A 40540-nucleotide genomic window follows, 5' to 3' on the forward strand; every position below is an offset into this window, starting at 1 on the left:
TGCCTGCGCCGCCCGGGACGGCGGAGCCGATCGCCCCGTCGGGGGCGTTCGCCTCCGTCTTCGGCGGCGTCACCGTCGCCCCGTCCTCCGCCGGGGCGGGGGCCACATTGACCGGCGGCGTCGGCGTCGCCGGATCGTCCGTGCAGCCGGCCGCGAGACAAGCCGCGGCCCCGAGCATGATGCAAACGACTCTCCGTTTGCCGTTCATCGTAACTCACTCCTCCCGCGGGCCGCCGGGTGCCGGGCCAATTTGCCGGTCCCCGAGCCTGACGCCTTCCAGGTTCAGGCGAAACCCGAGCCTGGGCTTTGTGCGCCGTGCGGCCACTTTTTTCCTTGCCACGTATCGCGTCTGCGCAGCTCTTCGTCGAAGGCGTTGAGCACCTCCCACTTTTTCAAGCTCCACATCGGTCCGATCAACAAATCCCGGGGCGCGTCCCCGGTCAGCCGGTGAACAATCATTTCCGGCGGAAGAAATTCCAGCGTATCGACAACGAGCGACACGTACTCGTCCTTTTCCAGAAAACGGAGCAGGCCGGCCTCATACTGCTTCACCATCGGCGTTTTGCGCATCAAGTGGAGCAGATGGATCTTGATCCCCTGCACGTCCATTCGTGCCACGGCACGGCCGGTTTCCAGCATCATTTCGTGTGTCTCCTGGGGCAGGCCGTAAATGATATGCGCGCAGACCCGGATGCCTCTGGCCCGAAGCTTCGCGACCGCATCCAAATAGCACTGCGTATCGTGGGCCCGGTTGATCAGCTCCGAGGTCCGCTCGTGGATCGTCTGCAGACCCATTTCGATCCACAAGTACGTGCGTTCGTTCAGCTCGGCCAAATAATCGACCACATCGTCCGGCAAGCAATCCGGCCTTGTGGCGATCGACAAGCCGACCACCCCGGGCTGCTCCAGAATCGCTTCATAATATTCCCGCAGCTCCTCCACCGGGGCGTACGTATTGGTATAGGCTTGGAAATAGCCGATGTACTGCGCTTCCGGCCATTTTTGATGCTGCAAATCGCGGATTTTGTTGAACTGCGTCACCAAATCGTCCCGGCGGCTTCCGGCAAAATCGCCGGAGCCCCGCGCACTGCAAAATGTGCAGCCTCCGGCGGCTATCGTCCCGTCGCGGTTCGGACAAGTAAATCCGGCATCGAGCATGACCTTGAATACCTTGCCTCCGAACTGCTGCCGCATTTCGTAGTTCCATGTATGAAAACGTTTATCGCCCCATAATGGCGGTCGAATGATTTCAGCTTGCTTCATAAGGGGAAACTCCTTTTGTTATTCAATCGATGATGGTACGAATACATTCGAATCGGCTCTTTCGCAGAGCATTACATCTATATTGTACCGAAAACCGGCCTCAAAAGCGAACTTCCTCCTTGACAAAACCATCCTGCCGGGGAACGGGATAAGAAAACACCGCTTGGCCTATGCTAAGGTTGCAAGGCGTTAAAAACCAATCCAGCTTGAGAAGGGAGAATTTTTCATACCATGAACAAGTTCGGGAAAACGGTGCTTGCGCTCGCTCTAACGGCTGCCATTGGTACGGGGGGGCAAGCCTTTGCGGAAACGACGGCTACGGGAACCGGGGCTTCGTCTACGTATGGGACCACGGCGACCGGCACGACGACGACAGGTACCGGGACAACAACAGGCACAACGACTGGGGTAACAGGTACAACAGGCACGACGACTGGAGTAACAGGTACGACAGGTACGGCTACTGGCACGACTACAGGCACGACAGGGACTAATGGCTATAACTACAACATGCTGGACCGCATGAATACGTACACCGGTGCGAACGACCGTACGGGTTACGGATACGGCGGCAACTATAACACCAATACGTATCGTACGAATGCCGCCGCCAACAACAATGGCGCGAACTGGGGCTGGCTTGGCCTGCTAGGTTTGCTGGGGTTGGCCGGTCTGCGCAACCGGAACCGCGACGAGGGCGAATTCCGCAAATAAACGGCTTCTTCCCGGTCCGGAGCTTCATAACCGGCTTCGCAAGGCTTAACCAGCATGCTTGACCGGTCCGTCAGCCCTTACGGCACGGGCCGGTCTTTTCATTCCCGGTCTTCTGGAGTATAATCGATCAAGACGAAAACGCGCGGAACGATGCGCAAGCAGTTGGAGGAAGGTTGATCTATGCGGTTAAGAGGACGTAAAGGAATCAGAGAAGCGCTGGAGGCGCAGCCGGAGCTGGTCGTGCTGGAGCCGGAGCCGTACAAGGGCCGGTGGGCCGAGCTGTTCGGCAACGACCGTCCCATCCATGTGGAGCTCGGGATGGGCAAGGGGCGGTTTATTAGCGAGCTGAGCGCCCTCAATCCGCACATCAATTACATAGGCGTCGACATGTACGACGAGCTTGTCCGCCGGGCCGGCGAGAAGGCGCATGCTTCCCGCGAGGAGCATGGCGGCGACTTGTCCAATTTGCGGCTTGCGCGTTTTAACATCGAGCTGATCGAAAATATTTTCGCCGCCGGCGAGCTGGAGCGCATTTATCTTAATTTCAGCGATCCTTGGCCGAAAAAAAGACATGCGCGCCGCAGGCTGACCCATGCGAACTTTGTTCATAAATATCAGTCGATCTTGAACGAGCGGGGAGAAATTCATTTCAAAACGGATTCCCGTTCGCTGTTTGAGTTTTCGCTTAATTCGTTTGCCGATTTGGGTCTTCGCATGCGCAATATTTCGCTTGATCTTCATGCGGAAGAACCGCGGACCGATTTGATCATGACGGAATACGAAACGAAGTTCTACAAGCAGGGAATGCCGATTTACCGGTTGGAGGCCGTGATCGGGAAAGAAGCGCTGGCCGCGCATCAGAAGCAGCTGTCCGAACGGCAGGAGCCGGGAGCGGACGCGGAGGCCTCGTCGGAGCAATAACACCATGAAAAAAAGCCTTGTGCGCTCAATTTCGAGCCACAAGGCTTTTGCCTTTGTTAGCGGGCCAGTACTTCCATAATCGCTTGGGAGCACTGGGCAGGATTGTATGCGCCCTCTTTTCGCACCAATCCGGCGCGGGCTTTGCGCATCTCGTGCACCTTGTCGGTCAGAAGCCGGAACCAATGATCTATCGTCTCCGCCGATTTAATCGGCTCTCCTAAGCCGTGCTGCGTGAAGTACTGCAGATTTTCCTCTTCCTGCCCCGGGATCGGCTTGTAGAACAGCATTGGAATCCCTTTGGCGAGCCCCTCCGTACAGGTCATGCCTCCCGGTTTCGTGATGAGCAGGTCGGAGACGTCCATCCATTTGTCGATTTCTTTGGTGAACCCGAGCAGACGGATGTTCGGATGACGGAAACGCTCATCTTCGGCCAGCTCCGCCAGCGCTTTCTCGTTATTTCCGAGACAGACGACAAGCTGAATCCGGTCGCGCCAAGTGGTCAAGTGCTGCAGGAACCCTTCGTCCTTTACCAGCCCCCAGCCGCCGCCCATCACGAGCACCGTAGGCAGAGCCGACAGTCCGAAGCGGCTGCGAAGCTCTTCCCGGTTATGCTGCTCCCAGAAGTTCGGGTGGATGGGGATGCCCGTCACCTTTACCGTATCGGAAGGAATCCCGCGGCTGAGCAGCTTTTCTTTAACGTCCGGCGTCGATACCAGATAGGTGTTCACTTCGGGACTGACCCAGGTGCCGTGGGCGTCGTAATCGGTGATCACGGTGCACAGCGGCACGTTCAACCCCGAACGCTTCAAGCGGGAAATCACCGCACTCGGGAACGGATGCGTGCATACGATCGTATCCGGCCGCAGCTGATGGATGACCTCGGCAGCCTGCGCATAAAAGATACGATGAAGCGCGAGCTGGGTAAAACGGTTTAACGATTTTTTGTATTGGGAACGATACATCAGCCCGTAAAGCTTGGGTTGAGTCGACACGGTTTTGCGGTAAGCGGTAAGAATCCATGGAGCCAGCGTCGGATGCAGGAACGTGCCGAGCTCAAGTACGCGAGTCTGGACTTCGGGCGAGAGCATGCGAAGGCTGTCGGACAGAGCGTGAGCCGCTTGCGTGTGACCGGCGCCGAAGCCTTCGGATAATAACAAGACCCTCTTTTTACGCATAGGCGCTTCACCCAACCTTGTACCAAATGGAATTTACACAAAATTAACATTAAAGCTTTTAGCCCAAAATTGCAACGGCCGACAGGGCCGTTACGGTTCCGATCAGCAGCCCGGCCAAACAGTCGGACGGGTAGTGGAGTCCTAGATATATACGCGACAGACCGACGAGAGATGCAATAGGAAGCAAAATAATAGCGATCGACGAATGAACGAGCATGAGCGGCACGGTTACGGAGAATATAGCCGTCGTATGGCCGGACGGGAACGAGTGGTCCGTTAACGGTTTCTTGCATGTGTGCGCGCCTTTCAGCACGAGATAGGGCCGAAGCCGCGGATATTTCTTCTTAATGATAGCGACGGGCACGTGGCTTACCGCCAGGGCGATACAGCTCTCGATACCGGCTATTCTCCATACTCCCTCCGTAAACAGAGCGACGCAGAGCGCAATGATAATCATAGCCGTGGCGCCCCCCAAATGGGTTATCGCATTAAAAAAGTAATCCAGCGCGGAGTGCTGAATACGTTGATTCACGAAGAAAAACATCCGGTGCTCATGCTTTTGCAGCCACGAAACGACACGGCTCAAGGGAACAACGCCTCCTTGCAGTGGGATAAGCTGTCTGGCCAACTCATATATAAGTGTAGGGGGCAAATGTTATAGGAATATAAAAAGAATATAAAAGGTAAATTTAATCTTCCTTTGACGCTGCGCTAACATTGCCTCGTTACAATCACTTTGACGACGACCGGTCAGCTTCCCCTTCAACGGTGAAATAAATTTTTGAAAAATGTGCTAAATCAAAGGCTGTAGGCCATCTCTGAAAAAGCTCCGTTTTCATACATCTTAACGCTTCCGGTACCGGTTTGGTTTCAAAAAAGGCCTGTTTTGTGCGCTTGTACAGGCTGCTGTTTCAACAAAACTCAAGCTTATGCTTCCGAAGTCAGTTTTGTTTTCCATCAACTTTTTTCATAGTTGCTGTTTCAACAAAACTCTGAGGAGGTTAAATAAACATGAGAGTAGCCCTATTTACGGATACGTTCGTACCGGACGTGAACGGGGTAGCGAAAACGCTCGGGCGGTGGGTGAAGTTCCTCGAAGCGCGCGGGGTGGCTTGCAAAGTGTTTGCGCCGAACAGTCAATCGGCAGCCGAATCCGATCAGTGGGGGATAGAAAGATTTGACAGCATCCCCTTTTTATTGTATCCGGAGTGCCGAATGGCTATCCCTAATCCAGTGAACCTGGCAAAATCGCTGAAGGCGTTTGCTCCCGACCTGATTCATGTAGCCACGCCGTTTAACCTGGGATGGATCGGGCTTCAATATGCCAAGCGCCATCAGGTGCCGGCCGTCGCCTCGTACCATACCCATTTCGATCAATATCTTGCTTACTACAAGCTGCAATGGATGGAGCCGCTGCTGTGGAAATACATGCTCTGGTTTCACCAGGATTGCCGCAAAATTTATGTTCCGTCCCGCTCGACGCTCCGGCATTTGCAGGAAAAAGGGCTGAAATCGCTGGAAATTTGGTCCCGCGGCGTGGAAGTGAACCGGTTTCACCCGTTTGTCAACCGGGAAGAAGTACTGCGGACTTGCAACCTTTCTCCGTCCACATTCGTTATATTATATGTCGGGAGGTTGGCGCCGGAGAAAAGCGTCGATGTTCTTCTTCGTGCATTCGATTCGCTTCCGGGCGAGGTGCGCAGCAGGTCGCATTTGATCGTGACCGGGGACGGGCCTCTGCTGCGGCCCATGCAGGAGCTGCTTGCGGGCAGGGAAGACGTCATTTTCACGGGCTTCCGGCAAGGCAAAGAACTGAGCGACTTGTACGCCGCTGCGGACGCTTTTGTATTCCCGTCGGCGACGGAAACGTTCGGCAACGTCGTGCTCGAAGCGATGGCTTCCGGGACGCCGGTTGTCGGCGCGGATGCGGGAGGCGTCGGGGAAACGATCGTGCACGGGGAAACCGGGCTGCTCTGCAGACCGGGGAACGTGTCGGATTTTGCCGAAGCGATGCTCCAGTTGTATAAGGACCGCGCGCTGGGCGCGAAGCTCGGGCAAGCCGGCCGGGCTTACAGCTTACGGCAGTCTTGGGATGCGATTTTCAACGGGCTGTATCAAAGCTATCGCCAAGTCGTGCACGAAGCCGAGACACTGCGGGAGCAGGAGGCTGTCTTTTCCAAATGACCGCTTTTCCGTTTGTGAGTTCAGAAGGTTTTTTCCAGTTGGCGCTTATAAAAAGTTTGAAAATCGATGAAAATAAGACGTAAAAAGATGGATAGCAGAGAGTCTTGCCGGAATTCCAGCCGTTTTTCCCGGAAAAACACAGATCCGGCCGCAGGAAGCGACTTGGCGGTTTTGACAAATCGGACTAAAGAGAGGAAAATCATATTCGGCGACCCTCGTAATCTAATCCACACCATCGAAAAAATTTTTGACGGCGCTAAGAGAAACAGACATAAGGGGTATATACAAAAAAAGGGGGATGTTTCATGTTGGACAGTATTCTGTTAGGCCTCCAGATTGTTTTGGCTATGATCGGAGCCTACCAGCTGGTTCTGACGTTTTTCGGTTGGTACCGCCGCAAAAATCAAATCGAGCATGCGCCTCAAAAAACGTTTGCCGTTCTCGTAGCGGCTCACAATGAGGAGCAGGTTGTCGGGGCGCTTATCGAGAACTTGAAGAATCTGGACTATCCGAAAGAACTATATGATATATTCGTGATTTGCGATAACTGCACCGACAATACGGCTCAAATCGCCCGCGACATGGGCGTGCATGCATGCGAACGCAACAATCCGAAGCTGAGAGGCAAAGGCTACGCGATCGAATGGATGCTCAAAGAGCTGTGGAAAATGCCGCGCGAGTACGATGCCGTCGTCATGTTCGACGCCGACAACCTCGTCAGCACGGATTACCTGACGCATATGAACAACGACTTGTGCAACGGTTCCAAGGTGATTCAGGCTTATCTGGATACGAAGAATCCGCACGATTCGTGGATTACCGCCGCTTACGCGGTAACCTATTGGTACTGCAACCGTCTGTGGCAGCTGCCGCGGACCAACCTCGGTCTGGCCAACTATTTGGGCGGAACGGGGATGTGCTTCGAGTCGAACCTGCTGAAGGAAATCGGCTGGGGAGCGACAAGCCTCGTCGAGGACTTGGAATTTACGATGCGCTGCGTGATGCGCGGCGTCAACCCGACGTTCAACTATTACGCGAGAGTGTACGACGAAAAACCGCTTACGTTCAAAGCTTCGGCGCGCCAGCGGCTTCGCTGGATGCAGGGCCATTTCAACGTGGCCAGACGCTACTTCTTCCCTTTGTTCTGGAAAGGGATCAAAGAAGGCAGCTGGGCCAAGATCGATACGGCCGTTTATGCGCTCAACGTCTATAACCTGTTTATCGGATCGATCGTCACCGTAGTGCTGTGGGTCGATATGACGCTTCCGGGCGTCCCGAACTTTAGTTCCTTGTTCCAGATGGCGCCGAGCTTTTTTGCGGTATTCTCGGTGTTAACCTATGCCCAATTTGTGATCGCGCTGATTTTGGAGAAAGCGCCTTGGAAATCGTATAAATACTTGATTACGTTCCCGCTCTTCCTGTTGTCCTGGTGGCCGATCACATTCTATGCGTTCTTCACGCAAAACAACAAGCGGTGGAGCCATACCGAGCATACGCGCGTTATCCGGCTGGAGGATATGCAGAGCAAGCAGGCCAGCTAGCGAAAGCCGCGTAAAAAATCAGAATTCGCTGTTGACTATAGTCAATGGCAGTGGTATATTAGTTTAGTGCGAAAGAAGAAGCGCCCGCTTCTCACCTGCCCGACTATGGTTGGCTGGTTATGACTGAGAGTGACTTGGTTTGATTGATCCGTTCTCGAACGGACCGATCGCCATTGGACCTAAAACCAAACGTGGGCGTTTAACGCCCACGTATTTTTTTTGCAAAATCTCTTGGAGGTGGCAGGTTATCAGTACAGAGCACATGATTAACGAAGAAATTCGGGCGAGAGAAGTTCGTTTGATTGATGCGAACGGAGAACAGCTCGGCATCAAGCCGATTCGCGAAGCGCTGCAAATTGCGCACGATCAGAATCTGGATTTGGTGAACGTGGCGCCTACAGCGAAACCGCCGGTTTGCCGGATTATGGACTACGGTAAATTCCGCTACGAAACGCAGAAGAAAGAGAAAGAAGCCCGTAAGAATCAGAAGATCGTCGAGCTGAAAGAAATTCGTCTGAGCGCGACGATTGACGAGCACGATTTCCAAACGAAACTGCGCAACGTTGTGAAATTCCTGAACGATGGCGATAAAGTCAAGCTGTCCGTCCGTTTTCGCGGCCGCGAGATCGCTCATGCCGACATCGGTCAACGCGTTCTGGAGCGCATGGCAGCCGAAGTGGAAGAGCTGTGCATCGTTGAGCGCAAGCCGAAGCTGGAAGGCCGGAGCATGATCATGATCTTGGCGTCGAAGCAGCAACAGTAAAAAACCATTCTTTAAGGAGGAACACCCCATGCCAAAAATGAAAACTCACAGCAGCTTGAAAGACCGCTTCAAAATTACAGGTACCGGCAAAGTAAAACGCTACAAAGCGTATAAAAACCACCTGCTGTCCGGCAAATCCGCTCGCCAAAAACGCGTTCTGGGCACGAATCCGGTTATGCATCCGGGCGATGTAAGACGCCTGAAGCAGCAGCTCGCTAACATTAAGTAATCCCGTTCGTTTCGAATTCGCATACTTACAACATTTCTGGAGGTAGATTGTCATGGCAAGAGTGAAAGGCGGATTTATCCGTACGCGTCGTCGTAAAAAAATATTGAAACTTGCTAAAGGTTACTTTGGCTCGAAACATAGACTGTTTAAAACGGCAAAAGAGCAAGTCATGAAATCCTTGCTTTACGCATACCGCGACCGCCGTCAGAAAAAACGCGACTTCCGCAAGCTGTGGATCGTGCGGATCAATGCGGCAGCGCGTCAAAACGGCTTGTCCTACAGCAAGCTGATGCACGGCCTGAAACTGGCTGGCGTAGAAGTAAACCGCAAAATGCTGGCGGATCTCGCCGTGAACGATATCAATGCGTTCAACTCCTTGGCGGAAACGGCCAAGCAAAAAGTGAATGCATAAGGCACGGTTTTCAACCGGGCTTGCCTAGTACACCCCTTGTAACGATGCGTAAAACCGTATCCTTGCAAGGGGTGTTTGTTTGGCGTTAACGCAAGGCTAACAAGTTGACTGATATTGAACAAATTCTGACCTCCGGCTAATATTTGCTAAATAAAATTTTAAAACGATTGTGCTATCATACAGGTATTCATAAAACACGAAACGAAGGTTTCGCACGGAAATCAGGTGAACGGATGAACATGATTTTGCTGTCCGGAGGTTCGGGAACGAGACTTTGGCCGCTGTCGACGGCGCGGCGCTCCAAGCAATTTATACGACTGTTTCATGACGAAGCGGGGCGCCCGGTCTCCATGCTGCAGCAGGTATGGAGGAGGCTCGGCAGCAGGGGGCTTCATCAATCGGCCGTCATCGCCACTTCCGGCAACCAGCGGGAGACGATTCTGGAGCAGCTCGGATGCGAAGCGGATCTGGTGCTGGAGCCGGAGAAGCGCGATACGTTCGCGGCCATTCTGCTCTCGGTCGCTTACCTGTGCTCGCATCGCGGCGTCTCCCGGGAAGAGCCGATCGTTGTGCTGCCGGTAGACGGACGGACGGAGGACTCGTTCTACGACAGGCTGCTGCAGCTGCCCGAGACGTTGGCAAGCTCCGGCGCAAATCTGGCTCTGATGGGCGTCCGGCCTGATTTTCCGTCGCAGAAATACGGATATATGGTCCCGGAAGGAGACGGCGGCGCCGATGCCGCATTGCCGATCCGCGCTTTTCATGAGAAGCCTTCAAAGGCGGATGCTGTTCGTTATATCGAACAAGGAGCGCTATGGAACTGCGGCGTGTTTTGCTTCCGCGCCGGATACTTATTGGACCGGTTGAAAGCCATGGGACTTCCAGAAGCATATGAGGAGCTGCTTCTGTCGTATGATCGGATCGAGAGCCGGAGCTTCGACTATGCCGTCGTGGAGCGGGAGAAGCGGATTGTGGCGCTGGCGTACGAAGGACCGTGGAAGGATCTTGGCACGTGGTGCACGCTGACGGAGGAAATGAACCGGCCTCTGATCGGACCCGGATATATCGGGGAGGAATGTGACAACGTTCACGTGCTAAATGAGCTTGAAGTGCCGGCGGTTGTGCTCGGTTTGTCCGATGTCGTCGTGGCTGCAAGCCCCGAAGGCATTTTGGTGACGCATAAGGAAAGCAGCTCCCGCCTGAAAGAAGCGCTTGACCGCATGGGGCGGACGGGAACCGGTGAAACGAGGGCGTCCTCCGAACGGACGGTGGACAGCTCGGCCTTCCCGGACGGCACCTCGGTAATGACGCGCCGCCTTCATCTGGAAGCGGGAGAGGAGCTTGTCACCGCCCCGTCGGCCGATGTGCGGCGTATCGTCTCTTGGACCGTCCTGCACGGCCGATGCCGTCTGTTCCAAAACGGCCGGGAGCTGCCGGCCGCCGTCGGAAGAAGCGTCGTACTCGGGGAGGAGGATAGCGCCAGGCTCAAAGCGTTGGACCCGATTGATCTGATCGAGATTATTACGGAATGTCATACATAAGGGGGGAGACTCGTGAGAGCGGACAAGGCTTTGTTCGGTTATAACGCCGATCAGGTACACCGGTACGTCTCTTCGCTCGAAGCGGAGCTTAAGCTTTTGGAGGAACGGCGGCAAGCGGAAAGCGCAGCTTATGAACGGACGGAAGCGGAGCTGTTGGACGAAATCGCCGCCTTGGAGCAGGGATTGAGCGAATTGGAGCATATGGAAGCGAGTCTGGAGCAATGGATTCAAAGAAACGGTTAACAGGAAAACGGTTCGGACGCGCGCTGCTTGGGCTCCGTAAGAGCGCGACCGACCGGTTCGTTAACGAGCTGGAAGCACGTGTCCGGGAGAAGGAAGAGCAGCTGCAGCGGGAGCGCAGCCGGCGGCAGGAGCGGATCGGCGAGCTGCAGGCGCGGGCACAGCAGCTCAAGGCGCAGATCGAGAGCAAGGATCGTGCGGTGGAGCAGCTTATTTCCGTAAAAATGGAGCTGATGGAACGGCCCGGCTTCCAGCCGAAGCTGGACGATGAGCCTATGGACAAGCCCAGGCTGCGTCTTGGCGACCGGTTGGTAGCCGAAGGGCTGGTGACGCCCGAGCAGCTCGAAATGGCGATGGACCGGCAGCGGAAATTCGGCGGACGCCTTGGGGATATTCTGGTGGAGCTCGGCTTTACCCCGCGGGAGCGCATCGCGCCTATTTTGCATCAGCAAGGAAGCAAGGGGCGACTTGGCGACATGCTGGTCGAAACCGGCGCCATTACTAAGGAACAGCTGGACAAGGCGCTTGAGTTTCAGCGCAAGAGCGGCGGGCTGCTCGGCGACATTTTGATGTCGATGCGCTTCATCGAGCCGGAGAAGCTGTACCGTCACATCGCTACGCAGTACAATCTCGGACGAATCGGCTCGGAATATATGTTCGAGGAAGTGGACAAGCTGCCGGAAGCGATGGCCCGGCAGTACGATGCCGTCGTCATTCACCAGGACGCTAACCGCTATCTGGTCGCCGTCGGCCATCCGCTGACGGACGAAGCGGTCGCTGCGATCGAGAACATGCTGGGCATGCCGGTGCAGCAGGTGCTGGCAACGCGGGAGGAAATGGAATATTTCTGGAAGGAAGCGTACCAGTCCGAGCTGCTGCATGAGAGCACCCAGAAGCTGGCGGACGAGCAGCCGCAAAACTCCGCGCACATCACGTTTACGACGCCTCAGCTGGCGGTCATCGGCGTCTGCGCGTTCCTCGTCCTGCTTAGCTTGGGGCTCGACTGGCTGCATACGCTGATCGTTATCAACGTAGCCGTGCAGCTGTTTTATTTTGCGATGACGCTGTTCAAGTTCATGATCATCATGTACGGCACCCGCGACTTCGCCCAAATCCGCTTCAAGCAGGAAGAGATCGACGCCATCGACGAACGGACGCTGCCCGTCTATACGATTCTCGTTCCGATGTACAAGGAGAGCGAGGTCATTCCGCATCTGCTGCATAATATCGAGCAGCTCGATTACCCGAAGGCGAAGCTGGATGTGCGGCTCCTGATCGAGCAGGACGATATCGAGGCGCAGGAGATTTTGCAGAGTATGAAGCTGCCGCCGTATTACACGACGATCGTCGTGCCGCACAGCTTGCCGAAGACGAAGCCTAAGGCCTGCAATTACGGGTTGATTCGCGCGCGGGGCGAGTATGTCGTCATCTACGATGCCGAGGACCGGCCCGATCCGGATCAGCTCAAAAAGGTGCACGCCGCCTTCATGAGAAGTCCGGAGAATACGGCATGCATTCAAGCCAAGCTCAATTATTTCAACAGCGATCAGAACCTGCTGACCCGCTGGTTTACGCATGAATACAGCATGTGGTTCGAGCTGCTACTGCCCGGCGTCATGCAGCTCAACATTCCGATCCCGCTTGGCGGGACGTCGAATCATTTTAAAATGTCGGTGCTCAAAGAGATCAATGCCTGGGACCCTTACAACGTGACGGAGGACGCGGACCTCGGCATCCGGCTCTACAAATCGGGCTACAGCACGGCGATAGTCGATTCCCGGACATGGGAAGAGGCCAACAGCCGCGTCGGCAACTGGATCCGGCAGCGTTCCCGCTGGATCAAGGGATATATGCAGACATGGCTTGTCCATATGCGCAACCCGGTACGGCTGTGGCGGGAGCTCGGGCCGAAAGGATTTTTGGGCTTTCAGGTGATGGTGCTCGCCACTCCGATGCTGCCGCTGCTCAATCCGTTTTATTGGATGATGCTGGTGCTGTGGTATGGCTGGAAATTGGCATGGATTCCGCAGTTTTTTCCCGGCGCGATTTATTATTTGGCGGCGGCGGAGTTTTTGATCGGCAACTTCCTGTTCGTCTTCAGCAATGTCGCGGGAGTGTACTGGGTCATTCACGATCTTGAGAAGCGCGGGGACCGCACGTTCTCGTACGGTCTCGTCAAATATGCGCTGCTGACGCCGATCTATTGGGTGCTGATGAGCATTGCGGCCGTTAAAGCGGCTTGGCAGCTGATCACGAAGCCGTTTTATTGGGAAAAGACGACGCACGGGCTGGCGAAGCAAAACCATCCGGCTGCCCCGGGCGGCGGCGTGTCGCAGGGAGGTGGCTGACGATGGAGGTCCGCTTGCCGAAAAGCGTCTATTGGGGCTTGTTTTTGTTTATTTTCTCGCTGGAATTCGCCGCGGGCTATTATGTGAGCCACGTCATCGGCTACGTGCATTCGGACGCGATGAGCCGGGTCGCTAACGCCTTCTATGTGCTCTACAGCCGGGACCCGCACCTTGCGGCCATCGGCTTCGTGTGGAACCCGCTGCCGAGCCTTATCGAGCTGCTGTTTCTGCTGCCGTACCATTGGCTGCCGGAGCTCGCTTCGTCGGCGCTGGCCGGCGTGCTCATGAGCAGCGTGTTCGCCGGGATGACGTCGGTGCTGCTGGCGCGGGCGGCGGTCGATTTCGGGCTGTCGCGCGCCTTCGCCGTGCTGCTGAGCCTAAGCTTCAGCTGCAATCCGTTCATGTTCTTGTTCGGCGCGAACGGACTTAGCGATGCGCCGTTTATTTTTTTCATCATGTACGCGGTCATCCATCTGACGCACTGGATGTACGGGCGGCGCGTCGGCAGCCTGATCAAAGTGAGCTTTGCGCTGGCGCTTGCCTTTTGGACCAGGTACGAAGCGGTGCCTTTGGGAGCGGCGGTCGCTCTGGCCATCATTCTGATCGTTCTGCGGATTCCGCCGACGGACCCCCGGGTCGACCTGCCGAAGCGGGAGTACGGTTTGCCTTACAAGCTGCTCCATATCGAGGGGACGTGGTCGATGGTCATGGCGCCGATCGTGTTTTCCGGGCTGCTGTGGCTTTGGTTTAACTACAGCATCATGGGCGACCCGCTTTATTTTCTGCGTTCCGAATACTCGAACGTGGCTCAGGCGCAAGGGCTGGCGACAGAGCAGACCTTTGTGGACATGATGGGCAACCCGCTGCTCGGTCTGGTGTTCGTGGCCAAGAAAACGGCCTATTACTCGCTTCCGCTGGCGGCCGTCGTGCTGCTGCGGCTGTGGAACCGCCGATGGTTTCTGTGGGACCTGATGGTGCTGCTGCTCCTGTTCGTCTCGATCGTTGCGCTGCAGTTTCTCATGCTCATGAAAGGAACGTCTTACGGCTGGTTCCGTTATTTCATGTACGTGTTTCCGATCACCGTGGCATGGCTGCCGTATGAGCTTGCCCGGGTGAAGCGCTCCTTGGCCAATTACGGGATCGTGCTGGCCGGAATGCTGGGAGCCTGCATCGTGCTCGGATACGCCTGGACGAATCCGCAGATTGCTCCGGACGAGAACAAATATTTGCATGCGTCGCAGTATGCGGCTTCCCAGCAGGTGGAGAAGGAGATTGCCCGCTATTTGGATACGGAGCTGAGCGGCTACAACATTTTGATGGATTCGTACTCCGCTTATTCGATCATTCTGAACAGCAGACACCCTGACAAATTTTTGATTACCAGCGATTTTGAATTTACGCCTTCGTTGAAGGATCCGGTCGGCCGGGGCATCGATTTTATTCTTACCGCGAAGCCGGACAAGAGCTCCGCGCTAAGCGCCGAGGCGCGGACGTATAAAGACTTCTACGAGAAGGGCACGGCATGGACCGAGCTGTATAAGGAATTCGGCGGCAAATGGAGATTGTACAAGGTGATTCGTTAGCTAGAGGGAGGCGGGGAAACGTGGAACGCACGGAGCCCGAGATTACCGTCATTATACCGGTTTATAACGAGGAAGTTCATATTTACCGCTCGCTGCAGCATATTGAGGAGGAGCTGAAACGGCTGACAGCCTCTTACGAGATCCTTGTCATCGACGACGGTTCGCGGGACGGCACGTGGGAGCAGCTGATATTGTCCGGCCAGCGTTCGCCCCGGCTTACCGCGCTGCGGCTGAGCCGCAATTTCGGGAAGGAGCTGGCGCTCTGCGCCGGGCTGGAGCATGCGCTGGGACGGGCGGTCATTCTGATGGATTCCGACCTGCAGCACCCGCCGGCGCTGCTTCCCGAGATGGTCCGGCTGTGGCGCGAGGAGGGCAAGGAGATTGTGGAATGCGTCAAGCAGGACCGGGGCAAGGAGTCGCTGGATAAGGCGGTCGGCTCCGCGATGTTCTACAGTATCCTTAACCGGCTGTCCGGCTTCGATCTGCGCGGCGCGTCGGATTTCAAGCTGCTGGACCGGAAGGTCGTGCATGCATGGCGGGAAATGCCGGAGCGGAATACGTTTTTCCGCGGGATGACGGCCTGGCTCGGCTTCAACCGGGCGCAGATTCCGTTCGAGGTGCCGGAGCGGGCGGACGGGCACAGCCAATGGAGCTTTCTCGGCCTCATGAAGCTGGCGGTGAACGCCGTGGTCGCCTTTTCTTCCATTCCGCTGCGGTTTGTCAGTCTGTTCGGACTCGTGTTCCTGCTCGGCGCCGCCGTGCTCGGAGTCCAGACGCTGTACCAGAAAATCGTCGGCAATGCGGTGACCGGCTTTACGACGGTCATCCTGCTGCTGCTGGTTATCGGCAGCGTCATCATGATTTCGCTCGGCATCATCGGCGAGTACATCGCCTCCATTTACAACGAAGTGAAGGGAAGGCCGCGGTATTTGGTCAGCCAGCGCATCTTCAGCGAAGCGTCCGCAGCGGCCGGCGACGAAAGCCGCCGGGTGGGCGAGGTATCATGACGCTGCGGCTGCTATTTCGGTATGGCGTCGTCGGGCTGCTCGGAACGGCGCTTCATTTTGCGGCGCTGTTCGTGCTCGTCGAAGCGGCGAAGCTGCATCCCGTGCCGGCCTCGGCGCTCGGGTTCGTGCTGGTGCTGCTGGTATCGTACGCGCTAAACCGGCGCTGGACGTTTCAGGCTTCCGCATCGGGCTGGAAGCCGCTTGCCAAATATACGGTCGTATCCGTCGCCGGCCTGCTGCTCAACACCGGCCTCATGCACTTGGCCGTCGACCGGCTGCGCTGGCATTATGCCGTCGGCCAATGTCTTGTTGTCGTTGCCGTGCCGCTCTCGAACTTTCTGTTTAACTATTACTGGACGTTTCGCGAAAAAAAGATCCGGTGAATAAGAAGCCGCCGGGCGGCCTGCTCTTATTCACCGGACCTTTAGCAATAACAACCTGCCGTCTATTTCTTCTGCGCTACCGGCACGGTAAACTGCGCTTCCGGAATCCACTGCTTCCGGTAAAAATCCCTGCCCTTGATCCGGACCCGGTCCGGGTATACCTCGACGTACAGCCCTTCGCTTTCTTCCTTGCCCTTCAGCTTTTCCGCGCCCTTGCCGTCGCTCGTCCACGTTTCGGACACCGAGGCGGTGTTGACCATCGTGAAGCCGTCGCGCACCAGCGCATCCGGCTGATTCAGCTCCCAGTGCGAATGGCTGCTGAAGTAGATGACCTGCGGATACTGCGACAGGATCGCCTTCAGTTCCTCGTGCTGAATGACGGCCCGGCTGTTCGTGCAGCAAAAATGCGTGCCCGATACCGTGGCGGGCAGCGGTTGGTGCAGGAAGACGAAGACCGGCTTGTTCGAGCTGGCGTCCTTTTTCAGCGTCTGCTTCAGCCAATCCAGCTGCTCGGGCGACAAATAAGCGTCCTCGGCATGATTCTGGTCGGATTGCCGGTACCGCTCCGAGCCAAGGAAGATGAAGTGATAGCCCTTGATTGTTTTCTCGTAGTAGACCTTGTTCTCACCGGAGAACGCGAGAAAACGGGAAATCGAGTCCTGCTCCGTTTCCCCGTTCGGGAAGCCGTCCGGGTTCCAATGGGTACGGCTGCTGTACCAGGCTTTGTAAAACTCGTGGTTGCCGATATTGTACAAGACGCTCTCCGGATGCGGCGCGCTTTGCATGAGCTCCTTTAGTTTGGCGTAGTCTTCGGGCATGCCTTCGGTTAAATCCCCGTTGATCACGAGCGTGTCGGCCGACGGATTGATTTCGTTCAGGTCGTTCAATACGCGGACCAGCTTCTCGTGCGACGTATCTTCCCACGATTGAACGTGGATATCGCTGATGACGGGGAAGGTCAGCACCGGACTTCCGTCGGTTTGGGGCTGACCGCTTGCGGCGGCCGCATCTTGCGGCGGCTTCGTTTGCGGAGCGGAGCCGGAGAGGGCCGTCGGCGGGGCCGGAGACACGGCTTCACCGCTCAGGAGCGGGCCGGATTCGGCGGCGGCTTGGCTTATGGCTTGTCCCATGCCGGTTGCCATCAGTTCGGAACCCATGGCAAAAGGAGCGGCTGCAGCGGTTGCAAGGGCGCCGGAGATCAAGGTGAAGGACAGGACGGCGGATTGCAGCATGTCTCGCATGAAATCACTCCTTTTTCTTAATTGCGCTCTTTTTACCCTTTCGGAATGGGCCGGAACCAGAGGCACGCCCAAGGCGTCCTGGAATCCGGTCTTAATATACTTCGGCGTACGGCTCCTCCGATTTGACCCATTACGGTAATCTTTTCTCCGTCATGGCTATGATTGGCCTGAAGCCGCATGATTGAAGACGAGTTCACTTTGGTAAAAGTTTCAGCATCTCCAACGTTTTCGGGCAGCATTGATCCGCTCCTTTTTAACATAACCAAAGATTGTTATTAGGCCGTCAAGCCGGCGAGAATTATTTGTGAAAATAGCGAGAGGAATTCACAAAATCTTAAGCCGATGCGACGGCAATCGGCAGCCGCGTGGCAGGAGCGCTTGCAAGCGGGGCGGTGGAAAGGGTCTCAGGTCCGACTTTGTGTAAAGAAACCGCAAACACCGTCTCTGCTTGAGCATGGGGTCTCGGATCAAGGGCGTTAGCGCATCTGTTTTTTCGGCTGGAATGATGCTTGACTAAAGAATCGATTCGGCATATAATACAAAAAAACACATCAGATATATCGGCTATGAAGAGGACGAAGTTATAAGGGCTCTTATGTTCAGAGAGCAGCGGAGATGCTGAAACCAATGCCTTAACCCCTTATGTACGAGCTCACCTCGGAGCTGTTTTCCTGAAAGCTTGTCTCATATCATCAGGCTTTACCGCTTGAAAGCGACAATGTTACTAGGGAAAATCGGATTGGCACACGTTATCGTGCTGAAGGTAAGAGACGCGAATTCACGGGTCTTCATCGTGCTAGCCGATGAGGGTTGCTGCGACGCGCATTACCTGCTAAGGTTATTTGCCGCGAGGCATCTAACAAATTCTGGGTGGTACCACGGAAGATTAACCCCTTTCGTCCCGTCAGACGCACATGCTGCGTTTGGGGACGAGAGGGGTTTTTTAGTCGTTTGTCGGATTATCTGAGAGGAGGCCAATATTCATGATCGTCCAAACCACACAAAAGTCAAAGGAACAGCTTCGCGAAGAGCTGCTGAAGCCGGACGTCATTACCGGTTCGGAAATGCTGCTGCGCAGCCTGCTGCTGGAGGACGTGGATTGCGTCTTCGGTTATCCCGGCGGAGCGGTCTTATATATTTACGATGCCATGCACGGCAATCCGGATTTCAACCATTTGCTGACGCGGCACGAACAAGGCGCGATTCACGCAGCCGACGGGTACGCCCGTTCGACCGGCAAGGTAGGCGTCTGTATCGCCACATCGGGTCCGGGAGCAACGAACCTCGTTACCGGGATTGCGACGGCTTACATGGATTCGGTGCCGCTCGTGGTCATCACGGGCAACGTTGCGACATCGGTAATCGGTACGGACGCGTTCCAGGAAGCGGACATTACCGGCATCACGATGCCGATTACGAAGCACAGCTATTTGGTGCGCGACGTGAAAGATTTGCCGCGCATTATCAAAGAAGCGTTCCATATCGCTTCAACCGGCCGCAGAGGCCCGGTTCTGATCGATATTCCGAAGGACGTGTCGAACGATACGGCGCCGTTCTACTATCCGGAGAAGGTGGATATCCGCGGTTATAATCCGACGGTGCAGCCGAACAAGCTCCAAGTCGACAAAATGCTGGAAGCGATCGCCGAGAGCGAGCGCCCGGTGATCATTGCCGGCGGCGGCGTCGTCTATGCGGATGCGGCGGAGCAGCTGCTCGAGTTCGTCAACAAAACGCGGATTCCGGTCGCCACGACGCTGCTCGGCTTGGGCGGTTTCCCGAGCGCGCACGAGCTGTGGCTCGGCATGCCGGGGATGCATGGAACGTATACCGCCAACAACGCGCTGCAAAACTGCGATCTGCTGATCGGCATCGGCGCCCGGTTCGACGACCGCGTCACGATGAAGGTCAACGGCTTTGCGCCGAAGGCGAAAAAGATCGTCCACATCGACGTAGATCCGGCGGAAATCGGCAAAATCGTCGAAACGGCCATCCCGGTCGTCGGCGACGTGAAGGCTGCGCTGCAGCTGGCCAACCTGAAGGCGAAGCCTGCCCGGTCCGAGAAATGGATCGAATGGGTGCAGGAGACGAAACGGAATTTCCCGCTGCGCTACAAAGATTCCGATACGGAGCTGAAGCCGCAGTACGTTATCGAGATGATTCACGAGACGACCAAGGGCGAAGCGATCGTAACGACGGACGTCGGCCAGCATCAGATGTGGGCGGCGCAGTATTACAAATTCAATCATCCGCGTTCCTGGATCACCTCGGGCGGTCTCGGCACGATGGGCTTCGGATTCCCGTCGGCGATCGGCGCGCAGAAGGCACACCCGGACCGGCTGGTCGTCTCGATCAATGGCGACGGCGGCATGCAGATGTGCTCCCAGGAGCTGGCGGTTTGCGCGATTCACCAAATTCCGGTCAAAATCGTCGTCATCAACAACCAGGTGCTCGGCATGGTGCGCCAGTGGCAGGAGATCATTTACGATAACCGGTACAGCCATATCGATCTGGCCGGCAGCCCGGATTTCGTGAAGCTGGCGGAAGCTTACGGCGTGAAGGGGCTTCGCGCGACGAACAAAGACGAAGCCCGCCGCGCTTGGCAGGAAGCGCTCGATACCCCGGGTCCCGTGCTCGTCGAATTCGTCGTCCGGAAGCACGAGAATGTGTTCCCGATGGTAACGCAGGGCTCGACGATAGACCAAATGATAATGGGGGATTCGGAATGACACGCAAACACACCATATCCGTTCTAGTGAACAACCAGCCCGGTGTGCTGCAGCGCGTATCCGGCCTGTTCGGCCGCCGGGGCTTCAATATCGAGAGCATTACAGTGGGCGAGTCCGAGGAAAAAGGACTCTCCCGCATGGTTATCGTCACGACGGGAGACGACAAGACGCTGGAGCAGATTTCCAAGCAGCTTTATAAGCTGATCGACGTGATCAAAGTCGTTGACCTGAGCGCCCATCCGATGGTGGCGCGCGAGCTGGCGCTGATCAAAGTGAACGCCGAACCGAGCATGCGGCCGGAAATTCTCGGCGTCGTCGAGACGTTCCGCGCGGCCATCGTCGATATCGGTCCGAGCTCGCTGATCGTGCAGGTGGTCGGGGATTCCGAGAAAATCGAAGCCATGACCGAGCTGCTCAAGCCTTACGGCATTAAGGAGCTGTCCCGTACCGGCGTCACGGCCATGATTCGCGGCATGATTAGATAATTCATTTTTGGTTCTACCATTAAAAACATGATGATCCTGTGAGCGGGGGCTCATGCGGATGACGGAGGCAACGCGTCACGGCGGTCCGAGATTTCAGTCCCCCGTCGTCCGTTCGAGCACCCGTTCACAGGGTTTTAATTCAAAGGAGGAGCTATTATCCATGGCAGTTACGATGTACTATGAAAAAGACGCTGATTTGAACGTATTGAAAGGGAAGACGATCGCCATTATCGGCTATGGCAGCCAAGGCCACGCCCAAGCGCAAAACCTGCGCGACAGCGGCTTGAAAGTCATCATCGGACTTCGTCAAGGCCGTTCCTTTGAGCAAGCGAAAAACGACGGTTTCGAAGTGTACTCCGTAGCGGAAGCGACGAAGCTTGCCGACGTCGTACAGCTTCTGATGCCGGATGAAACCCAAGCGAGCGTGTATAAAAACGAAATCGAACCGAACCTGAAGCATGGCGCAGCCATCATGTTCTCCCACGGCTTCAACGTGCATTTCGGCCAAATTCAACCGTCCGCGGATAAAGACGTCTTCCTCGTCGCTCCGAAATCGCCGGGCCACATGGTTCGCCGCGTTTATGTCGAAGGCTTCGGGGTTCCCGGCCTGATCGCGGTAGAGCAAGATGCAAGCGGTCAAGCGAAAGCCATCGGCTTGGCGTATGCCAAAGGGATCGGCTGCACCCGCGCGGGCGTCATTGAAACGACGTTCCGCGAAGAAACCGAAACCGACCTGTTCGGCGAGCAAGCCGTTCTGTGCGGCGGCGCTTCCGCGCTTGTCAAAGCAGGCTTCGAAACGCTGGTGGAAGCGGGCTACGCGCCGGAAATGGCTTACTTCGAATGCTTGCACGAGCTGAAGCTGATCGTTGACCTGATGTACGAAGGCGGTCTCGCGACGATGAGACATTCCATCTCCAACACGGCGGAGTATGGCGATTATGTCACAGGTCCTCGCATCATCACGGAAGAAACGAAGAAAGAAATGAAACGCGTTCTGTCCGACATCCAACAAGGCAAATTTGCCCGCGACTTTATTTTGGAGAACCAATCGGGCCGCGCGTTCCTGACGGCTACCCGCCGTTTGGAAGCCGAGCATCCGATCGAGCAAGTCGGAACCCAGCTGCGCGAATTGATGCACTGGATCAAGAAGTAATTCGGCGGACAATCTCAACGTATAACGGACAAGCGGCATAAGGTCGGCTTGAAGGCGGCGCAGGGAAATGGACACCAAGAGATCCGTTCCCCTGTCCGTTTCGGGTCGCACCTTTTTCTGCTTTAAATGCAAGTCACTTCCAAAGGAGGCGCGATCAAGACCCATGAGAAAAATTTATATTTTCGATACGACGCTTCGTGACGGCGAGCAGTCGCCGGGCGTCAACCTGAACATGCAGGAAAAAGTCGAGATTGCGCTGCAGCTTGAGAAGCTCGGCGTCGACCGGATGGAAGCCGGCTTCCCAGCGGCCTCGCCTGGAGACTTGGCAGGCGTCAGCGCGGTGGCCCGCGCCGTGAAAAATGCCTCGGTTATCGCCCTGTCGCGTTCCCGCGAGCAGGATATCGAGGCGGCCCGCGAAGCGCTGAAGGATGCGCAGGACCCGTGTCTGCATTTGTTCCTCGCTACCTCGCCGATTCACCGTCAGCACAAGCTGCGGATGGAAAAGCACCAAGTGCTCGAAACGGCGGAAGCGGCGATCCGTTACGCGAAGAAGTATTTCAGCAAAATCGAGTTTTCGCCGGAGGATGCCGGCCGTACCGAGCTCGATTTTCTGTGCGAAGTGACGGAGATGGCAATCCGCGCCGGCGCAACGGTCGTGAACATCCCGGATACGGTCGGTTACATGACGCCTTATGAATACGGAAACATTTTCAAGACGTTGAAAGAAAACGTGCCGGGCATCGAGAAAATTCAGCTTAGCGCGCACTGTCACGATGACTTGGGCATGGCGACGGCGAACGCGCTGGCGGCGATTCTGAACGGAGCGGACCAGATCGAAGGGACGATCAACGGCATCGGCGAACGCGCCGGCAACACGTCGATCGAGGAAGTGGCGATGGCGCTTGAGACGCGTCAGGAGTTTTTCCAGGCGAAGACGACGCTCACGCTGTCCGAAATTGCCCGGACGAGCCGCTTGGTCAGCAAGCTGACCGGCATGGTCGTGCCGGGGAACAAGGCTATTGTCGGAGCCAATGCGTTCGCGCACGAATCCGGTATCCATCAGGACGGCATGCTAAAGGAAAAGACGACGTACGAGATCATGTCGCCGGAGACGATCGGACTCAAGGAGAGCAAGCTGGTCCTCGGCAAGCATTCCGGACGCCATGCGTTCCGCGAGAAGCTGGTCGACCTCGGCTACAACCTCGACGACGAGCATGTGAATGCCGCGTTCGCCAAGTTCAAAGATTTGGCGGATAAGAAGAAGAACGTTACGGATGAAGACATCGTCGCGCTGCTCGAAGAAAAGCTCATCGAGACGCCCGAAGTGTTCTCGCTGGAGACGATTCAAGTATCGTACGGCAACCAATCGACCCCGACCGCAACCGTGCGGATCAAGCTGCTGGATGGCGGTCACCTGGACGAGGCGGCGGTCGGCAACGGCTCCGTTGATGCGATCTACAAAGCGATCGACAAGGCGACCAAGGAAGAAGTCGAGCTCGAGGACTATTCGATCCAATCGGTTACGCAAGGCAAGGATGCGCTTGGCGAAGTGCACGTGGTGCTGAAGCAGGGTGATTACTCCGCTCTCGGCCGCGGCGTTAGCACGGACATTCTCGAAGCAAGCGCCCGCGCGTATGTGGACGCGATCAACCGCTTGATTGAGAAGCGCAAGAGCCCGGCCCGGAGCCGCGATAATGTGACGTTGATATAGCTCGTTCTATAGGCTTACGAAGTGAAATAGGCGATAGCAGCCCGGAGTACCGGGGAATGCTATCGCCTATATTTATATTACGGTATTTACCTTCGTTTCGTTCAACGCGCCGCAGTTTGCTGCATGCGCTGGAGAGCGCGGTCCAACCGGTCGAAAGCGCGGACCATGTCCTCGCTGTCCGTATGGGTGAAGTTCAACCGCATCGTGTTGGTCTGCGGTTCGTTCGCGAAGAAGCTGAGGCCCGGCACGAAAGCGACGCCTTCTTCGACAGCCAGCTTAAGCAGCTCCTGCGTGTTGATATGCTCCGGCATTTCCACCCAGACGAACATGCCGCCTTTTGGCTCGATCCAGTTGACGCCGTCCCAATTCTTTGCTTTCATCAGGTCGATCATCTGCCGCATCCGCGTCTCGTAAGCCGTTCGGATCTGATCGATATGGCCGTATAAATCGAAATGCTCGAACAGCTGATGAAGCGCCTGCTGGTCCATTGTGCTGGAGTGCAGGTCGGCCGCCTGCTTGGCGCGGGTCATATGACGGATCACTTGTTCATCACCGACCACCCAGCCTGTCCGCAGCGCAGGAGCAACGATTTTGGAGAATGTGCTGGTGTAGACAACCGCACCGCCATTGGGCTCCTGCTCCAATGAGAAAATCGACGGCATCGGCTCGCCGCCGCCGAAGCGCAGCTCGCCGTACGGATCGTCTTCCAATATCAGCACGTCGTTGCTTTTGCACAAGTTCAGCGTGCTTTGGCGCCGCTCCAGGCTCCACGATTTCCCCGTCGGGTTGGAGAAGGTCGGGATGACATAGACCAGCTTCGGGCGGTGCTGCTTGATTTTTCGCTCCAGATCCTCGGGGATCATGCCGTCCGCATCACAGTCGACGGAGATAAGCTTGGCCTGGCGCGATTGGAACACTTGAATGGCAGCCAGGTAAGTCGGCCGCTCGACGAGAATGACATCGCCCGGATCGATATAGACGCGGGTAAGCAGGTCGATCGCTTGCTGCGACCCCGTTGTCAGCAGCATGTTGTCGATGCCGGCGCGGATGCCTTTGCGTGCCAGATGCTTCGAGATGTTCTCCCGCAGCGGCGTATAGCCTTCGGTCAAGCCGTACTGCAGCACGCCTTTGCCCTGCTTGAACACGCGATCGAACGCTTCGTTGACGGCTTCTACCGGGAAGTACTGCTCGTTCGGCAAGCCGCCGGCGAGCGAAATGATCGAACGGCCCTGGGTTAATTTCAGGATTTCGCGCACGGCCGATGATTCGAAAGCTTGGGTTGTATCGGAAAAACGGTATTTCATCAGCTTGGGCTCCTTTGACGAAAAGAAGTGAATGTTGCTTCAATCGATAAATTTAATTGTAAACCTAACCGGGGGAGATGACAACTGCCGCCAAAAAGCGACAGCAGCCATAATTCCGGCAGCCGTTCGCACTGCAGCCAAAAGCGTCCGGACGACCGGTATGATAAACTATTCGTATCAGCACGGAGATGGAAGGAGCCGGACGAGGTGGAATCTTATCTGATGTTCGAACCGACGCAAGGGGCGCGCACCCCGGATCATTACGCGGAACACAAGCCTTGCCCCGCACTGAAGGCGTACGTATCGTGCTATTGGAGCTCCCGGACGGAGGGAACGGGAATGTGGGACGAACCTTCCGTCACCGTCGTTCCGGACGGCTGTACGGATTTGATTTTCGAATGGGACGCCGCGGGTGGGAGAGACGTTTCTATTCGTTATTGCGGAGCGTTTGAGCTGCCCTTCAGCCCGGAGCCGAAGGTCGAGGGCGCGTCGGAAACGTTTGCGGTGCGGTTTTTTCCGGGTGGAGCCTACCCCTTTATTGGAGTGCCGCTCGGCGAGTTTAAAAATGCGCTGTTTCGGGGGACGGACGTATGGGGGAAAGCGGTGGCGGAGCTTGGGGAGCGGCTGCGGCTAGCCGCAGGGACGGCGGAGCGGATCGTCCTTGTCGAAACGGCGCTGATCCGCCTGTTGGCGGCTGCGGCTAGCCGCAGGCCGGAAGCGCCGCCGGTCCTGCACGAAGCGATGGTGCGTATTTTCGCGGCCAGGGGGACGGTAAGCGTCCAGCAGCTGGCCCGGTCGGGGAATATTAGCGCAAGGCAGCTGCAGCGGTTGTTCGACGGCCGGATCGGGCTGGGGCCGAAGACGTTTTGCGGCATAGTCCGGTTTCAAAATATACTGCGCGATGCGGAAAGATATCCCAAGCTGACTTGGCAGGAAATCGCCGGGGCTTACGGATACTGCGATCAAGCGCATTTTATTCGCGACTTCAAGCGCTTTTACGGCGAGCTTCCTTCCTCATTGATGATGTGATGTCCGATTTGTTCAATACAAACCGCTTAAGGCCGGTTAGATTAGTATACGGAAAGCAAACATCAAGGAGGCGGGACGATGGAATTACATGAAGCCGCTGCGGCGGCAGAAGAACGGGCCAAGCTCTACCTGCTTACGAAAGCGCGGCCGCTGGAGAAGGCGATGTATGCGTATGAGTTCGAGGGGGGGCGCGCGGAGGACGTGGTCAGGGAGCTGGAGCCTTACCAGAACGAAGACGGCGGCTTCGGGCATGGACTGGAGCCGGATATTCGCTGTGAGGCGTCCTCGGCTATTGCCACGACCGTAGCGCTGCAAACGCTGGCCTTGCTTCCCCGCGAGACAGGGGAGGAGATGACGCGAAAAGCGCTGCGTTACTTTACGCAGACGTACGACCCTGCAATCTCCGGCTGGGAGATCGTGCCGCCGGAGGTCGAGCATGCCCCCCGGGCCCCGTGGTGGAATTATAGCGAGGCGAGTCCGTACTGGGGCAATCCGAGCGCGGAAATCGCGGGCTACTTCATTCAGTTCCGGGAATGGCCGGAGGCGGAAGGCTGGGCGGACAAGCTGACGGAGCTTGCCATCGGCAAGCTGTGTTCGGAATCCCCGCTGGACGAATTCCATGAGCTGTTGTGCTACTTGCGCTTGTCCGAGCGGCTCACCGGCGAGCAGCGGGCACGGATCGCGGATCCGCTCGATACGATGATCGCTCGCTGTGTCACGGCTGATCCGGCACAGTGGAGCGGGTACGGGCTGCATCCGGTTCAGGTAGCGACAACGCGGCAATCGCCATACTATGAGCGGTATAAGGAAATCATACCGGCCAATCTGGAATTCATCGTCCGGGGACAGACCGAGGAGGGAGCATGGGAGCCGGCTTGGGCTTGGGGGCAGTACGAGGACGTATGGCCGATTGCCAAAGAAGCGTGGAAAAGTGTTCTGACGCTGGGGAATTTGCGGCTGCTGCGGGACTTGCGATAAACGGGATGCCCTGTAGAAGCAACACAGCCACCGTCACAACGGTCTTTGTATTATTCAAGCGCAAAGGAACCCTGCATAAGGGTTCCTTTGTTGTATTCGGAGTCCCGAGAAGATGCGGCGCTGATAAGCGCTAATCTTGATTTTCGGACTCGTCGATATATTCCATTAAATCGCCGGGCTGGCAGTTTAAAGCTCTGCACAACGCATCGAGCGTCGTAAAGCGGATGGCTTTGCCGTTTTCGTTTTTTAATATCGACAAATTCGCCGGCGTGATGCCGACCAGTTCGGAGAGCCGGTTTAACGACATTTTGCGCTCCGCCATCACGACATCCAATTTGATTCTTATCATCGTTATCGCCTACTTCGCCGTTAAATTGTTTTATTATTTTCCTCCACTGCACGTACCGCTATTTTTAAGGCCCAAGAGATCAACAGGAGCACGATTCCGCCGATCAACGTATCGACATAGGACAGGTCGGAAAGCGAAATTTGCGCATTGGAAACCGTTAAGGCCGCAAGCGCCTTCGATAACAGAAGACCGTCGGTATACGTGTAAGCCGTTCCCGCAACGATGAGCGTCAGCCCTAATTTGAAAACAATCGACACGTTCTCATACGAAAAAAGACTGTCTTCATAAATATTGTCCAGGAGCTTGCACATCCACCATAGGAACAGGAGCACGAAAAAGAGCATGCACGCCGTGGAGATGAAGGATAGTTGAATAAAGGAAGGATCGGTGTAAAGCCCCGGCTGCTGATAAAAGTGAAGATCGATATAGCCGAATAAAGGCTGGAAGTCTCCGAAGGAGCGGGTGAGATCGCTATCCGGGTTCCACAAGCGTAAGGAATGCTCCCCTAATGCAAATATCCCTAACAATATAACAAGGTAAAAACAAATTAGACACAGGATCGAGCCTATTTTAAAGACGATTTTGGACTTCATGAAGGAAACTCCTTTATGGTGGAAATGTAGTAACCAGTTGAACAAAAGGCCGCTTTAGTTAATTAATCTATCATATCATTTTATATTAAACAATAAAAATTTATCGTTTTTCGATAAAAATTTATTGATTAAGGTGATGAAAACTGATAAGGTTAAAATCATAAGCAAGAACATGGCAGCATGGAGCTATAGGGGTGAAGTTATGTTTTCTCCAATTGGCGCGCCTCAAAGACGATTGTCCAAGGATGCGGTCAAAGTATGGATCATTAGTGAAACGATTTCGAATGTGATCGGCTTTGCCCTGCTGGGGGTTTTGCTCTATTTGGACCATCGGTACGCATGGAAGGAGTGGATCGGCTGGATTCTTATCGGTCTTGTCATCATCTCCGTCCCATTCGCGGTCTGGTCTTTTTTCAGGCCGTTTTTGCTCTATAAAAACTGGCGCTACGATATTAATGAAGAGTTTTTGCAGCTGAAATCGGGCGCGCTGAACGAAGAGCATCAGCTCGTTCCGATGACCAAAATCCAGTCGGTCGCCACGAAGCAAGGACCGCTTCTACGAAAGTACGGCCTCTGCTCGGTCTCGATTAAAACGATGGGATCGACGCATGCCATACCTGCCCTGCCTAAAGAGGTCGCGATCGAGTTGAGAAATCAGATCGCCCATTTTGCCAAAATAAAGGAAGTGGAGTCATGACCGAAGCGAAACGGCATCATCCGCTGACGATGGTTTGGAAATTATGGAAATTGGCCAAGTTCTCGTTTGTGATTGCCATGTACTTATTCGTTATCAAATACGGTTCGGATTCGACTTTTCTTAAGTACGGAAGGATTGCTTTTTTTCTTTTTGTCGGTGGCGCTGTTCTTGTCATTCTTTTGTTGTGGCTGACGCATAAATACAAGCTCGACGATGCTTCGTTTCATCTCTATGAAGGGGTGTTCACCAAATCCGCGCGAACGATTCCTTTTGCTAAAATTCAAAACGTCAACCGACGCACGACCTTATTCCACCGGCTGTGTAACGTGACTTCCATCCGATTTGAAACGGGGCTCACCGGTGAAGAGGCTGCCGTCGAATTCGAGGTCATTTCTTTAGCGGAAGCCGATGCCATGGAAAAGCATGCGGCAAGCCCGGTTCCCGACGACGAGCCGGCAGCGGTACAAAACGGCGAAGCTGCCGCGGAGTTGCAGGCATCCGCGGCGCATCCGCGGCGGACCGTTCATTTTAAGCCGACAAGAAAGGATATCGTACGGGCTTCCTTTACATCGTTAAGCTTTCTGCTCCTTATTCCTTTGCTGGCCTCCGCTTATTCCAAAATCGACCAAATCTTTCATGTGGAACGCGAGGCGGAAGGGTTATTCTCCATCCTAAAGGATTCCTGGTGGATTGCCGCGATTCTGATCGTTGTGCTCGTCGCAGCCTCGGTCGCGTTCGGAATGATCCGAACCTTTGTGAAGTATGGAAAATACGAGATTTCGTCCGATCCGGAACGCATTTACATTACAAAAGGCATGGTCGACGAAACGGTATTCTCTATTGCAAAACAAAGGGTGCAGGCGGTTGAAATTACGCAGTCCGTGCTGAAACGGCTGCTCGGACTCGCCGAAGTGAAGCTGACCAGCGCGGGGGGCCTGGGCGACGGGGAAGACAAGCTGGAGATCAGCTCGCTGTATCCTTTTTTGCCTGTGCAGCGCGCCTACGAGATGATTTCGGAAATGCTGCCGGCTTATGAAGTGACCCGCGAGATGAACCGTCTCCCCGGAAAATCGTTATGGATCCGCATGCTAAGGCCAAGCTGGCTTTGGATCCTGTCGACGGCTGCTTTATTTTATTTCAAGCCGCGGTTGCTGGGATTCGAGCAGACCTGGTGGGTTGTATCCGGCGCTTTGCTGATTTGGATCTTCGTATCGAGATGGCTTGATTTCACCAATACGCGATACGTCTTGAAGGATAACTTCATTCAATTCCAAACAGGAAGTCTGACAACGGCTTTATTCGTTTCGAAGCGGGAGAAGATTATTGAAGTGAAAGTCACCCGCAGTCTGTTTCAAAAATGGCTGGGGCTCGCATCCGTCGGGACAATCAACCGGGCCAAGCCGGTACGTCACGCCGGGATCGACGATGCGCCGGCCGAACTGGCCGAGTCGTTTGTCAAATGGTATATGGGACGCCGCAAGGAGATCAAAGTGGAATAGAAGGGCGCTGACGTTTGGGCCTTGGCGCTCGTCCCGGATTCCGGCCGAGGGGATGCTTATAGGTTTTGTCTATCAAATTTATTCGATTTATGTCTTGGCGCAAAGATAGATAAGTGTGCTACAAAAGAGATAATGAACTTATTTAGGAGTGAAACCAATGGCAGACGTGAAGAAAATTGCCGTTATCGCCGGGGACGGCATCGGTCCCGAGGTTGTGGCGGAAGCGATTAAAGCGATGAAAAAAACCGAAGACGTGTTCGGCTACCGTTTTGAGTTCGAGCATGGCTTGTTCGGCGGAATCGCCATTGACGAGAAAGGAACGCCGCTGCCGGAGGAGACGCTGGCGATTTGTAAGAAAGCGGACGCCGTGCTGCTTGGAGCCGTCGGCGGCCCGAAATGGGACAACAATCCGAAGGAGCTGCGCCCGGAAACGGGACTGCTCGGCATCCGCAAGGCGCTCGGCTTGTTCTCCAACATTCGTCCGGCTAACGTGTTCGACTGCTTGAAGGAAGCTTCCACACTGAAGCCGGAAGTGCTCGAAGGCACGGACCTGATCGTCGTCCGCGAGCTGACGGGGGGAATCTACTTCGGAGAGAAATTCCGCCGCGAGGGCGCGAACGGAGAAGAAGCCGTCGATACGTGCGTATACAACGTCACGGAAGTCGAGCGCATCGTGCGCCAAGCGTTCGAGATCGCCCGCACCCGCCGCAAGAAGCTGGCGTCCGTCGATAAAGCGAACGTGCTGGAAACGTCGCGTCTGTGGAGAGAAACGGTCAACCGGATCGCGCCGGATTATCCGGATGTCGAGCTGGAGCACGTGCTCGTCGACAACTGCGCGATGCAGCTTCTGCGCCGTCCGTCCAGCTTCGACGTCATCGTGACGGAGAACATGTTCGGCGACATTCTGAGCGACGAAGCGGCGATGCTGACAGGGTCCATCGGCATGCTGTCCTCCGCCTCTCTGGGCGAAGGGGCGTTCGGCCTGTACGAGCCGGTGCACGGCTCTGCGCCGGACATTGCGGGCCAAGGCATTGCGAACCCGATCGCGACGATCTTGTCCGTAGCGCTGATGTACCGCCTGACGTTCGGCTACCACGATGCCGCCGAAGCGATCGAGCGCGCCGTGAAGGAAGTGCTGGACGCGGGTCACCGCACCGGCGACATTGCCGTCGACAAGAGCAAGGCGATCGGCACGACGGCGATGGGCGATTTGATTGTGAGCGCGATCCGCAAATAAGGATGGACCGGATAGCAAGACCAGAAGCAGGAAAAACTCTTGGGAAACTTCGGTTTCTTAAGGGTTTTTTCGTTTTTCGATGACGAGAATTTTTGTCTTAATTGTTACAAATTATAATTATTATAAAGAAGTAATTAGTATAATATTGACTTCGATGGGCTGCAAATGATACGATTTATATCGAGAAAACCGTTATCAGTTAACCAAATTTAAGGGAGGATTTTGGAACATGGCAGAACGTTTGGTAGGTAAACATGCACCCGATTTTACAATGGACACCGCCCTTGGGAACGGACAAGAGTTCGGCAAAGTATCGTTGTCCGATTACAAAGGCAAGTGGCTCGTACTGTTCTTCTATCCGCTGGACTTCACTTTCGTGTGCCCGACGGAAATTACGGCACTCAGCGAAGCCGCTTCGCAATTTAAAGCGATCAATGCCGAAATCCTCGGCGTTTCTATCGATAGCATTCACTCCCACCGCGCTTGGATCAACACGCCGGTGGATCAAAACGGCCTTGGCCAATTGAACTTCCCGCTGGCTGCCGATATCACGAAGCAAGTATCCCGTGACTACGGCGTACTGATCGAAGAAGAAGGCATCGCGCTGCGCGGCCTGTTCATCATCAATCCGGAAGGCGAGTTGCAGTATCAAGTCGTTCATCACAACAATGTCGGCCGCAGCGTCGAAGAAACGCTTCGCGTTCTCGAAGCTCTGCAATCCGGCGGTCTGTGCCCGATCGGCTGGAAAAAAGGCGACAAGCACCTGACGGCGAAATAATCGTCTTCAACGCTTTACCTACCCCCTTCGGCCTGTCTTGCGGCAGGCTAGGGGGTTTTTCACTACTTGGAGTAAAGGGGCTCGGAACCGACATGGAAGTAATCAAAGGGCTCAAATACAGCGAAAATCATGAATGGGTGCGGGTGGAAAACGGGAGAGCCGTGATCGGTCTCACCGATTTTGCCCAGGAGGAATTCGGCATTATCGTCTTTGTGGAGCTCCCCGAAGAGGGGGAGGTCCTTCAGGCCGGCGAGCCGTTCGGCAGCATGGAATCGGTCAAGACGGTGACGGAGCTGTATGCTCCGGTGTCCGGTAAGGTCGTTAGCGTCAATCCGAAGCTGACGGAAAATCCGGGCGTCATCAACCTGTCCCCGTATGGCCAAGGCTGGATGATTGTCGTCGAGATGAGCGATCCTGCCGAGCTTGACCGGCTGTGGGAAGCGGACAAATACGAACAAACCTATGTGCATGAATAAAATAGGCACGGCAGCCTGACTTCGGTCAGGCTTTTGACATTATAGTTATTTTCGGGGCGAGAGCATGACTTTCGCCCTTTTTTGTTTTTGGTAAGGTTAGAATATGGAGACGAACATCTGAAGCGAAATTGCTTTGATGAGCAGGGGATTGGGATGAATTTGTAGTGAAGCACAAGGCCAAACACGCAATCACTGCGATCTGCAACACTTGCTCGATGGTAGATTTAACCACTGGAGTTTTTCAGCTATCATGCACAGAAAAAGAAGTACTTCAAGTGAACCATTAGCATGTTGCAGCAGAAGGTACGATAGGCCATCCAATTCATCAATTGGGCAAGTAAGCCGTCAGCCCCGGTTGACAACCGTTTTATATTGTGAACTAGGAAAGCAATCGCAGTTGCTGCTTTCCTCGTTTTTTATGCACTCGAAATGGGAGTCATCTGGTCCTACCTATTTAGGGGTAATTTTCAGGTATTATGGTGTAAAATATTTACAAAAAAACAATGATCTTACCAGTAAAATTGACCTATTATATGAAATAAATACTATTTTTTATATAATATAGTGACATATTATAAAAAATATAGTATAAAATATATGGGATCCCTAATTCTACCATTTCAATGATGAAGGAGGATGAAACGATGCAGGAACAAAAGGATGTATTTGTCAGTAAAGTTTCTGAAGAAGAACTGAAGGCATTAGCAGGCGGTGCTGGAGCGGACGAAGTAACGCCACAGAGTACTATTGTATGCGCAAGTTTGCGCGTTTGCACATGGAGCATTAAGTATTGCCCAAGCTTTAAAGTAAAATGCCCGATGTAATCTTTAAATAATTGTTTAACAAGCCAATACTTATATTTGAAAAATATAGTGTTGGCTTGTTACTATTCTACGAAAGGATAGATAGAGATGGAAAGAACAATGGAATTTGCTATAAAAGAAATAATATTGGAGAACTCTCTCTATCCATCAGAGAAAAATGAGCGTTTAGATCCGAGTTATCCGATTAACGAGCTTCTCTTGCGGGACGGTTCTAAACCATGGGGTGAACTATTAGAAAATTACATAAATATGAATTTTGAGGATCATGAAGAGGAAAATATATTTTTTGTTCATGAAGAACATACAGGATCCGTATTTACAACTTTTTATCCTGAATTTCTTAAGGTTGCTCAACATTATTTAGACGAAAAAATTAAAGATTTAGGCACTTACCATAATCTATCTGACTTCTGCGAACTGGATAACATGAAAGCAAGCATGGTCGAATATATCAGGAGCGAATTATCCTATTTAAGCATAAGAATATTAATACAGGATTTAAATGAAGAAAGAGAGAATGGAAGACTCGTTGGTACCAACCCTCGTGAACGATACAAATATTATACAGAGCATATTTTAACCAAAAAGGATAAGAAAGTCGAACTTTTGAAGAAATATCCTATATTAACTAGAATTTTGTTCGAATCTATTGTTCTTCATGTAGACAGTGTTATTGAAATGCTTGCCCGTTTTGCTGAAGACAGGACTGAAATTTCGGAGAAATATGATCTCTCCGCGGCGGATAAGTTAACTTCTCTTACGTTACAGTTAGGCGATAAACATAATAAAGGCAGAAGTGTCGTCATTCTTGGTTTTGTATCGGGGAAGAAAATTGTTTACAAGCCTAGATCTCTTTCAATCGATGAACACTTTCAACAATTTTTAAACTGGATCAATACAAAAAAAAGTCCCGATTCTTTAGAGCTTAAGACTTTGACTATCATCAACAAACAAGTATACGGATGGCAAGAGTATGTAGAATATAAACCTTGTGATTCGAAAAATGGCATATTGCGCTTTTATGAACGACAAGGTTATTATCTTGCGATTCTTTATTTGTTAAATGCTGCAGATTTTCATTATGAGAATCTAATTGCTTGCGGCGAACATCCGATGATGATAGATCTTGAAGGATTACTACAAAATGCGAAAAGAAGCGCTGAAAAAGGAACTTCAGCTTATGACGTTGCATTCGATCGGCTAACGGAATCCGTTTTATCGACAGGAATGTTGCCGATTACTTATATAAAAGCGAATTTTCTTAATTTTGATTTCAGTGGGTTGGGAGGAGAAGAAGGCCAGCCCATTGGTCAAGACACATTCACAATCGAAAATAGCCATACAGATGAAATGAGAGTTGTTAAAGTACAAGCTTTCTCTGAAAGCAGTAAAAACAGACCATTCGTCGAGGGAGCAGAAGTAGAAACAGCTTCGCAGTACGGTGACTTGATTGCAAAAGGGTTCAGTAAATTATATAGATTATTATTGGAAAATAAACATAAACTGCTGCAATCCAGTGGTCCTTTGTATAAATTCAAGAACGATCAAGTAAGAATCATATTAAGAAGCACTCAAGTTTATTCTACGTTTATCGATTCGAGTTTACATCCTGATTATATAATAAAAGGCGAAAACAGAGAGCGTCTTATCAATTTTATGTGGCTGGGTAAAGTGAACAGGCCGGAATTCGCAGATACAATCATGTACGAATGTCATGATCTCTTGAAAGGCGATATCCCTTATTTTTATTGTACGGCAGATTCCACAGCATTGTTCCACCCCATCGGCAAAGTAAAAAGCGATTTTTTTCCATCGACCAGTTTTGATTATTTGTTGGAAAGGGTTAACTCTTTAAGTTCAAAAGATTTGGAAACACAACTGGATTTTATTCAAAATTCCCTTGTGTCACAATATGCGAGTAAAAATGATAAACATGTTCAGGCAAGGCCGGAAGTCCACACCAGCTATGAAAATTTTTCAATCATGATGCCGGATGAATTATTGGCGATTTCCGAAAGGATTGCAGGCATCATAAGCGACAAAGCAATTTATGGTAAAGATAACGATGTAACCTGGCTGGGCTTAAGCTTAGATATCCATGATCAATTTAAATTTCGTCCTTTGGAATTTGATTTGTATGATGGCGTTTTAGGGATCGGCCTTTATTATGCTAATTTATATCATGTAACAAAAAAAGACAAATATAAATTTCTAGCCGAAAAATGTATGCAAACCGCAATAAACCATATCCATTCACCTTTAGCAGATATTCCGGTATCGGCCTTTTATGGATATGGAGCATTTGCTTACGTATTTGCCAACTATTCAATCATTTTTGATGATCAAACCTATTTATCTCAAGTTAAATATGTTCTTGATAAAGCTCTTTCTAGGATTGAGGAGGACCATCTCCTTGATTTTTTGGGAGGCGTTTCCGGACTCATCATTGTTTGTATCAACCTTTATAAAAAAACAGGTGAGACTTATTTTCTTGATATAGCTAAACAATGCGGAGATCATCTGATCAGGAAAAAAGAAATACAAATGGTCGGTGTTGGCTGGAGAACGAAACAGGTTGAAAAACCGCTTACAGGACTTTCTCATGGAGCCTCGGGTTTTTCTTGGCCATTATTATGGCTCTATAAATTTACAAACGATCAAAAGTATGAGGAAGCTTATCTGGAATCCATGAAATATGAGAAGTCACTTTTTGATAAGAATGCGGAAATTTGGTTAGATTTACGTGCGGAAGCCGATCACCATGGAAGCGCTATGTGGTGCCACGGTTCTGCCGGTATCGGCATGAGCAGAATTATGATGAGCGAGTATGTATCTTCCAGTGAAATCATGCACGAGATTGATTTAGCTTTAAAATACACACAAATAAATGGTTTTAGCGGCAACTATTGCCTATGTCACGGGGATTTAGGGAACTTGGATTTGTTCCTTTTAGCCGCCGATCGCTTTCAAAGGGATGATTTTAAAATGACAGCCTTAAAAATCGGAAGTCATCTAGCTGTAAATTTCTCGGAAAAACATTGGAAACTCGGAAGTCCCGGCATAAATCCTGGTTTGATGTTAGGACAAGCAGGAACAGGTTACGGTTTCTTAAGACTTGCATATCCCGATTTAGTACCTTCATTATTAACGCTGGAACTAAACAAATAATCAGGGGAGCATCATCATGAAGACAAAAAGAAAAGTGCCGCTCAAAAGGCAGATCGCGCAAACGGATTGTGCCTTAACTTGTCTGTCCATGATACTTTCTTATTATTACGGTTATGAAAGTTTCCACGACCTTCAAGAGAGATTGGGTGGGGGAAGGGACGGGGTTACACTCTATGCCCTTTCCCAAACAGCCTCAAATATTGGCTTTGAGACAAATGTATATAAATCCGACGAATTAAATGAGATTTCATCGCCAGTTATCGTTTACTGGGATGGTTACCACTATGTTGTTTTGGAGAAGATCGGAAAGAAGGGTTACCATATTCTGGACCCAGCTGCAGGAAGATGTATTTTGTCAAAAGAAGAATTTCATGAACATTTTGCCGGTTATTTCTTAACGCTTAAACCTAACGAACACTTTAAGAGAAATAAACCTGCAAATGTGTGGATTCCCTATCTGAAGATGACTTTTGAAAAACCGAAGCTGTTATTTGCTATACTTGGATGGTCGGCGATTATTCAATTATACACCGTAGCCATGCCTATGGTAACTAAATTCGCAATCGATAGTATAGTGATCCCGAATGATGGCGATATATTATATGTTTTTTTTATCAGTATTATTGCAATGGTACTATTTAAAGGGGCAATCTCTTATTTGCGTGGACGTTTCTTGACTCAGCTTAGAGTACATCTTGATTGGAGGTTAATGAGCAGATTTTTTAAACATTTAATCAGCCTACCGTTTCAATATTTCCAACTTAGATCGTTTGGTGAAATTGTATATAGAGCCAATTCCCATGTCATGATTAGAGAATTGTTTTCACATCAGACGGTCATGAGTTTGTTAGATTCCACTGTAGTCTTGATTATACTCGGTTATATGGCTATGAATTCATTATGGCTTACGGCATGGGTAGTGTTATTTGGAGCGCTGAATATATTATTATTAACCTCTGTACAACATACCCTTAAACAAAGAGCGGAAGAAGAGCTTACCGAGCAATCCAAATTTCAAAACGTTCAAGTTGAGACATTGTACGGAATTTTTGGAATTAAGATGGCTGGAGTTGAATACCAGTCATTCAAACTATGGGAAAGTCACTTTAAACAAGTACTGCAGGCTTTCAAAAAGAATGAATATTTTTCTAACAATGTGGGTGCAGTGATGGTAAGTTTGGAAATGGCGGCTCCGCTTGTTATTCTAGCTTTGTCCCTTCATCAGGTTTTGTTAGGAAATATATCTGTGGGGACTATGGTTGCGTTTTATTCACTGACCGGGGTATTTTTTGGAATGGTTTCATCATTAATTGAAACTGCAAAAAGTATGATTACAATGGATACCTATCTGCAAAGAATGAATGATGTATTGGATGCTGAACCTGAGAAATCGCCTGAACATGCCATAGTGCCCGATAAGCTGCATGGTAACATTAAGATGGAGAGCGTCAGCTTCTCTTACACTAAATATAGCGCTCCTGTTTTAAAAAATATTAATCTCGAAATCAAATCGGGTCAAAAAGTTGCCATCGTGGGACCTTCGGGTTCCGGCAAAAGCACGCTGGCAAGAATGTTGCTTGGATTGTACGAACCGACAAGCGGAAAAATTTATTATGACGGGATCGATTTAAACCATTTGGATAAACGATGGCTGCGCAGAAATATTGGCGTTGTACCGCAGGACGCAACCTTGTTTAATAAATCCATTCTCCACAACATATCGGTTTACGACAGTAATCCTGATATGAACGACGTTTATAATGCGGCAAAGTTCGCACAAATTCATGACGAGATTATGGAAATGCCGATGGGATACCATACCCCCATTTCGGAAAAATCCATGAATATATCCGGCGGCCAAAAGCAAAGGATCATGTTGGCACGGGCAATCTTGCAAAAGCCTGCCATCCTTCTGTTAGATGAAGCGACGAGTTCTCTGGATAATGTTAATGAAAAAAAGATTGATCAATATTTAAGTGAGATCCACTGCACTCGTGTCGTTATTGCTCATCGATTAAGCACCATTCAGGATTCGGACCTGATTTTGGTCTTGAAGGACGGTGTCGTCATTGAAACAGGAACACATGCTCAATTGATCGAAAACAATGGGTACTATTGTGAACTCTATACTTCAAGTATAAAAAAGGCTGTATCCTTCTAATTACTGGGGGCTTCGCATGGAGATCAATTCTTTTTTGAAAGAAACAGAAGAAAACAGCATAGACGTTGGAGGAAATGCTTCACCTTTTAAATTTGATGGCTTAAAACCTTATTTAGAACATAAAAGGTTTGTATTTATTGGTGAAAGCAGCCATTGCGTCAAAGAATACAGCACAGCTAAAACAAGTCTAATTCAATTCTTGCACGAGAAATTAGATTTTCATGTTCTCGCATTTGAAAGCGAACTGGGGGATTGTTCGATAGGCAATCATTTCGCCGCTGATTTAACACCTTTGCAATGGATGTCCGGCTCGATCGGCAGAGTATGGCATAATGAATATAATCTCGAATTATTTCGTTATATGAAAGATAAGCGTACAAGCAAGCCTTTACATCTAACAGGTATAGATGTGCAGCAAAGCACCGGAAAACACTTTTCACAATTTATGGAATCGTACCTGACGGAAGCATTAGTCCAAACTTTCCTTGAGTTTGACAAGTTGGCTGAAGAAATTTTGTCAGACGACCGTTTGTTTAAAAGAAGAAGATTAAAAAACAAGTTAGATGAATTGGACTGTCTGGGCAATCAACTTATTAAAAATGTAAGGAAAAGACCATGCGACGATAAAAAACGGCATCAAATCGTCGTTCGCTCCCTTGAAAATAGATTGGAATACGCAAAGGCAAACGTACAGCTAGGTTTTTCCGATTTGTTTCAATTCAGAGATAAAATGATGGCTGAGAATTTAAAGTTTTTATCGGAAGAGATCTATCCTGACAAAAAGTTTATAATTTGGGCTCACAATATGCATATTAGAAAGAAAAGTTCAGTAAGCCGCTTTTCGCCATATAAATCCATGATGGAGCATCTTGACGATCATATGAAAGAGAATAGTTTTGTGTTAGCGCTATACGCGAACGAAGGTATGGTGGGGGATTATAACGGTAATGCTTTCCCCGTAAAAAAGCCGACTCAAAAGAACTTGGAATGGCTGCTTAATTATTCGCCTTATCAGAATAGTTTTATTTCAACGGAGTGTAAATGGGGAGAAAATAAATGGAGAGTTTTTGAAGGCGGAGGGATGCGCAATACCATTACACCCGTTCAGCAGTATGATGGAATATTATTTTTTAAACAAATTAATCCTGCTCAACGTATGAAAGAAACCTAAGCTTTCATCGATGGCAAATGAAACGAAGGCACCGTTCCCGTAAGATGGTGTTGTACCCATTTCGCGGAAAGGGAGGAGCATGATGAACCAACCGTTTCAACTTGGCGAAGAGTTTTTGAAGGAATCGATCTCGGCTTTTGATAGCATGAAGAAGCTGGCCGACCGAACGATGAGCCAGCTGGAGGACGCGCACTTTTACGAAACGATCGATCCGGAATCCAACTCGCTGGAAATACTGATCAAGCATATGCACGGAAATATGATGTCGCGCTGGACCGACTTTTTGACGACGGACGGCGAGAAGCCGGACCGCAACCGGGACGGTGAGTTCGAAGCCGACCGGCTTCCCCGAACCGAGCTGCTGCGGCTGTGGGAGGAAGGCTGGGAGCGGGTGTTTCAGACCCTGCGTTCGCTGACGCCGGGGGATGTGCTGCGTACGGTCTATATCCGCGGCGAAGCGCATACGGTGCTGAAGGCGATTCAGCGCCAAGTTTCCCATTACGGGTATCATGTCGGACAGATCGTCTTTCTGGGCAAGCACCTGAAAAGCGACCGTTGGCAGACGCTCAGCATTCCCCGCAAGCGGTAGAAGGCCTCGGGTGTCGCAGGAGGGACTGTGCAATAATAAAAAACATGCCGGAAGGACGGGCGGCCGG

Annotated in this window: 37 protein-coding genes; 29 read left to right on the forward strand and 8 right to left on the reverse strand. The window is 52.3% G+C overall.

Going from position 1 to position 40540, the window contains the following annotated elements:
• Together PEH01S_RS25955 and PEH01S_RS25960 are read right to left on the reverse strand one after the other, a co-directional pair.
• On the reverse strand, positions 1–208 hold a 208-nt coding region (locus PEH01S_RS25955), incomplete at its 3' end, for a hypothetical protein (RefSeq protein WP_218032716.1).
• Between the two features lie 74 nt (positions 209–282).
• Positions 283–1263 carry a TIGR01212 family radical SAM protein gene (locus PEH01S_RS25960; protein ID WP_025849268.1) on the reverse strand — a complete coding sequence of 327 codons (981 nt, stop codon included), beginning with the start codon at positions 1261–1263 and terminating at the stop codon, positions 283–285.
• A gap of 231 nt (positions 1264–1494) precedes the next feature.
• Here PEH01S_RS25960 and PEH01S_RS25965 point away from each other — a divergent pair, with 231 nt between their 5' ends.
• On the forward strand, positions 1495–1977 hold the full coding sequence (locus PEH01S_RS25965) for a WGxxGxxG-CTERM domain-containing protein (RefSeq protein ID WP_025849269.1): 483 nt from the start codon (positions 1495–1497) through the stop codon (positions 1975–1977).
• Between the two features lie 180 nt (positions 1978–2157).
• Complete coding sequence (gene trmB / locus PEH01S_RS25970; protein ID WP_127488941.1) at positions 2158–2898, forward strand: tRNA (guanosine(46)-N7)-methyltransferase TrmB; 741 nt, start codon at positions 2158–2160, stop codon at positions 2896–2898.
• A 56-nt stretch (positions 2899–2954) separates the two neighbouring features.
• On the opposite strand, the gene PEH01S_RS25975 is transcribed toward trmB, so the two are convergent.
• Together PEH01S_RS25975 and PEH01S_RS25980 are read right to left on the reverse strand one after the other, a co-directional pair.
• Entirely contained in the window at positions 2955–4073 is a 1119-nt protein-coding gene (locus PEH01S_RS25975) for a UDP-N-acetylglucosamine--LPS N-acetylglucosamine transferase (RefSeq protein WP_025849271.1), read from the reverse strand.
• Between the two features lie 58 nt (positions 4074–4131).
• Positions 4132–4659: a phosphatase PAP2 family protein gene (locus PEH01S_RS25980; RefSeq protein WP_025849272.1), complete on the reverse strand. Its 528-nt coding sequence runs from the start codon at positions 4657–4659 to the stop codon at positions 4132–4134.
• A 425-nt stretch (positions 4660–5084) separates the two neighbouring features.
• On the opposite strand from PEH01S_RS25980, the gene PEH01S_RS25985 reads away from it, so the two are divergent.
• The 11 genes from PEH01S_RS25985 to PEH01S_RS26035 all read left to right on the forward strand — a co-directional run bounded on the left by PEH01S_RS25985 (position 5085) and on the right by PEH01S_RS26035 (position 16304).
• Positions 5085–6257 carry a glycosyltransferase family 4 protein gene (locus PEH01S_RS25985; RefSeq protein ID WP_127488943.1) on the forward strand — a complete coding sequence of 391 codons (1173 nt, stop codon included), beginning with the start codon at positions 5085–5087 and terminating at the stop codon, positions 6255–6257.
• 305 nt (positions 6258–6562) lie between these two features.
• Positions 6563–7798: a glycosyltransferase family 2 protein gene (locus PEH01S_RS25990; protein ID WP_127488945.1), complete on the forward strand. Its 1236-nt coding sequence runs from the start codon at positions 6563–6565 to the stop codon at positions 7796–7798.
• Positions 7799–8060: 262 nt separating this feature from the next.
• Positions 8061–8561: a translation initiation factor IF-3 gene (gene infC, locus PEH01S_RS25995; RefSeq protein ID WP_025849276.1), complete on the forward strand. Its 501-nt coding sequence runs from the start codon at positions 8061–8063 to the stop codon at positions 8559–8561.
• A gap of 28 nt (positions 8562–8589) precedes the next feature.
• A complete protein-coding gene (rpmI, locus tag PEH01S_RS26000; protein ID WP_025849277.1) occupies positions 8590–8790 on the forward strand; it encodes a 50S ribosomal protein L35 in 201 nt (66 codons plus the stop codon).
• Between the two features lie 52 nt (positions 8791–8842).
• A complete protein-coding gene (gene rplT / locus PEH01S_RS26005) occupies positions 8843–9202 on the forward strand; it encodes a 50S ribosomal protein L20 (RefSeq protein WP_025849278.1) in 360 nt (119 codons plus the stop codon).
• Between the two features lie 233 nt (positions 9203–9435).
• Positions 9436–10743: a sugar phosphate nucleotidyltransferase gene (locus PEH01S_RS26010; protein WP_127488947.1), complete on the forward strand. Its 1308-nt coding sequence runs from the start codon at positions 9436–9438 to the stop codon at positions 10741–10743.
• A gap of 12 nt (positions 10744–10755) precedes the next feature.
• On the forward strand, positions 10756–10986 hold the full coding sequence (locus tag PEH01S_RS26015; protein ID WP_051570386.1) for a hypothetical protein: 231 nt from the start codon (positions 10756–10758) through the stop codon (positions 10984–10986).
• Entirely contained in the window at positions 10965–13331 is a 2367-nt protein-coding gene (locus PEH01S_RS26020; protein WP_127488949.1) for a glycosyltransferase family 2 protein, read from the forward strand. Before PEH01S_RS26015 ends, PEH01S_RS26020 begins: the two co-directional genes overlap by 22 nt.
• Before the next feature lie 2 nt (positions 13332–13333).
• On the forward strand, positions 13334–14914 hold the full coding sequence (locus PEH01S_RS26025; protein WP_127488951.1) for a glycosyltransferase family protein: 1581 nt from the start codon (positions 13334–13336) through the stop codon (positions 14912–14914).
• Between the two features lie 20 nt (positions 14915–14934).
• On the forward strand, positions 14935–15921 hold the full coding sequence (locus tag PEH01S_RS26030; RefSeq protein WP_025849281.1) for a glycosyltransferase family 2 protein: 987 nt from the start codon (positions 14935–14937) through the stop codon (positions 15919–15921).
• Complete coding sequence (locus tag PEH01S_RS26035) at positions 15918–16304, forward strand: GtrA family protein (protein WP_025849282.1); 387 nt, start codon at positions 15918–15920, stop codon at positions 16302–16304. The genes PEH01S_RS26030 and PEH01S_RS26035 overlap by 4 nt, the downstream gene beginning before the upstream one ends.
• Before the next feature lie 62 nt (positions 16305–16366).
• Here the strand turns inward: PEH01S_RS26035 and PEH01S_RS26040 are convergent, their stop codons facing one another.
• Entirely contained in the window at positions 16367–17545 is a 1179-nt protein-coding gene (locus tag PEH01S_RS26040) for a metallophosphoesterase family protein (RefSeq protein WP_127488954.1), read from the reverse strand.
• Positions 17546–18528: 983 nt separating this feature from the next.
• Here PEH01S_RS26040 and ilvB point away from each other — a divergent pair.
• The 4 genes from ilvB (at position 18529) to PEH01S_RS26060 (ending at position 23620) form a co-directional block, all read left to right on the forward strand.
• Positions 18529–20271: a biosynthetic-type acetolactate synthase large subunit gene (gene ilvB / locus PEH01S_RS26045; RefSeq protein ID WP_025849284.1), complete on the forward strand. Its 1743-nt coding sequence runs from the start codon at positions 18529–18531 to the stop codon at positions 20269–20271.
• Positions 20268–20756 carry an acetolactate synthase small subunit gene (gene ilvN / locus PEH01S_RS26050; protein WP_127488956.1) on the forward strand — a complete coding sequence of 163 codons (489 nt, stop codon included), beginning with the start codon at positions 20268–20270 and terminating at the stop codon, positions 20754–20756. The genes ilvB and ilvN overlap by 4 nt, the downstream gene beginning before the upstream one ends.
• Before the next feature lie 160 nt (positions 20757–20916).
• Complete coding sequence (ilvC, locus tag PEH01S_RS26055; RefSeq protein WP_025849286.1) at positions 20917–21909, forward strand: ketol-acid reductoisomerase; 993 nt, start codon at positions 20917–20919, stop codon at positions 21907–21909.
• Between the two features lie 163 nt (positions 21910–22072).
• The gene (locus PEH01S_RS26060) at positions 22073–23620 is read left to right on the forward strand and encodes a 2-isopropylmalate synthase (protein WP_025849287.1); all 1548 of its coding nucleotides are present in this window, start codon (positions 22073–22075) and stop codon (positions 23618–23620) included.
• A gap of 101 nt (positions 23621–23721) precedes the next feature.
• On the opposite strand, the gene PEH01S_RS26065 is transcribed toward PEH01S_RS26060, so the two are convergent.
• On the reverse strand, positions 23722–24924 hold the full coding sequence (locus tag PEH01S_RS26065; RefSeq protein ID WP_127488958.1) for an aminotransferase-like domain-containing protein: 1203 nt from the start codon (positions 24922–24924) through the stop codon (positions 23722–23724).
• A gap of 207 nt (positions 24925–25131) precedes the next feature.
• On the opposite strand from PEH01S_RS26065, the gene PEH01S_RS26070 reads away from it, so the two are divergent.
• Both PEH01S_RS26070 and PEH01S_RS26075 read left to right on the forward strand, forming a co-directional pair.
• The gene (locus PEH01S_RS26070) at positions 25132–25953 is read left to right on the forward strand and encodes an AraC family transcriptional regulator (RefSeq protein WP_025849289.1); all 822 of its coding nucleotides are present in this window, start codon (positions 25132–25134) and stop codon (positions 25951–25953) included.
• 78 nt (positions 25954–26031) lie between these two features.
• Positions 26032–26931 carry a hypothetical protein gene (locus PEH01S_RS26075; protein WP_127488960.1) on the forward strand — a complete coding sequence of 300 codons (900 nt, stop codon included), beginning with the start codon at positions 26032–26034 and terminating at the stop codon, positions 26929–26931.
• Between the two features lie 130 nt (positions 26932–27061).
• Here PEH01S_RS26075 and PEH01S_RS26080 read toward each other — a convergent pair whose 3' ends face one another.
• Both PEH01S_RS26080 and PEH01S_RS26085 read right to left on the reverse strand, forming a co-directional pair.
• Positions 27062–27280, reverse strand: coding sequence for a helix-turn-helix domain-containing protein (locus tag PEH01S_RS26080; protein ID WP_025849291.1), 219 nt, complete (start codon positions 27278–27280; stop codon positions 27062–27064).
• Between the two features lie 20 nt (positions 27281–27300).
• A complete protein-coding gene (locus PEH01S_RS26085) occupies positions 27301–27768 on the reverse strand; it encodes a DUF2975 domain-containing protein (RefSeq protein WP_025849292.1) in 468 nt (155 codons plus the stop codon).
• Positions 27769–28075: 307 nt separating this feature from the next.
• Between PEH01S_RS26085 and PEH01S_RS26090 the strand changes: the two genes are divergently transcribed.
• The 10 genes from PEH01S_RS26090 to PEH01S_RS26135 all read left to right on the forward strand — a co-directional run bounded on the left by PEH01S_RS26090 (position 28076) and on the right by PEH01S_RS26135 (position 40473).
• A complete protein-coding gene (locus tag PEH01S_RS26090) occupies positions 28076–28570 on the forward strand; it encodes a PH domain-containing protein (protein WP_127488962.1) in 495 nt (164 codons plus the stop codon).
• A complete protein-coding gene (locus PEH01S_RS26095) occupies positions 28567–30069 on the forward strand; it encodes a PH domain-containing protein (protein WP_127488964.1) in 1503 nt (500 codons plus the stop codon). The genes PEH01S_RS26090 and PEH01S_RS26095 overlap by 4 nt, the downstream gene beginning before the upstream one ends.
• Before the next feature lie 157 nt (positions 30070–30226).
• Complete coding sequence (gene leuB / locus PEH01S_RS26100; RefSeq protein ID WP_127488966.1) at positions 30227–31306, forward strand: 3-isopropylmalate dehydrogenase; 1080 nt, start codon at positions 30227–30229, stop codon at positions 31304–31306.
• A gap of 229 nt (positions 31307–31535) precedes the next feature.
• Positions 31536–32084: a peroxiredoxin gene (locus tag PEH01S_RS26105; RefSeq protein ID WP_127488969.1), complete on the forward strand. Its 549-nt coding sequence runs from the start codon at positions 31536–31538 to the stop codon at positions 32082–32084.
• Between the two features lie 92 nt (positions 32085–32176).
• Complete coding sequence (gene gcvH, locus PEH01S_RS26110; protein ID WP_025849297.1) at positions 32177–32560, forward strand: glycine cleavage system protein GcvH; 384 nt, start codon at positions 32177–32179, stop codon at positions 32558–32560.
• Positions 32561–33204: 644 nt separating this feature from the next.
• Positions 33205–33384 carry a class II lanthipeptide, LchA2/BrtA2 family gene (locus PEH01S_RS26115; RefSeq protein WP_127488971.1) on the forward strand — a complete coding sequence of 60 codons (180 nt, stop codon included), beginning with the start codon at positions 33205–33207 and terminating at the stop codon, positions 33382–33384.
• An 87-nt stretch (positions 33385–33471) separates the two neighbouring features.
• Positions 33472–36552, forward strand: coding sequence for a type 2 lanthipeptide synthetase LanM family protein (locus PEH01S_RS26120; RefSeq protein WP_127488973.1), 3081 nt, complete (start codon positions 33472–33474; stop codon positions 36550–36552).
• Positions 36553–36568: 16 nt separating this feature from the next.
• Entirely contained in the window at positions 36569–38713 is a 2145-nt protein-coding gene (locus PEH01S_RS26125; protein ID WP_127488975.1) for a peptidase domain-containing ABC transporter, read from the forward strand.
• A gap of 16 nt (positions 38714–38729) precedes the next feature.
• Positions 38730–39884 carry an erythromycin esterase family protein gene (locus PEH01S_RS26130; RefSeq protein WP_127488977.1) on the forward strand — a complete coding sequence of 385 codons (1155 nt, stop codon included), beginning with the start codon at positions 38730–38732 and terminating at the stop codon, positions 39882–39884.
• A gap of 82 nt (positions 39885–39966) precedes the next feature.
• Positions 39967–40473, forward strand: a complete 507-nt coding sequence (locus PEH01S_RS26135) for a DUF1572 family protein (protein ID WP_127488979.1) — start codon at positions 39967–39969, stop codon at positions 40471–40473.
• Positions 40474–40540: the final 67 nt, after the last annotated feature.

Origin of the sequence: Paenibacillus ehimensis NBRC 15659, from assembly GCF_004000785.1 — a bacterium.
Classification (GTDB): Bacteria; Bacillota; Bacilli; order Paenibacillales; family NBRC-103111; genus Paenibacillus_G; species Paenibacillus_G ehimensis.

What these genes read in the sequence shown, in the direction of transcription:
- PEH01S_RS25960 (WP_025849268.1), bottom strand. Translation starts at nt 1,263, where the DNA reads ATGAAGCAAGCTGAAATCATTCGACCGCCATTATGGGGCGATAAACGT.
- PEH01S_RS25965 (WP_025849269.1), top strand. Translation starts at nt 1,495, where the DNA reads ATGAACAAGTTCGGGAAAACGGTGCTTGCGCTCGCTCTAACGGCTGCC.
- trmB (WP_127488941.1), top strand. Translation starts at nt 2,158, where the DNA reads ATGCGGTTAAGAGGACGTAAAGGAATCAGAGAAGCGCTGGAGGCGCAG.
- PEH01S_RS25975 (WP_025849271.1), bottom strand. Translation starts at nt 4,073, where the DNA reads ATGCGTAAAAAGAGGGTCTTGTTATTATCCGAAGGCTTCGGCGCCGGT.
- PEH01S_RS25985 (WP_127488943.1), top strand. Translation starts at nt 5,085, where the DNA reads ATGAGAGTAGCCCTATTTACGGATACGTTCGTACCGGACGTGAACGGG.
- PEH01S_RS25990 (WP_127488945.1), top strand. Translation starts at nt 6,563, where the DNA reads ATGTTGGACAGTATTCTGTTAGGCCTCCAGATTGTTTTGGCTATGATC.
- infC (WP_025849276.1), top strand. Translation starts at nt 8,061, where the DNA reads ATGATTAACGAAGAAATTCGGGCGAGAGAAGTTCGTTTGATTGATGCG.
- rpmI (WP_025849277.1), top strand. Translation starts at nt 8,590, where the DNA reads ATGCCAAAAATGAAAACTCACAGCAGCTTGAAAGACCGCTTCAAAATT.
- rplT (WP_025849278.1), top strand. Translation starts at nt 8,843, where the DNA reads ATGGCAAGAGTGAAAGGCGGATTTATCCGTACGCGTCGTCGTAAAAAA.
- PEH01S_RS26010 (WP_127488947.1), top strand. Translation starts at nt 9,436, where the DNA reads ATGAACATGATTTTGCTGTCCGGAGGTTCGGGAACGAGACTTTGGCCG.
- PEH01S_RS26020 (WP_127488949.1), top strand. Translation starts at nt 10,965, where the DNA reads ATGGATTCAAAGAAACGGTTAACAGGAAAACGGTTCGGACGCGCGCTG.
- PEH01S_RS26025 (WP_127488951.1), top strand. Translation starts at nt 13,334, where the DNA reads ATGGAGGTCCGCTTGCCGAAAAGCGTCTATTGGGGCTTGTTTTTGTTT.
- PEH01S_RS26035 (WP_025849282.1), top strand. Translation starts at nt 15,918, where the DNA reads ATGACGCTGCGGCTGCTATTTCGGTATGGCGTCGTCGGGCTGCTCGGA.
- PEH01S_RS26040 (WP_127488954.1), bottom strand. Translation starts at nt 17,545, where the DNA reads ATGCGAGACATGCTGCAATCCGCCGTCCTGTCCTTCACCTTGATCTCC.
- ilvB (WP_025849284.1), top strand. Translation starts at nt 18,529, where the DNA reads ATGATCGTCCAAACCACACAAAAGTCAAAGGAACAGCTTCGCGAAGAG.
- ilvN (WP_127488956.1), top strand. Translation starts at nt 20,268, where the DNA reads ATGACACGCAAACACACCATATCCGTTCTAGTGAACAACCAGCCCGGT.
- ilvC (WP_025849286.1), top strand. Translation starts at nt 20,917, where the DNA reads ATGGCAGTTACGATGTACTATGAAAAAGACGCTGATTTGAACGTATTG.
- PEH01S_RS26060 (WP_025849287.1), top strand. Translation starts at nt 22,073, where the DNA reads ATGAGAAAAATTTATATTTTCGATACGACGCTTCGTGACGGCGAGCAG.
- PEH01S_RS26065 (WP_127488958.1), bottom strand. Translation starts at nt 24,924, where the DNA reads ATGAAATACCGTTTTTCCGATACAACCCAAGCTTTCGAATCATCGGCC.
- PEH01S_RS26075 (WP_127488960.1), top strand. Translation starts at nt 26,032, where the DNA reads ATGGAATTACATGAAGCCGCTGCGGCGGCAGAAGAACGGGCCAAGCTC.
- PEH01S_RS26080 (WP_025849291.1), bottom strand. Translation starts at nt 27,280, where the DNA reads ATGATAAGAATCAAATTGGATGTCGTGATGGCGGAGCGCAAAATGTCG.
- PEH01S_RS26090 (WP_127488962.1), top strand. Translation starts at nt 28,076, where the DNA reads ATGTTTTCTCCAATTGGCGCGCCTCAAAGACGATTGTCCAAGGATGCG.
- PEH01S_RS26095 (WP_127488964.1), top strand. Translation starts at nt 28,567, where the DNA reads ATGACCGAAGCGAAACGGCATCATCCGCTGACGATGGTTTGGAAATTA.
- leuB (WP_127488966.1), top strand. Translation starts at nt 30,227, where the DNA reads ATGGCAGACGTGAAGAAAATTGCCGTTATCGCCGGGGACGGCATCGGT.
- PEH01S_RS26105 (WP_127488969.1), top strand. Translation starts at nt 31,536, where the DNA reads ATGGCAGAACGTTTGGTAGGTAAACATGCACCCGATTTTACAATGGAC.
- gcvH (WP_025849297.1), top strand. Translation starts at nt 32,177, where the DNA reads ATGGAAGTAATCAAAGGGCTCAAATACAGCGAAAATCATGAATGGGTG.
- PEH01S_RS26115 (WP_127488971.1), top strand. Translation starts at nt 33,205, where the DNA reads ATGCAGGAACAAAAGGATGTATTTGTCAGTAAAGTTTCTGAAGAAGAA.
- PEH01S_RS26120 (WP_127488973.1), top strand. Translation starts at nt 33,472, where the DNA reads ATGGAAAGAACAATGGAATTTGCTATAAAAGAAATAATATTGGAGAAC.
- PEH01S_RS26125 (WP_127488975.1), top strand. Translation starts at nt 36,569, where the DNA reads ATGAAGACAAAAAGAAAAGTGCCGCTCAAAAGGCAGATCGCGCAAACG.
- PEH01S_RS26130 (WP_127488977.1), top strand. Translation starts at nt 38,730, where the DNA reads ATGGAGATCAATTCTTTTTTGAAAGAAACAGAAGAAAACAGCATAGAC.
- PEH01S_RS26135 (WP_127488979.1), top strand. Translation starts at nt 39,967, where the DNA reads ATGAACCAACCGTTTCAACTTGGCGAAGAGTTTTTGAAGGAATCGATC.